General features: G+C 72.2%; 43 protein-coding genes. 20 read left to right on the top strand and 23 right to left on the bottom strand.

Annotation, left to right across the window (positions count from 1 at the left end; all coding sequences use genetic code 11):
- Positions 1-408: 408 nt before the first annotated feature.
- Positions 409-858: a PTS sugar transporter subunit IIA gene (locus IE97_RS0129720; RefSeq protein WP_030247185.1), complete on the top strand. Its 450-nt coding sequence runs from the start codon at positions 409-411 to the stop codon at positions 856-858.
- A 76-nt stretch (positions 859-934) separates the two neighbouring features.
- Positions 935-2,605 (top strand): phosphoenolpyruvate--protein phosphotransferase, encoded by a 1,671-nt coding sequence (gene ptsP, locus IE97_RS0129715; RefSeq protein ID WP_030247183.1) that lies wholly within the window; start codon positions 935-937, stop codon positions 2,603-2,605.
- A gap of 71 nt (positions 2,606-2,676) precedes the next feature.
- Here ptsP and IE97_RS0129710 read toward each other — a convergent pair whose 3' ends face one another.
- Both IE97_RS0129710 and IE97_RS0129705 read right to left on the bottom strand, forming a co-directional pair.
- Positions 2,677-3,567 carry a hypothetical protein gene (locus IE97_RS0129710; RefSeq protein ID WP_030247181.1) on the bottom strand — a complete coding sequence of 297 codons (891 nt, stop codon included), beginning with the start codon at positions 3,565-3,567 and terminating at the stop codon, positions 2,677-2,679.
- Between the two features lie 179 nt (positions 3,568-3,746).
- Positions 3,747-5,714 carry an acetoacetate--CoA ligase gene (locus IE97_RS0129705; protein WP_030247178.1) on the bottom strand — a complete coding sequence of 656 codons (1,968 nt, stop codon included), beginning with the start codon at positions 5,712-5,714 and terminating at the stop codon, positions 3,747-3,749.
- Positions 5,715-5,926: 212 nt separating this feature from the next.
- Between IE97_RS0129705 and IE97_RS0129700 the strand changes: the two genes are divergently transcribed.
- The gene (locus IE97_RS0129700) at positions 5,927-8,293 is read left to right on the top strand and encodes a TIM-barrel domain-containing protein (protein ID WP_030247175.1); all 2,367 of its coding nucleotides are present in this window, start codon (positions 5,927-5,929) and stop codon (positions 8,291-8,293) included.
- 2 nt (positions 8,294-8,295) lie between these two features.
- Here the strand turns inward: IE97_RS0129700 and IE97_RS0129695 are convergent, their stop codons facing one another.
- Together IE97_RS0129695 and IE97_RS0129690 are read right to left on the bottom strand one after the other, a co-directional pair.
- Positions 8,296-8,832, bottom strand: a complete 537-nt coding sequence (locus IE97_RS0129695) for an NUDIX domain-containing protein (RefSeq protein ID WP_030247172.1) — start codon at positions 8,830-8,832, stop codon at positions 8,296-8,298.
- Positions 8,833-8,879: 47 nt separating this feature from the next.
- Positions 8,880-9,689, bottom strand: coding sequence for a M15 family metallopeptidase (locus IE97_RS0129690; protein WP_030247170.1), 810 nt, complete (start codon positions 9,687-9,689; stop codon positions 8,880-8,882).
- 129 nt (positions 9,690-9,818) lie between these two features.
- Between IE97_RS0129690 and IE97_RS0129685 the strand changes: the two genes are divergently transcribed.
- From IE97_RS0129685 to glpK, 4 genes are all read left to right on the top strand, one after another.
- A complete protein-coding gene (locus IE97_RS0129685; RefSeq protein ID WP_030247166.1) occupies positions 9,819-10,244 on the top strand; it encodes a Zn-ribbon domain-containing OB-fold protein in 426 nt (141 codons plus the stop codon).
- Positions 10,241-11,431 (top strand): lipid-transfer protein, encoded by a 1,191-nt coding sequence (locus IE97_RS0129680; protein WP_030247164.1) that lies wholly within the window; start codon positions 10,241-10,243, stop codon positions 11,429-11,431. Before IE97_RS0129685 ends, IE97_RS0129680 begins: the two co-directional genes overlap by 4 nt.
- A gap of 770 nt (positions 11,432-12,201) precedes the next feature.
- The gene (locus IE97_RS0129675; RefSeq protein ID WP_030247162.1) at positions 12,202-12,996 is read left to right on the top strand and encodes an MIP/aquaporin family protein; all 795 of its coding nucleotides are present in this window, start codon (positions 12,202-12,204) and stop codon (positions 12,994-12,996) included.
- Between the two features lie 18 nt (positions 12,997-13,014).
- Positions 13,015-14,535 (top strand): glycerol kinase GlpK, encoded by a 1,521-nt coding sequence (gene glpK, locus IE97_RS0129670; protein ID WP_030247160.1) that lies wholly within the window; start codon positions 13,015-13,017, stop codon positions 14,533-14,535.
- Between the two features lie 65 nt (positions 14,536-14,600).
- Here glpK and IE97_RS0129665 read toward each other — a convergent pair whose 3' ends face one another.
- Genes IE97_RS0129665 through IE97_RS0129645 form a run of 5 tightly spaced genes read right to left on the bottom strand, consistent with a single transcriptional unit; the run spans position 14,601 to position 22,838 of the window.
- Positions 14,601-15,206 (bottom strand): GTP-binding protein, encoded by a 606-nt coding sequence (locus tag IE97_RS0129665; RefSeq protein WP_030247157.1) that lies wholly within the window; start codon positions 15,204-15,206, stop codon positions 14,601-14,603.
- Complete coding sequence (locus tag IE97_RS0129660; RefSeq protein WP_030247155.1) at positions 15,187-18,837, bottom strand: hydantoinase B/oxoprolinase family protein; 3,651 nt, start codon at positions 18,835-18,837, stop codon at positions 15,187-15,189. Before IE97_RS0129660 ends, IE97_RS0129665 begins: the two co-directional genes overlap by 20 nt.
- 24 nt (positions 18,838-18,861) lie before the next feature.
- Complete coding sequence (locus IE97_RS0129655) at positions 18,862-19,257, bottom strand: DUF742 domain-containing protein (protein ID WP_030247153.1); 396 nt, start codon at positions 19,255-19,257, stop codon at positions 18,862-18,864.
- 9 nt (positions 19,258-19,266) lie between these two features.
- On the bottom strand, positions 19,267-19,701 hold the full coding sequence (locus IE97_RS0129650; RefSeq protein ID WP_030247150.1) for a roadblock/LC7 domain-containing protein: 435 nt from the start codon (positions 19,699-19,701) through the stop codon (positions 19,267-19,269).
- Positions 19,698-22,838 (bottom strand): nitrate- and nitrite sensing domain-containing protein, encoded by a 3,141-nt coding sequence (locus IE97_RS0129645; protein ID WP_030247147.1) that lies wholly within the window; start codon positions 22,836-22,838, stop codon positions 19,698-19,700. The genes IE97_RS0129650 and IE97_RS0129645 overlap by 4 nt, the downstream gene beginning before the upstream one ends.
- Before the next feature lie 396 nt (positions 22,839-23,234).
- Between IE97_RS0129645 and IE97_RS0129640 the strand changes: the two genes are divergently transcribed.
- The gene (locus IE97_RS0129640) at positions 23,235-23,714 is read left to right on the top strand and encodes a hypothetical protein (RefSeq protein ID WP_420706147.1); all 480 of its coding nucleotides are present in this window, start codon (positions 23,235-23,237) and stop codon (positions 23,712-23,714) included.
- 29 nt (positions 23,715-23,743) lie between these two features.
- Here IE97_RS0129640 and IE97_RS0129635 read toward each other — a convergent pair whose 3' ends face one another.
- Genes IE97_RS0129635 through IE97_RS0129620 form a run of 4 tightly spaced genes read right to left on the bottom strand, consistent with a single transcriptional unit; the run spans position 23,744 to position 31,610 of the window.
- Positions 23,744-28,381 (bottom strand): hypothetical protein, encoded by a 4,638-nt coding sequence (locus IE97_RS0129635; RefSeq protein ID WP_030247142.1) that lies wholly within the window; start codon positions 28,379-28,381, stop codon positions 23,744-23,746.
- 37 nt (positions 28,382-28,418) lie between these two features.
- Entirely contained in the window at positions 28,419-29,300 is an 882-nt protein-coding gene (locus IE97_RS0129630; RefSeq protein ID WP_030247139.1) for a hypothetical protein, read from the bottom strand.
- A 31-nt stretch (positions 29,301-29,331) separates the two neighbouring features.
- The gene (locus IE97_RS0129625; protein WP_030247136.1) at positions 29,332-30,858 is read right to left on the bottom strand and encodes a hypothetical protein; all 1,527 of its coding nucleotides are present in this window, start codon (positions 30,856-30,858) and stop codon (positions 29,332-29,334) included.
- A gap of 56 nt (positions 30,859-30,914) precedes the next feature.
- The gene (locus IE97_RS0129620) at positions 30,915-31,610 is read right to left on the bottom strand and encodes a GntR family transcriptional regulator (RefSeq protein ID WP_030247133.1); all 696 of its coding nucleotides are present in this window, start codon (positions 31,608-31,610) and stop codon (positions 30,915-30,917) included.
- Between the two features lie 126 nt (positions 31,611-31,736).
- Between IE97_RS0129620 and IE97_RS0129615 the strand changes: the two genes are divergently transcribed.
- The 5 genes from IE97_RS0129615 to IE97_RS0129595 are packed head-to-tail and all read left to right on the top strand — an operon-like array spanning position 31,737 to position 36,122.
- Positions 31,737-33,038, top strand: coding sequence for an MFS transporter (locus IE97_RS0129615; protein ID WP_030247131.1), 1,302 nt, complete (start codon positions 31,737-31,739; stop codon positions 33,036-33,038).
- The gene (locus IE97_RS0129610) at positions 33,035-33,868 is read left to right on the top strand and encodes a putative hydro-lyase (protein ID WP_030247130.1); all 834 of its coding nucleotides are present in this window, start codon (positions 33,035-33,037) and stop codon (positions 33,866-33,868) included. Before IE97_RS0129615 ends, IE97_RS0129610 begins: the two co-directional genes overlap by 4 nt.
- Positions 33,869-33,883: 15 nt before the next feature.
- The gene (locus IE97_RS0129605) at positions 33,884-34,642 is read left to right on the top strand and encodes a LamB/YcsF family protein (RefSeq protein WP_030247129.1); all 759 of its coding nucleotides are present in this window, start codon (positions 33,884-33,886) and stop codon (positions 34,640-34,642) included.
- Positions 34,639-35,256, top strand: coding sequence for a 5-oxoprolinase subunit B family protein (locus IE97_RS0129600; RefSeq protein ID WP_030247125.1), 618 nt, complete (start codon positions 34,639-34,641; stop codon positions 35,254-35,256). The genes IE97_RS0129605 and IE97_RS0129600 overlap by 4 nt, the downstream gene beginning before the upstream one ends.
- Positions 35,253-36,122: a biotin-dependent carboxyltransferase family protein gene (locus tag IE97_RS0129595; RefSeq protein WP_030247123.1), complete on the top strand. Its 870-nt coding sequence runs from the start codon at positions 35,253-35,255 to the stop codon at positions 36,120-36,122. Before IE97_RS0129600 ends, IE97_RS0129595 begins: the two co-directional genes overlap by 4 nt.
- A gap of 5 nt (positions 36,123-36,127) precedes the next feature.
- On the opposite strand, the gene IE97_RS0129590 is transcribed toward IE97_RS0129595, so the two are convergent.
- The 5 genes from IE97_RS0129590 to IE97_RS0129570 all read right to left on the bottom strand — a co-directional run bounded on the left by IE97_RS0129590 (position 36,128) and on the right by IE97_RS0129570 (position 41,752).
- Positions 36,128-37,003, bottom strand: coding sequence for an SGNH/GDSL hydrolase family protein (locus IE97_RS0129590; protein ID WP_030247120.1), 876 nt, complete (start codon positions 37,001-37,003; stop codon positions 36,128-36,130).
- A 104-nt stretch (positions 37,004-37,107) separates the two neighbouring features.
- Positions 37,108-38,304 (bottom strand): glycosyltransferase, encoded by a 1,197-nt coding sequence (locus tag IE97_RS0129585; RefSeq protein WP_030247117.1) that lies wholly within the window; start codon positions 38,302-38,304, stop codon positions 37,108-37,110.
- Positions 38,301-39,428, bottom strand: a complete 1,128-nt coding sequence (locus IE97_RS0129580; protein WP_030247114.1) for a glycosyltransferase family 4 protein — start codon at positions 39,426-39,428, stop codon at positions 38,301-38,303. Before IE97_RS0129580 ends, IE97_RS0129585 begins: the two co-directional genes overlap by 4 nt.
- A 212-nt stretch (positions 39,429-39,640) precedes the next feature.
- A complete protein-coding gene (locus tag IE97_RS0129575; RefSeq protein ID WP_030247111.1) occupies positions 39,641-41,059 on the bottom strand; it encodes a hypothetical protein in 1,419 nt (472 codons plus the stop codon).
- Between the two features lie 300 nt (positions 41,060-41,359).
- The gene (locus IE97_RS0129570; protein WP_030247108.1) at positions 41,360-41,752 is read right to left on the bottom strand and encodes an ankyrin repeat domain-containing protein; all 393 of its coding nucleotides are present in this window, start codon (positions 41,750-41,752) and stop codon (positions 41,360-41,362) included.
- A gap of 253 nt (positions 41,753-42,005) precedes the next feature.
- On the opposite strand from IE97_RS0129570, the gene IE97_RS0129565 reads away from it, so the two are divergent.
- Together IE97_RS0129565 and IE97_RS0129560 are read left to right on the top strand one after the other, a co-directional pair.
- The gene (locus IE97_RS0129565) at positions 42,006-42,200 is read left to right on the top strand and encodes a hypothetical protein (protein WP_003988891.1); all 195 of its coding nucleotides are present in this window, start codon (positions 42,006-42,008) and stop codon (positions 42,198-42,200) included.
- 52 nt (positions 42,201-42,252) lie between these two features.
- A complete protein-coding gene (locus IE97_RS0129560) occupies positions 42,253-43,896 on the top strand; it encodes a membrane protein (protein ID WP_030247106.1) in 1,644 nt (547 codons plus the stop codon).
- Between the two features lie 158 nt (positions 43,897-44,054).
- Here the strand turns inward: IE97_RS0129560 and IE97_RS0129555 are convergent, their stop codons facing one another.
- Positions 44,055-45,554, bottom strand: a complete 1,500-nt coding sequence (locus IE97_RS0129555; RefSeq protein ID WP_030247104.1) for a PLP-dependent aminotransferase family protein — start codon at positions 45,552-45,554, stop codon at positions 44,055-44,057.
- A gap of 100 nt (positions 45,555-45,654) precedes the next feature.
- Here IE97_RS0129555 and IE97_RS0129550 point away from each other — a divergent pair, with 100 nt between their 5' ends.
- The 4 genes from IE97_RS0129550 (at position 45,655) to IE97_RS0129535 (ending at position 49,109) form a co-directional block, all read left to right on the top strand.
- Positions 45,655-46,308, top strand: coding sequence for a YczE/YyaS/YitT family protein (locus IE97_RS0129550; protein WP_030247101.1), 654 nt, complete (start codon positions 45,655-45,657; stop codon positions 46,306-46,308).
- A complete protein-coding gene (locus IE97_RS0129545; protein ID WP_030247099.1) occupies positions 46,305-47,072 on the top strand; it encodes a glycerophosphodiester phosphodiesterase in 768 nt (255 codons plus the stop codon). Before IE97_RS0129550 ends, IE97_RS0129545 begins: the two co-directional genes overlap by 4 nt.
- Positions 47,073-47,121: 49 nt before the next feature.
- A complete protein-coding gene (locus tag IE97_RS0129540) occupies positions 47,122-48,468 on the top strand; it encodes an MFS transporter (protein WP_030247097.1) in 1,347 nt (448 codons plus the stop codon).
- A gap of 266 nt (positions 48,469-48,734) precedes the next feature.
- Positions 48,735-49,109: an RNA polymerase-binding protein RbpA gene (locus IE97_RS0129535; protein ID WP_030247095.1), complete on the top strand. Its 375-nt coding sequence runs from the start codon at positions 48,735-48,737 to the stop codon at positions 49,107-49,109.
- 96 nt (positions 49,110-49,205) lie between these two features.
- Here the strand turns inward: IE97_RS0129535 and fxsA are convergent, their stop codons facing one another.
- The 4 genes from fxsA to IE97_RS0129515 form a co-directional block, all read right to left on the bottom strand.
- A complete protein-coding gene (gene fxsA / locus IE97_RS0129530) occupies positions 49,206-49,790 on the bottom strand; it encodes an FxsA family membrane protein (RefSeq protein WP_030247093.1) in 585 nt (194 codons plus the stop codon).
- 94 nt (positions 49,791-49,884) lie between these two features.
- Positions 49,885-50,688 carry a polyprenol monophosphomannose synthase gene (locus tag IE97_RS0129525; protein WP_030247089.1) on the bottom strand — a complete coding sequence of 268 codons (804 nt, stop codon included), beginning with the start codon at positions 50,686-50,688 and terminating at the stop codon, positions 49,885-49,887.
- 524 nt (positions 50,689-51,212) lie between these two features.
- A complete protein-coding gene (locus IE97_RS0129520) occupies positions 51,213-52,817 on the bottom strand; it encodes an amidohydrolase (protein ID WP_030247087.1) in 1,605 nt (534 codons plus the stop codon).
- Between the two features lie 123 nt (positions 52,818-52,940).
- Positions 52,941-53,381, bottom strand: a complete 441-nt coding sequence (locus IE97_RS0129515) for an Lrp/AsnC family transcriptional regulator (RefSeq protein ID WP_006136660.1) — start codon at positions 53,379-53,381, stop codon at positions 52,941-52,943.
- A gap of 202 nt (positions 53,382-53,583) precedes the next feature.
- Here IE97_RS0129515 and IE97_RS0129510 point away from each other — a divergent pair, with 202 nt between their 5' ends.
- Positions 53,584-54,018: a hypothetical protein gene (locus IE97_RS0129510; RefSeq protein WP_030247084.1), complete on the top strand. Its 435-nt coding sequence runs from the start codon at positions 53,584-53,586 to the stop codon at positions 54,016-54,018.
- The last annotated feature ends 108 nt before the right edge of the window (positions 54,019-54,126 follow it).

Raw genomic sequence — 54,126 nt, 5'->3', positions numbered from 1 at the left:
ACTTTTGGCACGCTGTTGAGTTCTCAAGGAACGGTCGCTTCCTTTGTACTCACCCTCTCGGGCTTTCCTCCGGGCGCTTCCCTTCGGTCTTGCGTTTCCAACTCTATCAGTGTTTTTCCGACTCTCTGACCACCATCCTGCGGGCATGCAGAAGGTGACCCCGAGATAGGATCTGACAAGTTGGGTGCTGCCGGGCGAGGTACAGGGTTTTTGTCGCTCACCCCCAGGCAGGAGTACGACTGTACACGCGGCCGCGGAGCGGGGGCAAATCGCTGTGCAGTATGGTCTAGACCACCTCGGAGTGCTCGCGCGGAACCTGCACTTCACCTGACATACCCTGCTGAACAGTGTGCCGCCTGGTACCGACAGCGTCGGCCCCTGACGATCTCCACCCCTGGGAGGTTTCCCATGACCACCGTGACGTCCCCACTCGCAGGACGCGCCATCGGACTGGCAGCCGTGCCGGATCCGGTCTTCTCCGGGGCCATGGTCGGCCCGGGCACAGCGATCGACCCCGTACGTGAGCCCTCCGAGGCCGTCTCTCCCGTGGACGGCGTCATCGTCTCCCTGCACCCGCACGCCTTTGTCGTCGTCGACGACAAAGGGCACGGCGTGCTCACCCACCTCGGTATCGACACCGTGCAGCTCAACGGCGAGGGTTTCGAGCTGCTCGTGAACAAGGGCGACACCGTAAGGCGCGGTCAGGGCATCGTCCGCTGGAACCCGGCCGCCGTCGAGGCCGCCGGCAAGTCCGCGGTCTGCCCGGTGGTGGCACTCGAAGCCGCGGCCGAAGCTCTGTCCGATCTTCGCGACAACGGCGATGTGAAGGCCGGTGACAGTCTCTTCCTCTGGAAGTGACGTCAGTGCCGTCTTGAGACGGCGAGTAAGAGAACCAACGGGCGACGTGAGTCGCCGCACTACGGAGACGGGTGAGATGGAGACAACGCTGCGAGGCGTCGGCGTGAGCCACGGTGTGGCCATCGGCGAGGTTCGGCATATGGGAACGGCGGTGCTGGAGCCGCCCGCGAAGCAGATACCGGCTGAGGATGCGGAGCGTGAACAGGGGCGCGCCCGCAAGGCCGTGGAGGCTGTGGCGGCCGACCTGATGGCGCGCGGCAATCTGGCCGGGGGCGAAGCTCAGGCGGTCCTCGAGGCGCAGGCCATGATGGCCCAGGACCCCGAGCTGATGGCCGATGTGGAGCGGCGTATCGCCGTCGGCAGCACGGCCGAGCGGGGGGTGTACGACGCGTTCGCCGCGTACCGCGAACTGCTCGCGGGTGCGGGTGAGTATCTGGCCGGTCGCGTGGCCGACCTCGACGACGTGCGGAATCGGATCGTCGCCCGGCTGCTGGGGGTGCCGATGCCGGGGGTCCCGGACAGCGACGAGCCCTACGTCCTGGTCGCCCGTGACCTGGCACCTGCCGACACAGCGCTGCTGGACCCGACTCTCGTGCTCGGGTTCGTCACCGAGGAGGGCGGTCCGACCAGCCACAGCGCGATTCTTGCGCGGGCGCTGGGTGTGCCTGCCGTGGTGGCGCTGCCGGGTGCCGGCGAGCTCGGCGAGGGCACGATGATCGCCGTCGACGGCAGCACGGGGGAGATCTTCGTGAACCCGAGTGATGACAAGAAGGCCGAGCTCGAGGCGGCGGCCGCGGCGCGGAAGGCGGCGCTGGCTGCCTCGACCGGGCCCGGTGCCACAGCGGACGGTCACAAGGTGCCGTTGCTCGCGAACATCGGTGGGCCTACGGATGTGGACGCCGCTGTCGAGGCCGGTGCCGAAGGCGTCGGTCTCTTCCGTACCGAGTTCCTTTTCCTCGACGACAGCAAGCAGGCGCCGTCCGAGGAGAAGCAGGTCGCGGCGTACCGGCAGGTACTCGAGGCGTTCCCCGAGGGGCGTGTCGTGGTGCGGGTGCTGGACGCGGGCGCGGACAAGCCGCTCGACTTCCTCACGCCGGGCGACGAGCCGAACCCGGCGCTCGGCGTGCGGGGACTGCGGACCCTGCTCGATCACCCGGAGGTCCTGCGCACCCAGCTGACGGCGCTCGCGAAGGCCGCGGAAGGGCTGCCGGTCTACCTCGAGGTCATGGCTCCGATGGTGGCGGACCGTACTGACGCCCGGGCCTTCGCGGACGCGTGCCGTGAGGCTGGGCTGCGGGCCAAGTTCGGTGCCATGGTCGAGATTCCGTCGGCCGCGCTGCGGGCACGCGCGATCCTTCAGGAGGTCGAGTTCCTGTCGCTGGGGACGAACGACCTGGCCCAGTACACCTTCGCCGCCGACCGTCAGGTGGGTGCGGTGTCCCGTCTGCAGGATCCTTGGCAGCCCGCGCTGCTCGACCTGGTCGCGCTGTCCGCCGAGGCGGCGAAGGCCGAGGGCAAGAGCTGTGGTGTCTGCGGTGAGGCCGCGTCCGACCCGCTGCTCGCTTGTGTGCTCGCCGGCCTGGGCGTCACCTCCCTGTCGATGGGCGCGGCGTCGATTCCCTATGTGCGGGCGACGCTGGCGAAGTACACGCTGGCGCAGTGCGAGCGTGCCGCTGCGGCGGCGCGGGCGTCGGACAGTGCCGAGGACGCGCGCAGTGCGGCGCAGGCGGTGTTGTCGGGCGAGTAGGCCCGGTGTGACCGGCTGATCCGGCTGCCCGGGAGGGGCGCTCCACTGTGGTGGGGCGCCCCTCCCGCGTTTCAGTGGGTGTGCCCCTGTGCGGGCTGCTCCTCTCCGAGGTCCGGCGGCTCGCAGTAGTCGACGTTGGACTCCGGCGAGACCGGGTCGCCGGATTCGATATCGGTGCAGTAGGCGTCGAAGACCTCGCCCGCGGTGAGGGGTTCGAGTCCGTAAGCGCGCATGCGCCAGCCGTAGATGCGGTCCGGGGCGCCTGGGGCGCTGGTGCGGATGACGAGACCGCCGGGGCTTTCCACGGCCAGCCCGAGGGCGAGGACCGTGGTGAATTCGAGGGCCTCGGTCTCGTCCAGTTCCAGGGCGCCACCGGTGTCGGTGGCGTGGAGGGCGGCGAGGAGGGTTTCGGGCGATCCGGTGACGCTGCAGACGAGGTGCCGGTCGCCGGGCGGGGCGGTGTCCAGGATGCGGACCAGGAGGTGGGAGGCCCGGCCGAAGGCGGCGCGGCCGATGTCCTCGCCGCAGGAGGCGCAGGCGCCGAGACGTGCGAGGAGTGTGGTCGCGTACTCCCAGGTGGCCTGCCGGACGGCTTCGTCGACAAGGGCCGGGACGAGGTCGGACAGTGGCCGGCCGTCATAGGGGAGCGTAGGGCCGGTGACGGCGAGGTGTGCCGTGAAGCGTGTGCGGCTGGAAGGGCTGTCGGGGTCCAGGTCCTTCCGTGTGCAGAACTCGGCGTACTCCTCGGGGTCGAAGAGGGCGATCGTGGTGTGGCTTCCTTGCAGGGCACGTGTCCTGAGGAGACCTTCCACGTGTTTGAGGTAGGCCGCGTGGTCTCCGAAGGTGAAGCTGCGGTAGCGCCGCATGGCCCGGAAGTCGTGTTCGTCGGTCAGCAGGCCGATGGTGCCGGCGATCTCGCGGTGCAGGACGCGTCGCGTGGTCCGGCTGTCGGTGTGCGCCATTGTTCCCCCTGTGTGCGGTCGATCAATGCTCACTCACGGTAATCGACGGCACTGACATCGGAGTGGGCAGAACTGATCGCCTACTCACCAGCAGGGAAAAAGGCCGCAGGTCACAGCTGTTTTCGCTGCTGTGGCCCGCGGTCACGAGCACGATGACGAGAAGTAGCCGAGGGTGCCGGTCAGGCGCGTTTGCGGGCCAGGTCCTCGTAGAAGGCGAGCAGGTCGAGGTTGTCGATGGAGCCGGGGTTGACCGCCTTGTCCAGGGGGGTGCCTTGGAGGAGGCGTTTGACCGGGACCTCGATGCGCTTGCCGGTGAGGGTGTGTGGGATGCCGGGCACTTCGATGATCTCGTCGGGGATGTGGCGGGGTGACAGCTGCTCGCGGATGGTCTGCTTGATGCGGTTCAGCAGGGCCTCGTCGAGGGTGGCTCCGGGGGCCAGGTGCACGAAGAGGGGCATCCAGTAGCCGCCGTCTGGCTGTTCGATGCCGATGACCAGGGACTCCCTGATCTCGGGGAGACGCTCCACGGCCTCGTAGATGTCGGCGGATCCCATGCGGACGCCCTGGCGGTTGAGTGTGGAGTCGGAGCGGCCGTGGATGACGACGGATCCGCGGGAGGTGACGGTGATCCAGTCGCCGTGCCGCCAGACGCCGGGGTAGGTGTCGAAGTAGCTGTCGCGGTAGCGGCTGCCGTCGGGGTCGTTCCAGAAGTGGATGGGCATCGACGGCATGGGGTTGGTGACCACGAGTTCGCCGACTTCGTCGACGAGGGGGGTGCCGTTCGGGTCCCAGGACTGCAGGTCGGTGCCGAGGCAGGGGGCCTGGAGCTCGCCGATGTGGACCGGGAGGGTGGGTACGGCGCCGGCGAAGCAGGAGCACACGTCCGTGCCGCCGCTGACGGAGGCGATCCAGAGGTCGTCGCGGACCTCGTCGTGGAGCCAGCGGAAGCCGTCGGGGGGCAGGGGCGAGCCGGTGGTGGCGACGCACTGGACCGTGGAGAGGTCGAAGTCGCGGGACGGGTGCACGCCCGCTTTGCGGCAGGCCATGACGTAGGCGGCCGAGGTGCCGTAGAGGGTGGCTCCGGTGCGTTCGGCGATGCGCCACTGGGCGCCGGTGTCCGGGTATCCCGGGCTGCCGTCGTAGAGGACGATCGTGGTGCCGGTGAGCAGGCCGGAGACGAGGAAGTTCCACATCATCCAGCCGGTCGAGGTGTACCAGAAGAAGCGGTCCTCGGGGCCCAGGTCGCAGTGCAGGCCGATCTGCTTGAGGTGCTCGACGAGGATGCCGCCCTGGGACTGGACGATGGCTTTGGGCAGGCCGGTCGTACCGGAGGAGTACAGCACCCACAGGGGATGATCGAAGGGGACCTGCTCGAAGACGGGGGTCGTGTCGGCGGATGTGAGGGCGGACCAGTCCAGGGTGCCCTCGGGTGGTTCGGTGCCCAGGAGGGGGATGTGGATCACGGCGCGCAGGGTGGGCAGCTCGCGGCGCAGTTCGGCGACGATCTCGCGGCGGTCGTGCTCCTTGCCGCCGTAGCGGTAGCCGTCGACCGTGAACAGCACGACGGGTTCGATCTGCTGGAACCGGTCGAGGACGCTGCGGGCGCCGAAGTCGGGCGCGCAGGAGGTCCAGACGCCGCCCACGGCGGCCGTGGCGAGGAGGGCGACCACTGCCTGCGGGATATTGGGGAGGTAACCGCTGACCCGGTCTCCGGGGCGGACGCCGAGGGTGCGCAGTTCGGCGGCCAGGGAGCCGACCTGGCGGCGCAGTTCGGCCCAGGTGACAGGGCGGGGTTCGTGTGTCTCGTCGACGTGCAGGAGGGCCGGTTGGTCCGCGCGGGTGTCGGCTGCGCGCAGGGCGTGTTCGGCGTAGTTCAGGGTCGCCCCGGGGAACCACTGGGCGCCCGGCATCGCTCGGCTGCCGAGCACGCGCGTGTAGGGGGTGGAGAAGCGGACGTCGAACCACTCCGTGAGGGCTTTCCAGAAGGCGTCCAGCTCGTCGACCGACCAGCGCTGGAGTGCCGCGTAGCCGCCTTCGGCGGGGCCGCCGTGGTGCTCGGCGGCCCACGCCTGGAACCTGGTGATCCGTGCCCGGGCGATGCGCTCGGGGTCGGGCTGCCAGAGCGGCTGGGGACTAACGGTCGACATGGTCGGCTCCCGGACTGTGCGCGTCGTGTGCGTCCTCCGCGCACGGGCTGGGGTGTGCGCGTGGCGCGGCTGGCACGGACAATGCCATGTGATCGACTTCGGCACCAGGGTGCGCCCCACATAGTCCGTGTCGTGAAGATGTGGTCCCGGCACGGATGAACGGCAGTTGAACGACACGCGCGCGTGGCACGGTCAGTGGCAGGGTGAACAGCATGAACGGTCGTGACCTGGTGCGTTCGGTGAAAGCGGTGGGTTCGGTGGGCGCGGCGCAGGGTGTGCGTACCGTACGAGCAGCGTGGCGCAGGCGGCGGGCCGATGCCACCGGGCTGCCGTCCCGGGGGGCGGAACGGGCTCGGGTGCCGGGGCCCGTCAAGGACGTGGAACCGGGCCCCGGGGGTGGTGTCGTCCGGTTCAGCCGGTCGGAGCTGCGGATTCTCGTGGCGGTGAACGGGGCCGTCTTCTGGGGCTGGGACGGTGCCGAGCCGGAGCCGTCGTACGCGTTGGCCGGCCGGTGCCCGGATCCGGACCCGCGGGCGGTGCTGGAGCCGGACACCGACGGTGGCTGGCGGGTGGTGGCCGAGCGGGTGACGGTCGTGGTCTCGCGACACGGCGCGGTGGAGGTGCAGACGCCCGGTGGCGTGACCTTGCGGCGTGATCTGCCGCCGCGCTGGTGGGAGCCGGTCGCCGGCGGTCCGGCGCGGTGGATGCAGCGGTCGGAGGTGGCTGCCGACGCGCGGTTCTTCGGGCTCGGTGGGCGTGCCTCGGGGCCTCGGCTGGCGGACGGGACGTACCGGCTGTGGAACACCGACCCGGGCCGGCCGTTCGCTCCGGGTGACGACCCGTTGTACATCACGATGCCGGTGCAGTTCGTGGTGGCCGACGGCGGTACGCATCTGGTGTTCCACGACAGCTCGTGGGACGGCACGGTCACGCTTCGGGAGGGCGAGGAGGGCGCGGGTTCCGGACACGATCGCGCCGGGACGAGCGAGCTGCGCATGGACGGTGGTCCGCTGCGTTGCTGGGTCATGGTGGGCACCCCCGCGCGCGTGCTGCTCGCCTGGGCCTCGCTCACCGGGGCGCCCGCGCTGCCGCCGTCGTGGGCGCTCGGCCACCATCACGCGCGGTGGGGGTTCGGCAGCGAGCAGGAGGTGCGGCGGGTCGTCGCGGGCTACCTGGAGCACGGGCTGCCGCTCGATGCCGTGCACCTGGACATCGATCACCTGGACGCGCACCAGGTGTTCACCGTCGACCAGGACCGCTTCCCGAAGCTGCCCGTGCTGGCCGAGGAACTCCGCAGGGACGGCATCCGGCTGGTGTCGATCGTCGATCCGGCCGTCAGATCACTGCCCGGCAACGCCGTGTACGACGGCGGTACGGCCGAGGACGCGTTCGTGCGGGACGCGGCGGGTGAGGTCGTGGAGGGTGTCGTGTGGCCCGGGGAGGCGGTGTTCCCGGACTTCACGCACGCTCGCGTGCGTGCGTGGTGGGGCGGTCTCTACGAGGAGCGGCTCGCCCAGGGGTTCTCGGGCTTCTGGCACGACATGAACGAGCCGACGTCGTTCACCGCCTTCGGGGAGTCCACGCTGCCGCGTTCGGCGCGGCACTCCCTGGAGGGGCGGGGCGGTGACCATCGTGAGGCGCACAACGTGTACGCGCTGTGCATGGCCAGGGCCGGCTTCGAAGGGCTGCGGAAGCTCGCCCCCGGGGATCGGCCGTTCCTGTTCTCCCGTTCGGGGTGGGCCGGCATGCAGCGCTACGGAGGCGCGTGGTCGGGGGACGTGGCCACCGGCTGGCCCGGACTGCGGGCCTCCCTGGCGCTGGTGTTGGGGCTGGGGCTGTGCGGCGTTCCGTACTCGGGGCCGGACATCGGGGGGTTCGACGGGGACCCGTCACCCGAGCTGTACCTGCGGTGGTTCCAACTGGGCGCTCATCTGCCGCTGTTCCGGACGCACGCGAGTCTGCGGGCGGGGCGCAGGGAGCCGTGGGAGTTCGGTCCCGAGGTGCTGGAGCACGCGCGTGTGGCGCTGGTCGAGCGCCGTCGGCTGCTGCCGTACTTCATGACGCTGGCGCACCTGGCGCGGCGCACCGGAGCGCCCTACGTGCGGCCCCTGTGGTGGTGGGCGCCGGAGGAGCGGGCGCTGCGGGACTGCGAGGACGCCTTCCTGCTGGGCGACAGCCTGTTGGTGGCGCCGGTGCTGGACCCGGGCGCGGACCGGCGTGCGGTGCAACTGCCGCGGGGGCGCTGGTACGACACGGTGACGGAGCGGGCCTACGAGGGACCGGCGCAGGTGCTCGTCGACGCGCCTCTGTCGCGGATACCGGTGTTCGCCCGCGCGGGTGCCGTGATTCCCGTGCGCGGGCGGGACGACAGGCTTGAACTGGAGGTGTGGGCGCCCGCCCGGGGACGGGCCGGGGGTGGTCTGGTCGTGCCGGACGGGGGCGAGGGAGGGGAGGAGCCGGAGATCGAGCGCTACACCGCTCGGTGGGCGGGCTCCCGGGTGGTCGTCGAGCGGGAGGGTGAGGACGGCGGCGGCGCGCCGCCCCACCCCGTGCGCGTCCGCGGGGCCGGAGAGCGCTGAGTTCAGATGTACCGCCCCTCGAACCAGGCCCGTGCGGCCACGGTGTGCAGGGGGAACGCGAGCTCTTGCGCCCTGCGCAGAAGGTGCCAGCCCGTCGTCTCGTCCGTGGCGGTGGAGGGCGGCAGGCTTTCGGCGGGGCGTTCCGGGAGAAGACCGAACAGCAGCAGGTGTCCGTCGGGTGAGCTCATCGCGTCTGCGAGGCGCACGTCCCGGGCGGCCGCGTCGATGCCGGTCTCCTCCTTGAGTTCGCGTACGACGGCCTGCCGCCAGTCCTCCCGGTCGTCGATGTAGCCGCCGGGCAGGGCCGTGCCTCCGCGTGCGGGGGCCACGGTCCGGGTGATGACGACCAGGGCGGTGCCCTTGGTGTCGTACACGGGCTGGAGGGCCACCGCGACCGGGAGTGGGTTGCGGTAGGCCACGGCGCCGCACGCGGGGCAGGTGCGGGGCCAGCCGGAGACGCCCTCTCCGTAGGGCGCGCCGCAGGTCGAACAGTGGGAGTCCGGCGCGGAGTTGGAAGTGGAGTGCTGAGATTCGGACACGCGGCGGACTGTAGCCGATCGCGGAGAGGGCGTCTCGGGCAGGCGGCTCAGTGGTGGCTGGTGAGCGATGTCCTCGACACGGGGAAGTCGAAGTAGGTGTCCGGGTAGGGCTCGGGCTTGTAGGTGTAGTGCCACCACTCCTCTGGCAGATTCACGAAGCCGACGTCTTCGAGGGTGCTCTTGAGCAGCAGCCGGTTGGCGCGCCGGTCGCCCTGGATCCGTGGGTCCAGGGTGTGCGAGAGGGTGTCGAAACAGTCGAAGCCGGTGCCCATGTCGACGGAGTTGTCGGGGAACCGCTCGTCCTGTGGCGCGAAGCACGGCACGAGGGGCTCTCCCGGGTGGTACGGCCGGGTCGGCTTGGCCGGCAGTCTCACGAGGGTGAGGTCCACGGTCGAGCCGCGGCTGTGGCCGGACTTCTCGGCGATGTAGCCGTCGGAGAACAACCGGGTCTTGTCGACGTTCGGGTAGAACTCGCCCTTCATCGCCTGGTCGTCGAGATCCTTGGCCCAGCGGACGAAGTGGTCCACCGCGCGCTGCGGCCGGTAGCAGTCGTACACCTTGAGCGTGTAGCCCTGGCGCAGCAGCTTCCTCTGGGCCTTGTGGAGGGCTCGGGCGGCGGGGCGGGTGAGGACGCAGACCGGCTGGACGTAGCCGTCGACGCGCTCGCCGACGAAGTTGTGCGGGGTGGAGTAGCGCATCTCCTGGAGGATCGTCGGGTTGACGCTTCTCAGAGCCACGAAGTCCTTGGGCGCCTTGGGCTCGGCGTCGGCCTGCGCGGTGGCGGTCGAGGCGGTCGCCGCCAGCAGGGCGGCAGCCGCGGTGATCAGGCCTCGTGCCACGGATGTGAGTCGTGTCATGGCTCTTGCGTCTATCAGGAGAGGGTGCCGCCGGGGAAGGGATGCCGAGAACCGGAAGACCGTGGCAGACTTCTGACGTACCGTCAGATACGCCCGTGGGGAGGGGCTGTGCCGAGAACACGGACACCTGTGGTGGCGGGGTGGTTCGAAGGGGACGGGGACGCTTTCCGGCTGCTCGGGACGCGCTGCGCCTCGTGCGCCTCGGTCTTCTTCCCGCGCGAGGACCATTACTGCCGCAATCCCGCCTGTGCGGGCGTGGAGCTGGAGGAGATCCCTCTGTCGCGTCGGGGGCGCGTCTGGTCGTTCACGGACAGTCGGTACCGGCCACCGTCACCCTATGTGAGCGATCCGGAACTTCCGTGGCAGCCGTGCGCGTTGATCGCTGTGGAGCTGGAGGCCGAGCGGATGGTGGTGCTGGGGCAGGCGGCTCCAGGAGTCACCGTCGCGGATCTGGCGGTGGGCATGGAAGCCGAGGTCGTGCCGGGCGTGCTCCATGAGGACGCGGAGACGACCTGGACGACGTGGCACTGGCGGCCGACGGGGGTGCGGGCGTGACGGCAGAGGTGGCGGTGCTCGGTGCGGGGATGCACCCGTGGGGCAAATGGGGCAGGAACTTCGTCGAGTACGGCGTCGCGGCCGCCCGCGCCGCGCTCACCGACGCCGGGCTGGAATGGCGGGACATCGGCTCCGTCATCGGGGCGGACACCGTGCGGGGCGGCTATCCGGGGTACGTCGCGGGAGCGACGTTCGCGAGAGCACTGGGTTGGCGCGGGTCGCGGATCACGAGCGTGTACGCGGCGTGCGCGTCCGGGGCCCAGGCCGTCGACGCGGCGCGCGCCCAGATTCTGTCCGGGCAGGCCGATGTGGTGCTCGTGGTGGGAGCGGACGCCGCTCCCAAGGGGTTCTTCCGCCCTGCGGGCGGGGACCGGCCCGACGATCCCGACTGGCTGCGCTTCCGGGTTCTCGGGGCGACCAACCCCGTGTACTTCGGGTTGTACGCGCGCAGACGCATGGCTGTGTACGGCGACAGTCCGGACGACTTCGCGCTGGTGAAGGTGAAGAACGCGGCAATGGGGGCGCTCAACCCGAAAGCGCGTTACCGCAGCCGCGTCACCGCGGAGGAGGTCGCAGCCTCAGCCGTCGTCGCCGATCCGCTGCGGCTGCTCGACATCTGTGCGACCTCCGACGGCGGCGCGGCCGTGGTGCTCTCGAGCATGGACTTCGCGCGGCGCCACGGGCACGCGGAGCCGGTGCGGATCCGGGCCGTGTCCACGGTGACGCCGCGTTTCCCGAACACCGTGCCGGACCTGCCGGACATCGCCACGGACTCCGCGGTGGCCGTCGATCCGCCGGGCGAGACGTTCCGGATGTCGATCGCCAGGGCCGCCTACGAGGAGGCGGGCATCGGGCCGGAGGACCTGTCGGTGGCCGAGGTCTACGACCTCTCGACCGCTCTGGAGGTGCAGTGGTACGAGGATCTCGGGCTGTGTGGTGAGGGCGAGGGCGTGCGGCTGCTACGGGACGGGGCGACGGCCCTAGGCGGGCGTTCACCCGTGAACGTCAGCGGTGGGCTGGCGTCCTTCGGCGAGGCGGTTCCGGCGCAGGCGATAGCGCAGGTGTGCGAGCTGACCTGGCAGCTGCGGGGGCAGGCCGGTGACCGGCAGGTCGGGGGCGCACGCGTGGGCATCAGCGCCAACCAGGGGCTGTTCGGCCATGGCTCGGCGGTGATCGCGGTACGGTGAGATGTCTGGTCCTACGCTGTGTGACCACGCCGGAATGCTGCGTGAACACCCCATGGAACGGGCCTGGGCGCGTGTGTCGATGAAGTCCTCGTACCCCCGTGCGCTCCTGGACGGACGCTCTCCGCTTCGCTTTCGGCAAGGCCCCCGCAGGGAGCCGCAGGCCCGGCGGGACGGCGCCCGGACACGGCAGAGGAGCCGCTCGTCAGGGCCCCGCACCGCGGCCGTCGCCGGGTCATCACTCGTGCGGTTGAGGAACCGCCAGGTCAGGTGGATGCTGGTGCTAGCAAGCGAGGAGTCAGGTGCGGCTGGGCGATCGCCGACGGCGGAGCCCAGCGAAGGCCGGACACCACCAGCCAAGCCTCGCGCGGCTGACCGAGGCCCGCGATGCCCCGACCAGATCTGAACAACGATGCGACCGGGCGCCGCCAGGGCCGTGCAACAACCGGCCACCCGGCCCTGCACGAGCCCGGCCCCGTCACATGGCCGTCAGCCGTTGCGGTCGGCGGCCTTGACGCCCTTTGGGTGCCGGTGAACACTTCCGGTGTCAGTCGACATCGCCGTCCAAAATCGGCGCATTCCGGCACTGCGGCGCGTGGGCGCGCCAGAGCCAAGGCCCCTTCCCCCGCGGCGATTCGGCTGCGACGGCACGCTCGTCACGGATGCCGGGCGGGGCGCGCGACCTCCCTGCCGCCGGCCGAAGTGGCCATGGGAACGCACCCTGCACGTGAGGACCGGGGCGGACCGTCTCGGGCCACGGCCTAGGAGCCGCCATGAGTAACGGAGACATCTTCTTCGGTGAGTTGATCGGCACGGCGATCCTGATCCTGTTCGGCGCCGGTGTGTGTGCCGCCGTCACACTGAGATTCTCGAAGGCCCGGGCCTCGGGCTGGATCGTCATCGCGTTCGGCTGGGGATTCGGCGTGCTGGCCGGCGCGTACACCGCCGCTCCCCTGTCCGGAGGGGTCATCAACCCGGCCGTCACCTTCGGTCTCGCCGTCGACACCGGCGTGTGGAGCAAGGTCTGGGTCTACCTGCTGGGTCAGATCACCGGGGCCATGATCGGGGCCATCCTCTGCTACCTCGTGTACTACGCCCAGTTCGCGGCCAACGTGAGGAAGACGGGCACCACGGAGGGTACGGCGGACGAACCGGTTCCGACGCTCGGGATCTTCTCCACCATCCCGGAGATCCGGAACCCGATCGCCAACCTGATGACCGAGATCCTCGCCACCATCGCCCTGGTGTTGCCCATCCTGGCACTGGTCGGCGATGACAGGCGTGTCGAGGGCATCGGCATCGGCCCGATACAGGGGGCCGAAGGCATCTACGGGTCCGGTATCGCGATCCTGCTGGTGTCCCTGCTGGTCGTCGGCATCGGCCTGTCGCTGGGTGGCCCCACGGGCTATGCCATCAACCCGGCTCGTGACCTCGGCCCGCGCATCATCCACGCCTTCCTGCCGATCCCGAACAAGGGAACCTCCGACTGGGGCTACTCATGGATCCCGGTCGTCGGTCCACTGATCGGCGGACTACTGGGTGGCGTCATCTACAACGCAGCCTTCTGAACCAGCCAAGGGGTAGCCATGACGGAAAACGCCGAGAAGTACGTCGCCGCGATCGACCAGGGCACCACCTCGAGCCGCTGCATCGTCTTCAACCAGGACGGCGGGATCGTCGCCGTCGACCAGCGCGAGCACCGCCAGATCTTTCCCAAGCCGGGCTGGGTGGAGCACGACGCCACCGAGATCTGGTCAAAGACGCAGGCGGTGGTCGCGGGGGCGCTCGCCAAGGCCGGCCTGCGGGCCGACCAGCTCAGCGCGATGGGGATCACCAACCAGCGCGAGACGACCGTGCTGTGGGACCGCGCGACGGGCAAGCCGGTGCACAACGCCATCGTGTGGCAGGACACGCGAACGGCGGCACTGTGCAACCAGCTGGGCGGCGCGGAGGGGCAGGACCGGTTCCGCGAGCAGACGGGACTGCCGCTGGCCACCTACTTCTCCGGGCCCAAGGCGGCCTGGCTGTTCGACAACGTGCCCGACCTGCGGGCCCGGGCCGAGCGCGGTGAGATCGCCTTCGGCACGATGGACTCCTGGCTGATCTGGAACCTCACGGGCGGCACGGACGGCGGACAGCACGTCACCGACGTGACCAACGCCGGACGCACCATGCTGATGAACCTGGAAACCCTGCAGTGGGACCCCTCGATCCTCTCGGCGATGAACATCCCGGAGGCCGTGCTGCCCGAGATCAGGTCCTCCGCCGAGGTCTACGGCACGGCCGTCGGCCAGCTCGCCGGGGTTCCCGTGGCGTCCGCGCTGGGTGACCAGCAGGCCGCCGTGTTCGGCCAGGCCTGCTACGACGTGGGCACCGCGAAGAACACGTACGGCACGGGCAGCTTCCTGCTGCTCAACACCGGCAACCGTCCGGTGCAGTCGAAGAGCGGTCTGCTGACGACGATGGGCTACAAGATCGGCAATGAGGCGCCGGTCTACTGTCTGGAGGGGGCGATAGCCATCACGGGCGCCCTGGTCCAGTGGTTCCGCGACCAGCTCGGCATCATCCGAACCGCCGACGAGATCGAGCCCCTGGCGGCGAGCGTGGAGGACAACGGCGGCGCGTACATCGTGCCCGCGTTCTCGGGCCTGTTCGCGCCGTACTGGCGCTCCGACGCACGCGGCGTGATCACCGGCCTCACCCGGTACGTCACGAAGGCGCACCTCGCGCGGGCGGTGCTGGAGGCGACGAGCTGGCAGACGCGCGAGGTCGTGGACGCCATGTACCAGGACTCCGGGGTGCACATCACCACCCTCAAGGTCGACGGCGGCATGACGAAGAACAATCTGCTGATGCAGCACCAGGCGGACGTGCTCGACGTGCCGGTGGTGCGGCCCAAGGTCTCCGAGACGACCTGTCTGGGAGCCGCTTACGCGGCCGGTCTGGCCACCGGTGTGTGGAACGACACCGACGAACTCAAGGCGCACTGGCAGAAGGACGTCGAGTGGACCCCGTCCATGGAGGCGTCGGTGCGGGACCGCGAGTACCACAACTGGCACAAGGCGGTGGAGAGGAGCTTCGGCTGGGAGGAGGACGGCGACACCTAGCCAGGCACTGCGGCCCGTACCCCTGTCGGCGGGGGTACGGGCCGTACCCGTTGGGCCGGCCGTCCTCAAGTGATGACGGTCTGGCGGCGGTCGGCCGCGTACGCCATGGCATGCTGGACGACCCCGATGAGTGCCTCCTTGACCGACTCGCGGTCACGGGCGTCGCACATCAGCAGCGGTACCCCCTCGTCGAGATCGAGGGCCTGACGGACGTCCTCGACCGGGTAACGCGGGGCGCCCTCGAAGCAGTTGACGCCGACGAGAAACGGAATCGAGCGCCGTTCGAAGTAGTCGACGGCGGCGAAGCAGTCCTCCAGGCGGCGCGTGTCGGCGAGCACGACGGCGCCGAGCGCGCCCTCGGACAGCTCGTCCCACATGAACCAGAACCGCTCCTGGCCGGGCGTGCCGAAGAGGTACAGCACCAGGTCCTCGCGGAGCGTGATGCGCCCGAAGTCCATGGCCACGGTCGTGGTGTGCTTGCCTTCCACGCCGCTGGTGTCGTCGACCGGGCGTCCGGCCTCGGTGAGCAGTTCCTCGGTGCGCAGCGGCCTGATCTCGCTGACCGCGCCGACGAGCGTGGTCTTGCCCACGCCGAAGCCGCCGGCCACCAGGATCTTGAGCGTGACGGGCTCGACCGGAGGCTTGCCGCGTTCAGAACGCCCGAAGATCATCGATCTCTTCTCCTGCTTGATGGGGGTCGGGCGACGGCGGGCCGTAGCCTCCGCCGCCTGGGGTTTCGATGACGAGTACGTCGCCGGTGACGACGTCGGCGGAGTCGCTGCCGCCGAGTTCGGTCACCGTGCCGTCGGCGTGTTCCACGCGGTTGGCGCCGAGCGCGCCCGGCTCGCCGCCCGCCATGCCGTACGGCGGGACCCGGCGGTGCTGGGACAGCGTGGAGACGGTCATGGGCTCGAGGAACCGGATGCGGCGCACCGCGCCGTCCCCGCCGCGCCACCGGCCGGCACCGCCGCTGCCGCGCCTGACCGCGAACTCCTCGAGACGGACGGGCAGTCGCCACTCCAGGACCTCGGGGTCGGTGAGGCGTGAGTTGGTCATGTGGGTCTGAACGACGGGTGCGCCGGGGAAGCCGTCGCCCGCGCCGGACCCGGAGGCGACGGTCTCGTAGTACTGGTGGCGTTCGTTGCCGAAGGTGACGTTGTTCATGGTTCCGGAGCCCTCGGCCTGGACGCCGAGCGCCGCGTAGAGCGCACCGGTGATGGACTGGGAGGTCTCCACGTTGCCCGCGACCACGGCGGCCGGCGGCTCCGGAGCGAGCAGGGAGCCCGGGGGTACGACGATGTCCAGCGGGCGCAGGCAGCCGTCGTTGAGGGGGATGTCGTCGGCGACGAGGGTGCGGAAGACGTACAGGACGGCCGCGTTGACGACCGAGAAGGGGGCGTTGAAGTTGCTGGGCAGCTGGGCGGACGTGCCGGTGAAGTCGATGGTCGCGGCACGGTTCTCACGGTCCACGCGCACGCGTACCCGGATGACGGCGCCCGAGTCGGTCTCGTAGGCGTAGTCGCCGTCGTCGAGGGCGTCGATGACCCGTCGCACGGCCTCCTCGGCGTTGTCCTGGACGTGCTTCATGTAGGCCTGGACGACGTCGAGGCCGAAGTCCTCGATCATGCGGCCCACCTCGTCGGCGCCCTTGCGGTTGGCCGCGATCTGGGCGCGCAGGTCGGCGAGGTTGGTCTGCGGGTTGCGGGAGGGGTGGGGCGCCTCGGTGAGAAGGCGGAGGGTCTCCTCCTCACGGAAGCGGCCGTTCTCGGCGAGCAGCCAGTTGTCGAAGAGGACGCCCTCCTCGTCGATGGTGCGGCTGTTCGCGGGCATGGACCCGGGGGCGATGCCGCCGATCTCGGCGTGATGACCGCGTGAGGCGACGTAGAAGAGGATCTCGGGGTCACTCTCCGTGTCGCCCGGCGGTGTCGTGTCGAAGACCGGGGTGATCACGGTGACGTCGGGCAGGTGGGTGCCGCCGTGGTACGGGTCGTTGACGGCGTAGGTGTCCCCCGGGTGCATGCGGGAGCCGCGCCGCCGGATGACCTCCTTGACGCTCGTGCCCATCGAGCCCAGGTGGACGGGGATGTGGGGGGCGTTGGCCACCAGGTTTCCGTCCGGGTCGAAGAGGGCGCAGGAGAAGTCCAGGCGCTCCTTGATGTTGACGGACTGCGCGGTGGATTCGAGGCGGGCGCCCATCTGCTCGGCGATGGACATGAAGAGGTTGTTGAAGACCTCGAGCAGCACCGGGTCGACTTTTGTGTCGAGATCGGAACTCTGCGTAACCGCGACGCGTTCCATGACCAGATGCCCGTCGTGGGTCGCCGCGGCCCGCCAGCCGTCGTCGACGACGGTCGTCGCGCCGGCTTCGGTGATGATCGCCGGGCCGGTGACGGTGTCGCCCGGGGGGAGGTCCTCGCGGCGGCGGAGGGGGACGTCGCGCCAGGCGCCGCCCGTGTGGAGACGGACGGTCTGCGGCGCGGCGGGGCTGCCGTCGGTGGTGGCCTCGTAGGGGGCGAGAGCGGAGAGATCGGGGGGTTCGGTGATGCCGGTGGCTTCGACGGAGAGGGCTTCGACGACGATCGGGCGGTCGAGCGTGAAGGAGTATGTGGCGCGATGACGTTCTTCGAAGGCGTGCCGCATCGCGTCGGGCTCGGTCAGCTCGACGGTGAGGGTGGTGTCGGTGCCGTCGTAGCGGAGCTCCGCGCGGCGGGTGACCTGGATCTGTTCTTCCGGGATGTCCTCGGCGCGGAGTTCGGCGCGTGCCGCGGCTTCGAGGTCTTCGGCGGTCCTGAGGACGCCGGGCATCGAGGCGGGTTCCAGGGGAGCCTCGACCGATTGTTCGCGCATGGCGGTGGTGTCGGCGAGGCCGATGCCGAGCGCGGACAGGAGGCCGGCCATGGGTGGCACGAGGACGGTGCGGATGCCGAGCGAGTCGGCGACCATGCAGGCGTGCTGCCCGCCGGCGCCGCCGAACGTGGTGAGGGCGTAGCGGGTGACGTCGTGGCCCTTCTGGACGGAGATCCGCTTCACGGCGGACGCGATGTTGGCCACGGCGATCTGGAGATAGCCCTCGGCGACCTGTTCGGGGGTGCGGTCGTCGCCGGTCCGCTCGCGGATCTCGTGCGCGAGGGCGGTGAAGCGGTCCCGGACGATCACGTCGTCGAGGGGCTCGTCGCCTTCCGCGCCGAACACCTTCGGGAAGTGGGCGGGCTGGATGCGGCCGAGCATGACGTTGGCGTCGGTGACGGCGAGCGGGCCGCCGCCGCGGTAGCAGGCGGGCCCGGGGACGGCGCCCGCGGAGTCCGGCCCTACGCGGTAGCGGGAGCCGTCGAAGTGCAGGACCGAGCCGCCGCCGGCCGCGACGGTGTGGATGTCCAGCATGGGGGCCCGCAACCGGATGCCTGCGATCCGGCTGGTGAAGACGCGTTCGTACTCGCCCGCGAAGTGGGAGACGTCGGTGGAGGTGCCGCCCATGTCGAAGCCGATGACGCGGTGGTGACCGGCGATCTGCGACATGCGGGCCATGCCGACGATGCCACCGGCCGGACCGGACAGGATGGCGTCCTTGCCGCGGAACTGCCCCGCCTCGGTGAGGCCGCCGTTGGACTGCATGAACATCAGCCGCACGCCTTCGAGTGCGTCGGCGACGTGCCGGACGTAGCGGCGCAGGACAGGCGACAGGTAGGCGTCGACGACGGCGGTGTCCCCACGGGGGACGAGCTTCATCAGAGGGCTGGCCTCGCTGGAGAGCGAGATCTGCGGGAAGCCGATGCGGGCGGCGAGTTCACCGACGGCCTGTTCGTGGGCCGGGTGGAGGTGGCTGTGCATGCAGACCACGGCGACGGCCCGGATGCCGTCGTCGTACGCCTCCTGGAGACGGCCGGCGAGGGCTTCCAGGCCGGGCTCGAGCAGCACGGTGCCGTCGGCGGCGATGCGCTCGTCGACCTCGACGACCCGCTCATACAGCAGCTCGGGCAGTTCGACACGGCGGGCGAAGATGCTCGGGCGGTTCTGGTAGGCGATACGCAGGGCGTCGCGGAAGCCGCGGGTGACGAGCAGCAGGGTGCGCTCGCCCGTGCGTTCCAGGAGGGCGTTGGTGGCGACCGTGGTCCCCATGCGCACGGTCTCGACCGGGTCACCGGAGTCGGCGAGCAGCGTGCGGACGCCCTCGACCGCGGCGTCGGCGTACCGCGCCGGGTTGTCCGACAGGAGCTTGTGCGTGAGCAGCCGACCGTCCGGGCGACGCGCGACGATGTCGGTGAAGGTGCCGCCCCTGTCGACCCAGAACTGCCAGCCAGTCACGTCAGTACCCCGCTTCCGCGCTGCTCACAGCGCCCGGAGGCCGTTGATCACGTCGCGCAGAATACTCTCGTCCGGCAGCTCGGCCGGGGGTACGGGCCGGTTCACATGGACGAAGTCCGCGTCCACGAGATCTCCGACAAGGACCCGTACCACCCCGATCGGCAGGTCGAGTTCCGCTGCGAGTTCGGCGACCGACTGCGGGACGTCACGGCACAGCTCGACGATGTCCACATGCTCCGGGGAGAGCATGTGGTCCGCTTCCGGATCGTCCGCGTGCGGCTCGGTGACCACGACCGCGATCAGGTCCAGGCGGTGCTGGCCCTGGCTGCTGGTGCGGCCGCGCGTCATGGCGTACGGACGGACGACCGGTCCGGCCTCGTCGTCGAACCAGTGCCTTCTTCCCTGACCGTCAGCGCTCATGTCATCTCACTACCCGCCCGCGGGCAGATCGGTGCGCGGAGCGGCGCCCAGATGCACACCCACCCGCTTCACGAGGAGCGTCATCTCGTAGGCGACCTGGCCGACGTCCGAGTCGGCGTCCGAGAGAACGGCGAGGCAGCTGCCGTCGCCGGCGGCCGTCACGAACAGGAACGCGTCGTCGAGCTCGACGACGGTCTGCCGGACGTTGCCGGCCTCGAAGTGACGTCCCACGCCCTTGGCGAGGCTGTGGAAGCCGGAGGCCACGGCGGCCAGGTGCTCGCTGTCCTCCCGGGTCAGGTCCCTGGACACGCCCGTCGGCAATCCGTCGCCGGAGAGCACGAGGGCCTTGCGGATGCTCGCGACGCGGTCCACCAGGTCGTCGAGGAGCCAGTTCAGCTCCCCCTTGATGGTCGCGGTGTGGCCGGTCGCCTTCGGTGCGGTCATCGACCGTCCCCCTCTGTCGTTCGTTGTGGTGCTGTGCCGCTGTGGGCGGCGTCGCCCGCTGCGTTCTCGTCGCGGCCGCGCTGCCAGCCGCGCTGGAGCGAGGCCATACGGCTGCGTACTTCCTCGGCGTCGCGTTCGACGGGCTCTGCTCTGTCCTCCTTACGCGGCTCCGGCCCGCGCTTGAGCTGCGGGGCCAGGCTGGCCTGCCGCACACGCCGGGGCAGCGGGGCGGTGCCGGAGCGAGGCCCGAGCGGTGTGGTGCCGTTCCCCTCGCCCCACTGTGCGGGACCGGAGCCGGCCCCCTGGCCCGCGGTGCCGCGGGCCGAGCCGGTCCCCTGGTCCGCGGCGCCCGAGCCTGACGCGTGGCGCATGGGCCCGCCTGTCCTCTCCGGCCTGGGGCCGGGGCGGTGGTCGGGGCTGTCCGGGCCGCTCGAGGCGATCTCCGCGCGGCGTGTCCGCTTGGGCAGAGCGGACGGCTCCGATCCCGCGGCACTGCCGGACGGGGCCGGGGGCGCGGGGTGGTCGTCACCGGGGCCGACGGCGCCGATGCCGCGCCGGGTGGACTCCGTGCCGCGACGGCGGGCCGGCAGGGGCGGCGGTGCGTCCGGCTGCGCCTCGCTCCGTCCGCTCCCGGTCGTCCCGGTCGGGGAGCTCTCGGTACGGCTCCGGACCGGAAGCGTGGCAGTGGGCTCCGGACCGGACCGGTCCGTGGTCCGGCCGCGCTCCTCGCCTCGTCGGCGCGACGGGAGCGCGGGGGGCACCACGGACTCCGCTCGGTCGGTCCCCGGAGTGATCTCCTCGTCCGTCTTCCCCCGCCGGGGGCGCTGGTCGGTGACGGGACGACCGTGGGAGCTGACCAGCTTGGGGGTGGGGCGGCGGGACAGCGGGACAGGAGCGCTCAGCTCGTCGTCGGTGTCGGTCCGGTCCGCCGCGCCACGCGCGTCGGCCTGCTGGTGTGGTTCGCCGCGACCGGCCCTCTCGTCCTGGCCGCGGGTCAGGGAGTGCCGGGGGCGGAACAGACCGCCGTGCTCGCTGTTTCCGTCCTCGAGGGCGCCGGGGAAGCCGTCGATGGTGTCCAGGTCGACGGGGGCCTCCAGCTCGACCGGTCCGTCCAGGAGGGAGGCCGGAAGACCGGGACGTGGTGCGGGTGCCTGGGACAGCGCGGTGCGGCGGCTGTCCCGCTGCTCGCTCTCCGAGGCCGGCTGGGGGCGGTCGAGCCGGAAGCCGATGCCGTTCGTGTCCGGGACGTCGTCCGTCAGCAACGCGTCCGGGATGAAGACGACGGCGGTCGTACCGCCGTACGGGGAGGGCTGCAGGGAGACGCGGACGTTCTGTCGCTGGGCGAGGCGGCTGACCACGAACAGGCCGAGCCGGTCGGTGTCGGACAGCTCGAACTCGGGCGTCTCGGCGAGCCGGAGGTTGGCGTCCAGCAGGGCTTCGGCGGCCATACCGAGGCCACGGTCGTGGATCTCCAGGGTGAAGCCGTTGGCGACCCGCTCGCCCACGACCTGGACGGCGGTGTGCGGCGGTGAGAAGACCGTGGCGTTCTCCAGGAGTTCCGCCACCAGGTGGGTGATGTCGGCGACGGCCGGGCCGGTGACGGCGATCCGCGGCAGGCGGCGGACCTCGATACGCTCGTAGTCCTCGACCTCGGCGACGGCGGCGCGTACGACGTCCATGAGCTGGACGGGCTTGCGCCACTGCCGGGAGGGCGCGGCGCCGGAGAGGATCACGAGACCCTCGGCGTGCCGGCGCATGCGGGTGGTCAGGTGGTCGAGCCGGAACAGGTCGGCGAGTTCCTCGGTGTCCTCGGTTCGGCGCTCCATGGCGTCGAGCAGGGTGAGCTGCTTGTGGAGCAGGACCTGGCTGCGGCGCGCGAGGTTGACGAAGACCTCCGAGACGCCGGCGCGCAGTTCGGCCTGCTTGACGGCGGCTTCGACGGCCGCGCGCTGGAGGGTGTTGAGGGCCTGGCCGACCTCGCCCATCTCGTTCTTGTCGTACTCCAGGCGCGGGACCTCGGTCTCGATGTCGACCTGCTCGCCCGCCGAGAGGCGGCGCATCACGCTGGGCAGCCGCACTCCGGACGCCTCGTGGGCCTCCAGGCGCAGCTGCCTCAGGTCGCGGATGAGGGTGCGGCCGACACGGACGGAGAGGAAGAGGGAGAGCAGGAGCGCGATCAGGCCGAGTGCGCCGGCGATGACCGCCTTGGCGATGACGCCCACGGCCACGGGGTGGACGCGGTCCTGGTAGCGGTCGTTGGCCTGGTCGTTGAGGGTACCGAGTTCGTCGAGGACGTTACCGGCGGCGCTGTCCCAGCTCTTGGCGGTGACCCCGCGGGGGGCTCCGGAGCCGGAGTTGAGGGCGGCTTCCTCGGCCACGCGCAGCGGTGCGGAGGATGCGTTCTTCCAGAAGCTCTCATAGCGGTCGCGCTCCGCCACGGGCAGCAGCGGCAGATTGACGTCGTACATCAGCGTGCGCTGGGCCACGAGGTCGGAGATGTCGCGCTCTTCGGAGGGGGAGATCCGGCCGACGATCAGGGCGGAGCCGAGGAGGGCGTCCTCTCGGGAGAGCAGTTCGCGGGCACGGGCGAGATTGACCAGCGCGCGGTACTGCTTGTCCAGTTCCACGTTGTCGACCACGTGCAGGTTGGCCAGCAGCACGTAGCAGGGATCGACCAGCCGGTTGTAGAGGCCCAGGGCCTGGGCGCGGTCGACGGTGCCGTCCTCGACGCTGCTGCGCAACGCCTCGATGCCTTCGAAGGCGTCCAGGACCGCGGTCAGTCGCTCGTCGGTGCCGGCTCCCATCGCGTCGCGCACGTCCGGGTTCCGGGCGTTCTCGCGGATGCCGCTCACGGCCTTGTCGGTCGCGGCCCGGCTGCGCCGGAGCGCGGCGAGCCCGTCGGAGGCACGGGGGTCGGCGAGGTAGACGAGGGTCTGGCGGCGTTCCTCCTGCAGGACGCGGACCGTGTCCTCGATGGGGTAGCCGATCTTCTCCACCACGGACGACACGTTGAACAGGTCGCCCGCCTCACGTCCCGTGAGCACCGTGGCGAAAGCCCAGATCGCGGTCAGGGACACCAGCGGCACGAGGAGCAGCGCCACGATCTTCCGGCGGATGGACTTCCCGCGAAAGCGCATGGCCTCCCCCAGCTCGGGCCCCCGGGGCCACCGGGGGTACACATGTGCGTCAACAAACGGCGCGAGCCTACTACCGACGAACAGGGAACTCGAAGACCGGTCCGGAACGTGAACTTCCGCGCCACTGAACGGGCATGCCGAGTTGTCCGGGCATTGCGGGAGTTGTCTCCCCGAAATCGATGGTGGCCGCACCGGCCAACCTCCGTTGCCTGCTTGGGTGGTTGGCTGAAATTTTTCGTTCTCTGGGAATCTTCGTGGTGGGTCGCTCGTCCTTCCCTACAGGAAACGGGGGCGGAATCGGCCACAGGAGCCGCATCCCGCACTTGGGCGGCGTAATACAGCGCAAGCCGGGCAGCCACTGGGGAGCGCGGGTCTTCGGATGCGAGCGAGAGCGGTCTGCTGGCGGTGGAAGGTGACAGGGTGATGGGCACGGCGGAGCGGTACGAGACGCCCGGAAGGGCGCGAGACCCGCACGAGCAGCGGTACAACCGGCCCTTGTGGGTGGAGGAGCCCGCGCGGCGGCGCAGGCTGCCGGATCCGGTGAGGACGGCTGCCGTGCGGGCGGTACTCATCATCGCCCTGACGCTGGTCCAGGCCGTGGCGGCCTTCCTGTGCACGATGGCCGGCTCCTGGCTGGCCCTGCCCCTGGTGATCAGCAGCGTGGTCAGCACCATCGTGGCGACGTGGGGTGTGCTCGACGTATGGGTGACGCGCCAGGTGTGGAACCAGCGCCATGGCGTGGTGTCCGTGCCGAGCAGCACGGCCCGGGCCCTGCGACGCGAGCGGCGCCGTGCCCGACGGCGGGCGCGCGCGGACGAACGGGCGCGGGAGCGGATACGCCGCCGGGGCGGTGCCGGGCAGCTGTCCCACCCGTGAGGAGCACGTAGGGCGCCTGTGGGCGCCCGTCAGGACGCCGACGGCGAGGGGCGTTTGAACATCCTGGTCGCCGTGATCTCGCTGTGCACCGCCTCTCCCGCTTGGGGCTGCTGGGGCAGGCCCGGCCGCAGATGTTCCTCGACGCTGATGTACTTGAGGCCGGCCCGCAGGTCGGCGTCGTTGCGCATGCGGATGACGAGGGGGAACTCGGCCAGCGCGGTGGTGTCGAACAAGCCGGTGGTGTAGAGGAGCTGGACGCCCAGGGCGTCGGACACCGCCCGCTGGAGTTCCAGCAAGTAGGTGGCGTTGGCGCGGCCGATCGGATTGTCGAGGAACAGCGTCCCGGCATGCCGGTGCTTGTCGCGGCCCCGGTCGTTGCTCCGCAGCGCGGCCATGGTGCAGTACAGCGCGATGGCCGCGGTGAGGAGCTGGCCGCCGGAGAACACGTCGCCCATCTGCCCGACGGGGACGCGCTCGGCGCGCAGCACCGCGTCGGGCTTGAGGATCTCCACGGCGACGCCCTTGGGCTGCAACGCGGCGGCGACACCCCGCAGCAGCAGGGACATGCCGTCGCGGCGCAGGTCGGAGTTCTTCTTGACGGCGGCGCGGGTCGCCTCGTCGATGACCTCGCCGAGCCGTTCGGTGAGCGTGGCCTGGTCGGGCTCCTCGAAGCGGATGCGGAGGAACTCCTGCCCGGACCACTCGCCGAGGCCCTCCGGCAGCCGGGAGAGCCGCTGGGCGGAGCGCAGGGTGGCCAGGGCCGACTCGACCAGGCCGCGCAGCCGGTCCACGATCGAGTCGCGGTTGCGTTCCAGCTGCTCCAGCTCGTCGGTCAGCACCCGGAGCCGGGGCGCGAAGGCGTCCGCCCACTTCTGGGCGTGCTCGGGCAGCGCCGAGGCGGGCAGTTCGCGGATCTGCTGGCGTGCCGGGGTGCGGACCTGCTCGTAGCGCGTGGAGTTGGCGTGCCGGACGAGGATGTCGCTGGCCTCGCGGACGGCGGTCTCGGCGGCGGACAGGTCGGCGGCGCAGCCGCGCAGGGAGCGGCGGGCCTCGGCGGCCGACTGCCGGGCCTCCTCCGGGCTGCCGGGGTACGGCTCGGGCTCCTCCTGCTCCTCCTCCGGGGTGTGCTCGCGCAGCAGGTCGCGGAGCATCGCGGCGATCTCGTCGAAACCGCTCGCCGCGTCCTCGGCGGCCCGGTGGGCGTCGAGGAGTTCGGCGTGCGCCTCGCGGGCCTGGGTCAAGGCCTCGGTGTGGGATGCGAGTTCGGCCGTGGCGGTGCGCAGCAGGGCCTGCGCGTGCTCGGCGTCACGCGGCTGGAGGTCCTCGGGGAGTTCGGTGTGGGCGTCACCGTCCTCGGGCGCGTGCCGCTCGGCCTCGCCGCGCAGCCGCCCGAGCTGTTCACTCGCGCTCGACATACGGGTTTCCAGGAGCTGCACCAGCTCCTCGGCGCGGGCGGCGGCGGCCTGGCGGCTGGGACCGTCGGAGCCGTCGGGGGATTCGAGGAGCTGCTCCGCGCGCGTGCGGACCTTGTTGCTCAGCCGGTCCAGCTCCGCGCGGGCCGCGCTCTCGTCGCTCTCCGCGCGGGCCTGTTCGGCCCGCAGGTCAGCGCCCACACCGACCTTCTCGTAGACCTGGGAGGCGGCCCGGTAGGCCTCGCGCAGGGCGGGCAGGGAGGCCTTCGGTGTCTGGGCGTCGTCCTCGGGTACGTCGTCGGGGGCGCCCGCGATCTCGGAGCGTTCGGCGCGCAGCGCGCGGGCGGTGCGGCGGGCGTCGTCGGCGGCGCGCTGGGCGGCGCGCCGGTCCTCGTCTGCGGCCCGGGCCCGCTCCAGGCACGCCTGGGCGGCCGCCTCGGACTCGGCCGCCTCGTCGGCCAGTTCGCGCAGCTTCACCTGCCAGCCGGCCCGCTCGCGCAGGCGGAAGGCGAGCCCGGCGAGGGCGTCGGCGGAGCGGCGGGCCTTCTGGGCGGCCTCCTGCCGCTCGTCCCGGATGTGCGCGGCCTCGGCGGCGGCCTCGTCGGCTTCGGCCCGCGCGGTGCGGGCCTCGGCCAGCTCGGCCTCAGACTCCTCGGCGAACTCGCGGCTGTCATGGGCCGCTTGGGCCAGCTCGGCCAGTCGGCCGGCCGGGCAGCCGGAGCGCCAGGAGGCGAGCCGGGCGGCCAGTTCCCGGTCCTTGCCGAGCCGTGCGGCGAGCGTACGGATCTCCTCGTCGCGCTCGGCCGCCCGGGCCCGCAGTGCCTGCCGCTCCTCGTCGGCGGCGTGCTCGTCGTGCATGGCCGGGTTCGGCGGCACGAGGAACACGTCGCCGCTGTCGGTGTCCGGGGCGGGGGTCGGGGCGAGCAGGGCGGCGGCCGTGCCGACCGCCACGGCGGACCTCGGCAGCAGGGCGGCGTCGCCCAGCGCCTCCCGGGCGCGGGCGTGGGAGTCCGGGTCGGTGATGATCACGCCGTCGACGAGTTCGGGCCGGGCGGCCAGCACGCGTGCGTGGTCGGCCGGGTCGACGGCTTGTGCGAGGTAACGCCAGCCGGGCAGCGCGGGGATGCCGTGCTCGCCCAGGAACTCGACCGTGGCCAGGACGTCCGGGCCAGGCGGCAGCAGGCCGCCGTCGCCGAGCGCACCGAGGATCCGGGAGTCGTCGGCGGCTGCCGTACGCAGGTCGAACAGCTGGCGTTCGGCGGAGGAGACGGCGTCGTCGAGCAGTTCGCGCAGGTCGTCGGCGAAGCGGTCGAGTTCCTCGGGACTGAGTGCGTGCTCGCCGGGGACGGCCGGGGCGGGCTGCTCGCCGTCCGTGCCGTGGCGGGGCTGCGGGATGCCCGGGCGGGTCCGCGGTGTCAGGCTGAGAAGTTCTGCCAGCCGCTCCTCCCCCGCCAGCGCCTCGGCTGTACGGCGCTCGGCCTGGTAGGACCGCTCAGCGGCTGTCGCCGCGTCCGCCGCGCGGGCCGCGGTCAGTTCCGCGCGGGTCTCGGTGGCGGCGGCCTCGCGTGCGTGCTCGGTCGCCCGGCGGGACGCCTCGCGGGCGGTGTCCCAGGCCTCGACGGCGCTCTTCTCGGCGTCGCTGGCGGCGAGGGCCGCGCGGGCCGGGTCGGCGTCGGGTGCGCTGTCGTCGAGCCAGCCGGCCCGGACCGCCTCGGCGGTCTCCTGCTCGACCTCGGCGAGACGCTGCTTCAGGTGGCCGACCTCGCTGCGGGCCCGCTGCGCCTGGGTGGCGGCGGCCGTGGAGTCGCGGTAGGCGCTGTCGCTGACCTCCTGGAGGGCGGCGGAGCGCTCCTCCTCCTCGTTGGCGTGGCTCTCGGCCTTCTCCGCGGCGGCGTGCAGGGCCCGTACCAGGTCGACGGCGGCCTTGGAGCGGGCGGCCAGGGCGGGGGCGGCGTCCCGCTCCGCCTCCTGGATCGCGGCGGACACGCGGGCGACGCGGTCGGCGGCCGCGCGGTGCCGCAGGACGGCCTCGGCGGCCTGCCAGGCCGCGTACAGGGTGCGGGCGTCGGCGAGCTCGCGTTTCTGGGCGGCGGCTGACTTCTCGGCCGCGGCCAGGGCCAGTGAGGCGTGCCGGTAGGCGAGTTCGGCGGAGATCAGCGCGCTGCGCTCGCGGGCCGCCTCGGCGTGGGTGACGGCGTACGCGGCGGCGGTCACCCGCTGGGCCAGGTCGGCGGCCCGGACCCGCTCCCGCACACCGCGCGCGGACAGCCGGCGCGCCAGGGTGCGGGTCCGGCGCTCGGCTCCGGCGTGGATGTCACGCGCGCGGGTGCGGGCCTCGGCGGCCTCGACGATCCGACCGAGCAGGTCCACGGACCCGGCGGTGAAGTCCCGTTCGGCGATCAGCTCGGCGCGTCGGCCCAGCTTGTTGCCGAAGCCGCTGACCAGGTCGGCGAGCCCGTCGGTGTCGCGTGTGTCGGTGACGGCGCGCAGCAGCAGGTCGGTGAAGTCGGCGTCCTTCTTGACCGCGAAGAGGCCGGCGGCCTCACCTTCGTCGGCGTTCATCTCCCGCTGGTAGCGGAAGAGTTCCGGGTCGAGGCCGAGGTCGCCGAGGTGTTCGATCCAGCGGTCGTGGATCTCCTCCCAGTGGACCTCCAGGTGGGGGTACGTCTTGCCCGCCTCCGTCAGGGCGTCGCGGAAGCCCTTCATGGTGCGCCGCCGCCCGCGCGCGCCCGACTGGCCCTCGGCCGGGGGCCGGACGGTGGTGGCCTCGGCCACGGGGAGGTTGTCGAGGCTCAGCCCGGGACCGGGCCGGAAGGAGTACCAGGCCTCGGCGAACTTCCGCGGGTCGTTTGAGACCTGCCGTCCGCGCCATTCGCTGACCTTGCCGACGACGACGCACTCGCCGGTCTGTACGTGCTGCCACTCCAGCGCGACATGGCCGCAGTCGTCGGCGAGCAGGAACTTGCGCAGCACGCCGGAGCTGGCGCCGCCGAGCGTGTTCCGGTGTCCCGGCAGCATCACCGAGAAGATCAGCTTGAGCAGGACCGACTTGCCGCCGCCGTTCTCGAGGAAGAGCACGCCCGCGGGCGCGGGCCGGCGTGGCGGCCCGACGGGCTCCTCCTCGAAGAACTCCGCCTGCGCAGGGGCGGGCTCGGGGACGGGCTCGCCCACCCCGCGCAGGTCAAGCACGGTGTCGGCGTAGCGCGCACCGGCGGGTCCGATGGAGTAGAGGCGGACCCGGGACAGCTCGTACATGGCGGACTCTCGTAAGCCTTCTCAGAAAAAGGGATGTTCAGGAGGAGTGGAAGGGCAGCCCGGCGTCGGCGACCAGGTCCAGGTCGTCGCTCTCCTCGGCGGGCAGCAGCGTCGGCGTGCCGTCGGTGACCGGGACGACGCCGAGCTCCAGCAACTCGGCCATGGCGGCGCTGCCGGCCATGTCGCGTACCTGGAGCTGGTAGCGGGCGGTGGTGCGGTACGTGCCGCCGCTGTCGTCGCCGGTGCGCTGGAGGAAACCGGAGTCGGTGAGGAAGGCGAGGGCCTTGGCGACGATGCCGGTGGTCGAGCCGGCGAGCCGGCGGGCGTCCTTGGTGGCGCCGGTCGAGCTGCGCCGCACCCAGATCCGCCAGGCGGCCTCCAGGCCGGGCGCGTCGGTCGCCGGGTCGGTGATCTCGCCCTGTTCGGCGGCCCGCTCCTCCAGGCGGCGGCAGGCCTGGCGTACGAAGGCGTCGACGCCGTTGACCGTGACGCGGCCGATGTAGCCGTCGTCGGCGAGGTCCTCGGGGCGCGGGAACGCCATGGCGGCGACGGCGAGATGGGCGAGGCCGTGCAGGAACCGGTCGCCGCCGTCGGCGGACGTACGACGCGCGTAGTCGCCCATGCGGACGGCGAACACCGAGTCCTCGGCGGCGGTCACGGCCATGCCCGCGCGGGGGGACACCTCCAGCACGATCAGCCCGAGACCGGTGGCCACGGCGTCGGCGAGCCGCGCGAACGGCGGGTCCTCCCGGTAGCGCCGCAGCAGGTCCGCGTACTCCTGGTCGCGGGCGGGCTGCAGCTTGGGCTGCAACCCGAAGGACACGAGCCGCGCCGCGTCGGCGGCGTCGGCGGGAGTGACGGCGGCGGTGGCCGTCGGTGCCGGGCCCTCCGGCTCACTCCACTCGACGTGCTCGGTCACGGTCGGGGCTCCTTGTTCCACTGGTGCTCGGTCATGCTGCTTCCGTCCGGTCCGCCGCCATCCCCGCCGCGTCCAGCAGTGCCGTGCCGACGATGAGGTCGGCCCCGCCGAACTCCGGATCGTCGAGCTCGGTCCCGTCGTCCACGGCGAACAGCAGCTTCTGCTCGCCCTGGCGATAAGCCGTACCGACCGGCGGACTGGCCGCGTGCACCGCCAGCAGTGCCACCAGGTACGGCAGTTCGGGATCCAGCCGGCGGGCCTCGGCCAGCAGCCCGGACAGTCGCCTCGGCGCGTCCGCGGGCAGATCGAGCAGCTCCTGCGCCACGGCCATCTGCTCCTCGCTGAACCGGCTGTCGTCGGGCGTGGCGATGAGGTCCGGCTCGGGCATCTCCACGCCCAGGTGCTCCCGCTCCACCGGCGGCGTGAGCAGTAGGTCGACGAGGTCGCCGACCCGGACGGACACGGGCGTGCGCAGGCCCGTGCCGCGCCCGAAGAAGGCGTCCGTGACCCGGACGGCCTGCTCCAGCGGCAGCGGCAGGACCGGGGCGACGAGATGGCCGTACAGGTCGATTCCCGAGGTGGCCGTCGGAGCGGCGAAGGCCTGCCGGTCCTGCTCGGCGCGGAACAGCGGCCCGGCCTCGAGCAGCCGGGACTGCAACTGCGTGTGCCGGCGGATGCAGTCCTTGACGATGTCGACGAGCTCGGCCGCGCGGCGCTTGTGCTCCGGCTCCTCGGTCTCGTCGCGGGCCTTGCGGATGTTGGTGAGGATCGCGTTCTCGTGGCGGTAGCGGTCGGCGACGTGCTCCAGCGCCTCGGCGATCATGTCGGGCACGGTGCTGAGCCAGTCCACCGCGCGCACGTTGCGCCGGGTCGCCTCCAGGGCTCTGCGCAGGGTCTCCGAGTACTGCACGGTGCGGTAGCGGGCCTGTTCGGCCGCGAGCTGGGCGTCGGCGAGCCGGCCGCGGCTGATCAGCACCTCCAGCTTGACCTCGGCGGCGATCTGCGCGCTGGTGACGTCCGTGTCGAGGGCGCCGACGAGGACGTTGACCGCCTCGTCCGTCGTGCGGAGGTACACCGTGCCACCAGGGCCGGGGACCTCCTCGATCAGCTTGAAGTCGTAGTCGCGGCGCACATAGGTGCCGTCCGCTCCGAATGTGCCGTACACCGCGCGGAAGCCGCGGTCGACGCTGCCGACGTTGATCAGGTTCTCCAGGACCCAGCGGGCCACCCGCTCGTGCTCGGCGGCGGGGCGCCTCGGTGCCTGGGCGGCGATGCGCGGGACGAGGCGGGCGACGATCTGGTCGTGGTCCGCGCCCGTGTCGAAGTCCATGTTCAGGGTGACGAGGTCGATGGCCGCGAGGGCGACCTCCGCCATGCCGTACACCGAGTACTCGCCGGCGAGGTTGGCCTTGCGCGCGTCGAGGTCGTGCAGCGGCGCGGTGCAGGCGAGCGCACGCAGGCGCCGCGCCAGGCCCTCGTCGGCGGCCGGCCCCGGCGCGGGGCGCGGCCCCGCGCTGAGCTGGGGCGGAACGCTGTCCGTCGATGCAGGCGAAGTCACGGTGCACAGACTAGGTCCTGGGTCTGACATCGACCCAAACGGCGCGGTGCGGCTCCTCAGCCGTCCTCACCGACGCGACGGCGGTACACCCCGACGAGCCGCTCCAGCGAGTCGTGGAGGTAACCGGCGAGCAGGCTCGCGGCCTGCTCACGGTCCCCCTCCTGAAGGGCCTGAAGAATCGCGGCGTTTCTGGCGATATAGGGCTCGTGCAGCCGCTGCGGGTCGTCCACCACGTGGAAAGCGAGGCGCAGTTCGGCGAAGACGCTGCGCATCAGCTCGTCGGTGCGCTCGCTCGCGGCCAGCGCGACCAGTTCCCGGTGGAAGTGGATGTTCGCCGTGCCCACTCCCTTCCAGTCGCCTTCACGAGCCGCCCGCCTTCCCTCCTCCACGGCGGCGGCCAGCCCCTCGAGAGCGTACGGCGGCTGCCCCAGGCTCCGGACCACGGCGCACTCGACCAGTTGCCGGGTGCGGTAGATGTCCTCGACGTCCTCCACGGTCAGGACCCGGACGAAGACGCCCCGGTTCAGCTCATGGACGAGCAGGCGTTCGTGCGTGAGCAGCCGGAACGCCTCGCGCAACGTGTTGCGGGAGACGCCGAGCGCACCGCCGATGCTGTCCTCCGACAGCCGGGTCCCCGGAGGGAAGTAGCCCTCGGCGATCCGGCTTCTGAGGATGTCGGAGACCCGCTCGGCGGTGCTCGTACGCCCCAGAAGAGCCCGGTCGTCGGCGAGGTCCTTCAGCTGCTCTGCCATGCCGGAATTCAACCGCAGACCACAAGAACGAACCAACACGGGTATTGAGGAATCGTTGAACAATCCTCTACGGTGCTCGCACGGCTCACCCCGAAGCACCCTCCGTCCTCCCTCTGCGAGGTGCCCATGAGCACGACCCCTCCACCGCGGTCCCTGACCGACGACACACGCCCCGCGGCGGCCGAACCCAGCTCCGACGACGGGGCGTTCGGCTGGCTGCGCGCCCTGGGGCCGCGTGGCCGCCGCGCGTTCGCCGGCGCCTTCGGCGGCTATGCCCTGGACTCGTACGACTACTTCACGCTGCCGCTGAGCATGGTCGCGCTGTCCGCCTACTTCGGCCTGAACAGCGGCCAGACCGGCCTCTTCACGACGGTCACCCTGGTGGTCTCCGCGATCGGCGGCGCCCTCGCGGGTGTCCTCGCGGACCGCATCGGCCGGGTCAAGGCACTGATGATCACGGTGATCACATACGCCGTCTTCACCGTGGCCTGCGGTTTCGCGCCCAACTACGAGACGCTGCTGGTCTTCCGCGCCCTGCAGGGCCTCGGTTTCGGCGGCGAGTGGGCGGTCGGCGCCATCCTGGTGGCCGAGTACGCGAGCGCCAGGCACCGGGGCCGCACGCTCGGCGCGATCCAGAGCTCCTGGGCCGTGGGCTGGGGCCTCGCCGTGATCGTCTACACGCTGGTCTTCTCGGTGGCCGGCGACGACCTGGCCTGGCGCATCATGTTCTGGACCGGGGCGCTGCCCGCGCTGCTGGTGGTCTGGCTGCGGCGCAGTGTGCACGACGCGCCCGAGGCCGCCGCCGCCCGTGAACGAAGCGCGGACAAGGGCTCCTTCACGGCGATCTTCAAGCCCGGCCTGCTGCGGACGACCGTGTTCGCGGTACTGCTCTCGACCGGTGTCCAGGGCGGTTACTACACGCTGGCCACCTGGGTGCCGACGTACCTGAAGTCCGAGCGCGAGCTGTCGGTCGTGGGCACCGGCGGCTACCTGACCTTCCTGATATCGGGCGCCTTCATCGGCTATCTGACCGGCGGCTACCTCACCGACAAGCTGGGCCGGCGGCGCAACATCTGGCTCTTCGCCCTGCTCTCGGCGATCTGCATCCTGGCGTACGCGAACATCCCGAGCGGTGCCAACACCCTGCTCCTGGTGCTCGGTTTCCCGCTCGGCTTCTGCATGTCTGCGATCTTCAGCGGCTTCGGCTCCTACCTGAGCGAGCTCTACCCGACCGCGGTGCGCGGCACGGGACAGGGCTTCACGTACAACACCGGACGCGCGGTGGGCGCCGTGTTCCCGACCACGGTCGGGTTCCTGGCCGACAGCTGGGGCGTGGGCGGCGCGCTGGTCTTCGGCGCGATCGGCTACGGCCTGGCGGCGCTGGCGCTGCTCGGGCTCCCGGAGACGCGCGGCAAGGAGCTCACGTGAACCGCACGACGACGGGGACCGAGGACCGTCCTGTGGTTCTCGTCGACGAGCACGCGCAAGGGTGGAGTCCCGAAACGGCCCGGGCCCGCTTCCGCGCAGGCCTGACCGGCCCCACGGCCGGGGTCGCGGCGGGCCACACGCAGGTCAACCTGATCTCGGTGCCCGCCGACTGGGCCTACGACATGCTGCTGTTCTGCCAGCGCAACCCCAAGCCCTGCCCGGTCCTCGACGTCACGGACGCCGGTTCCTGGACGACCGTCCTCGCGGAGGGCGCGGACCTGCGCACCGACCTGCCGCGTTACCGGGTGTGGCGGGACGGCGAACTGGTCGACGAGCCGACGGACGTGCGCGCCCACTGGCGGGACGACCTGGTGTCGTTCCTCATCGGCTGCAGCTTCACCTTCGAGTGGGCGCTGAGCGAGGCGGGGGTGCCGATCCGCCATGTCGAGCAGGGCCGCAACGTCCCGATGTACGTGACGAGCCGGCAGTGCCGTCCGGCAGGGCGGCTGCACGGACCGCTGGTGGTGTCGATGCGGCCGGTGCCGCCCCGGCACCTGTCGGCGGCCATCCGCGAGAGCGCTCTGCTGCCGGCGGTGCACGGCAGCCCGGTGCACTGCGGCGATCCCTCCGGCCTCGGCATAGACGACCTCGGCAGCCCCGACTTCGGCGACCCGGTGGAGGCCGCGCCGGACGACATCCCGGTGTTCTGGGCGTGCGGAGTGACCCCGCAGGCGGCCGTGATGGCCTCGCGCCCGCCGTTCGCCCTCACGCACGCCCCCGGCCAGATGTTCCTCACCGACGCCCGCGACGAGCAGTACCGCGTGGCCTGACAGGAGACACCACAAGTGACCTCGATCGACCTGAACGCCGACCTCGGTGAGGGCTTCGGCCGCTGGCGGCTCACCGACGACGAACGGCTGCTGTCCGTCGTCACCAGCGCCAACGTGGCGTGCGGCTTCCACGCCGGGGACGCGGCCACCATGCGCCGGGTGTGCGAGCTGGCGGCGGAGCGCGGTGTGCGGATCGGCGCCCAGGTGTCCTACCGGGACCTGGCCGGTTTCGGGCGGCGCGCGATGGACGTGCCGCCCGCCGAGCTGGCGGCCGAGGTCGCCTACCAGATCGGCGCCCTGGAGGTGTTCGCCCGCGCGGCCGGTGCCCGCGTGGCGTACGTCAAACCGCACGGCGCGCTCTACAACCGGGTCGTGCACGACGAGGAGCAGGCCGCCGCGGTCGTCGACGGCGTGCTCCTCGCGGACGCCACGCTGCCCGTGCTCGGCCTGCCCGGTTCGCGCCTGCTGGAGCTGGCCGGGAAGGCCGGACTGCCGGTCGTCACCGAGGCGTTCGCGGACCGGGCGTACACCGACGCGGGCACCCTGGTGCCGCGCGCCCACGAGGGTGCCGTGGTCACCGACCCGGAGGCCGTCGTGGAGCGGTCCCTGGCCCTGGCCCGGGCCGGCGAGGTCGTCTCCCACTCGGGCGCGCGGATCGAGGTACGCGCGCGTTCCCTGTGTCTGCACGGCGACACGCCCGGCGCGGTGGAGTTGGCGCGGCGGGTGCGGGAGCGGCTGGAGGCGTCGGGGGTCCGGGTGGAGGCCTTCGCATGAAGGTCCTGCCCGTCGGCGAGGACGCCCTGCTCGTCGAGGTCGCCTCGGGCGAGGAGGCCCAAGCCCTGCACGCGGAGCTGCTGCGGCGTCGCTCGGAGGGTTCGCTGTCGGCCCGCGAGATCGTCCCGGCGGCCCGTACGGTCCTCCTCGACGGCCTGGACTCCCCCGCCCGGCTGGCCGCCGAACTGACCGCCGCCGAGCTGCCGCCCGTTCCGCCACGCGGGCGTGAGGCGGTCGAGATCCCGGTGCGTTACGACGGCCCGGACCTGGCCGACGTCGCCGCGCACTGGGGCGTACCGGAGGGGGAGGTCGCCCGCATCCACGCGGAGACGGAGTTCCGGGTGGCCTTCTGCGGCTTCGCGCCCGGCTTCGGTTATCTCACCGGTCTGCCGCCGCGCTACGACGTGCCGCGCCGGGCCACCCCGCGCACGGCCGTCCCGGCCGGCTCGGTGGCGCTGGCCGGCCCGTACACCGGCGTGTACCCGCGCTCGTCGCCGGGCGGCTGGCAGCTGATCGGCACGACGGACGCCGTGCTGTGGGACCACGCGCGCGTGCCGGCCGCGCTGCTGTCACCGGGCACCCGGGTGCGGTTCGTCCCCGAGGCGGGCCCATGACGGACCGCGCACTCGCCGTCGTACGGGCCGGTGCCCTGACCACCGTCCAGGACCTCGGCCGCCCCGGGCACGCCCATCTCGGCGTGCCCCGCTCCGGCGCCCTGGACCGGCCCGCCGCGGACCTCGCCAACCGGCTGACCGGCAATCCGCCCGGGGCGGCCGTGCTGGAGACGACCCTCAACGGCTGTGCCCTGCGCCCCCGTTCGGCCGTCACCGTGGCGGTGACGGGCGCTCCCTGCCGGGTCACGGTGGACGGCCGGCCCGTCGCGTGGGGGGCGCCGGTGCGCGTGCCCGCCGGCGCGCTGCTGGACGTCGGTCCGGCGGTGTCGGGGGTTCGCGCCTACGTCGGGATCTCCGGGGGCATCGCCGTCGAGCCCGTGCTCGGCAGCCGCTCGACGGACCTGCTGTCGGGGCTCGGTCCGGCGCCGCTCGCGGACGGCACCGTGCTGCCCCTGGGCCGGCCGACGGGCGCGCACGCGCGCGTGGACGTCGCCCCGCAGCCGGCGCCGCCGGACGAGCTGGTCCTGCGGGTGACGCTCGGCCCGCGCGACGACTGGTTCACGCCGGAGGCCGTGCGGGCCTTCGTGTCACGCCCCTACCGCGTGTCCCCCGCGAGCAACCGCATCGGCCTGCGCACGGACGGCCCCGCTCTGGAGCGGGCCCGGCCCGGCGAACTGCCCAGCGAGGGCGTGGTGCTGGGCGCGGTCCAGGTCCCGCCCGACGGCAGGCCGGTGGTGTTCCTGGCCGACCACCCGACCACCGGGGGTTACCCGGTGATCGCGGTGGTCCACACCGCCGACCTCCCGGCCGCCGCTCAGGCGGTTCCCGGCACGCCGGTCCGCTTCGTGACGGTAAGCCGGCGCTGAGCCGGTCAAGCCGCGTCGGGCTGTTCCGCCACCGCCAGAGCCGCGAGGGCGGCCGACACCGCCGCGGACGCCCGTAGGTCGAGCCGGGCACTGGTCCCGCGGGCGCGATGCCGTAGTTCGTCGGCGGCGAGGGTCAGCAGCTGCGGCAGCAGGTCGGTGCACCGGCGTGCCACCCAGCCGGTGCCGGCCGTGGCCAGCCACCACAGGCTCGCCGACCTGGTGGGGGCGGGGAACTCCGGCTCGGGCGACGGCGCGGGCCCGGTCGCGAGACCGTGCTCGGCGAGCAGCGTGTGGAAGCGCAGGGCCAGTTGCCGGTGCCCCCGCTCTCCGGGGTGCAGCCGGTCCGCGCTCCACATGGCCCGGTCCGTGATCCAGTCGCCCTCGCACGCGTGCAGGTGCAGGGCTCCGTACCGGTCGGACAGGGCGTGCACCACCGTGTTCACGGCCCGTTGCCGCCGCGCCAGCGGATGGGCCAGCGCCCCCGGCAGTCCGAGCATCGTGCCCGGGTCCGGCAGGCACGCGGTGAGCAGGACCGCGCCCTGCTCGGTGAGGGCCGCGTACACCTGGTCGAGCCGGGCGGCGACGGACTGGATGTCGAAGGTGCAGCGCAGGGTGTCGTTGACGCCGACCACGACCGAGGCGAGGCCGGGCCGCAGCTCCAGCGCGACCGGAAGCTGCCGCTCCAGCACGTCCCGGGTCTGCGCCCCGCTCACCGCGAGGTTGGTGAAGCGGGCGGGTTCCTCGACGCGCCGGACGGGCTCCTCGTCGGCCCCGCATGGCTCCTCGACGAGTCCGTCGGCCAGCAGTGCGGCCCAGCCGCGCCACGCCCCGTCCCTGACGGGGTCCCCCACGCCCTCGGTCAGCGAGTCACCGAGGGCCACGAACCGCGAGGGCTCGTCCGCTCCCCGGCCCCCGTTCCCCCGCGGGGATCCGAGCGACGCCGAGGCCCCGGGGCCCCGCGGGGACCCGGCGAAACCCTGGGGTCTCATGCCACGCCCCGGGGCATGAACGGACGCCCAGGACGCACAGGTACAGCCGCGTCGTGCGCGGCGAGAAACGCGTCGACCGCCGCGTCCCACCCGAAGCACTCCGCACGCGCGCGTGCTGCCTCGCGCCGGTCCCGCTCCTGGTGTCCCAGCAGCAGGTCCACGGCATCCGCGAAGGACTCCCCGTGGTCCGCCGCGACGGCCCCGGCGGAGCCGATCACCTCGGGCAGCGCGGACGACGCGCTCGCCACGACGGGCGTGCCGCACGCCATGGCCTCCAGCGCGGCGAGCCCGAACGTCTCGGCGGGCCCCGGAGCCAGAGCCACGTCGGCGGACGCCTGGAGCGCGCCGAGCAGCCCGCGGTCGGAGACATGGCCGAGGAAGGTGACCGGGAGCGCGCTCTCGCGGGCCCGCTGTTCGAGCCGGGCGCGCAGCGGGCCGTCCCCGGCCACCACCAGCACCGCCCGCCGTCCGCGCCGCCGCAGCGCCTCCAGTGCGTCGAGCGCCGTGCCGGGCCGCTTCTCCACGGACAGCCGCGAGCACATCACCAGCAGCGTCTCGTCCCCGCGCGCGTGGCGCGCCCGCACCTCCGGGTCGCGCAGCGCGGGGTGCCGCTGCACCAGGTCGACGCCCAGCGGCGCCCGGACGACGTTGCGGGCTCCGATCCGCACGAACTCCCGCTCGGCAAACTCGGTGGTGCACACCACGCGCGCGTACGTGTGGGCCGTACGGATGTTGAGGGCGTCGGCGGCACGCCGGGCGGCCCCCTCGGGCAGGCCCCAGGTGCGCAGCACGCCGTCGGCGGTCTCATGGGACACCATCACGGCCGGGACGCGCGCCCGCCTCGCCCACTTGCCGGTCCACCTCAGGGTCGTACGGTCGGACACCTCCAGCCGGTCCGGGGCGAGCTCCTCCAGGAGCCGGGCGACCCGCCGCCTGTCGGCGAGCACGCGGTACCCGCCGGTGCCGGGCAGCAGCGGCCCGGGGAGGGTGACCACCCGCCCCTGCTCGGTCTCGCGGTCGCTGAACCGCTCGCCGGGGACCACGAGAACGGGTTCGTGCCCCGCCTCTCTGAATCCCTTGCCGAGCTCGCGCAGGGCGGTGCGCAGGCCGCCGGACGCGGGCGCGACGAAGTTCGCGAGCCGGACGATCCGCAGCGACTGGCCGGCCCTGATGCCTGAGCGTGCCTCGTTCATGCCGCCACCGCCGTCCTGCGCCCGGCGAGCACGTTCGCGTAGTGCCCGATCAACTGGTCCCCGACGGCCGCCCAGGTGCGGCCCTCCACCGTGGCGCGCCCGGCGGCACCGAAGGCGGCCCGCAGCGCGGGGTCGACGGCGAGGGCCCGCACCGCGTCCCGCACGGCGGTCGCGTCGCGCGGTGGCACCAGGAACCCGGTGTGCCCGTGGGCGACCAGGTCCAGCGGCCCGCCCGCGGCCGGCGCCACCACGGGCAGGCCGCTGGCCATGGCCTCCTGCACCGTCTGGCAGAAGGTCTCGAAGGGGCCCGTGTGCGCGAAGACGTCCAGCGAGGCGAAGACCCGGGCCAGATCGTCACCGGTGCGGCGGCCGAGGAAGACGGCGCCGGGCAGCGCCTGTTCCAGACCGGGCCGGCTCGGACCGTCGCCGACGACCACGACCCGGACGCCCTCCAGGCCGCAGGCACCGGCGAGGAGTTCGACCTGCTTCTCGGGGGCGAGCCGGCCGACGTATCCGACGATCAGCTCACCGTTCGGGGCGAGTTCCCGCCGCAGGGCCTCGTCGCGGCGGTCTGGCCGGAACCGTTCGGTGTCCACGCCGCGCGGCCACAGCTCGACCCGGGGGACCCCGTGTGTCTCCAGGTCGCGCAGGGCCGCGGTGGACGGGGCGAGGGTGAGGTCGGCGGCGCCGTGGACGGAGCGGATGCGCCGCCAGGCGGCGGCCTCTCCGGCACCCATGTACGTGCGGGCGTATCCGGCCAGGTCGGTCTGGTAGACCGCGACGGCGGGAACGCCGAGGCGAGCGGCGGCGGCCATGCCGCGCACGCCGAGGACGAAGGGACTGGCGAGGTGGACGACGTCGGCACGGTGCTCGACGAGGGCGGCGGCCAGGCGGCGGCTGGGGAGGGCCACACGAACCTGCGGGTAGCCGGGGAGCGGGAGGGAGGGGACGTGGATGACGGGGCACGGAACGTCGGCGGCGGGCTTGTTCCCGGGAGCCGGGGCCGGGGCGACGACGACGGGGGCGTGACCGCGATCGACGAGGTGCCGGGCGGTCTGGAGCGCGCAGTGGGCCACGCCGTTCACGTCGGGGGGAAAGGATTCGGTCACGATGACGACACGCATACCGGTGTTGTCGCCGTGCCGGACGTGGCCGCGTCAACGTGGATCTTTCCGGACGAGGAACGTCCTATGAGCGTTCTGAGGCGCACCCGCGCAGGTCAGGCGGTGTCCATGCCCTCCTGACCCGTGCGTCACCCCTCGTTCACCCGGGCGGCCTGATTCCGCCCCGCCGGTCTGGTGCGAAGGGGGTCCCACAGCGGTTTCCCGCGGAGGGGTCACACAGCGGTCTCCTCGGGACCGATCCGGCTGCGTACGGCCGTCTGGACCTCGGCCTCCTCGGCAGGGTCGGCGGCGAGCCGGCGCAGTCGCTCGACGACCCGGGTGTCACCGGTCTCGGCGTGCCGGGCGGCGACTTCACGGGTGGACTCCTCGCAGTCCCACAGGCACTCGACGGCGAAGCCGGTGGCGAAGGAGGGGTCGGTGGCGGCGAGCGCGCGAGCGGCCCGGCCGCGCAGGTGGGAGGAGGCGGTCTCGCGGTAGATGTGCCGGAGCACGGGCGCGGCGCAGGCGATGCCGAGCCGTCCGGCGCCGTCGACGAGGGTCCACAGGGTCTGTGCGTCGGGGCCTTCGCCGCGCACCGCCTCGCGCAGGGCCGCGAGGACCAGGTCCCGGTCCTGCGTCCCGCCCCGGCAGGCCAGGACGCGCCCGGCGGCGGCGCCGAGCTCGTCGGGCCGGGGTGCCCAGCCCCGCGCCCGGTCCACGGCGGCAAGACTGCGCATCCGTTCGAAGGCGTCGACGGCGGCCTCCACGACGACCGCCGAGCCGGTGGCCACGGCGCCCTCGATCAGGTCGAGGGCGTCGGGATCGTTGCCGTCGGCCAGGTAGCGCAGAGCGGTACACCGGGCTCCGTCGGTGCCGTCCTTCGCCGCCTGGACGATCTCGGCCCGGTCATCGGGCCCCGCCACGGCCGTGAGACACCGGGCGGCCGGGACGTGGAGGGCCGCGCCCCGTTCCAGGCCCTGCTGGGCCCACTCGAAGACGGCGCTCACACTCCACCCGGGGCGGGGCCCGGGTGGCCTCATCTGCCGCTGCCAGCGGTCGAAGCAGCCTGCCTCATGGGCGGCCCGCACGCGAGTGGCGACGGATTCGCGCGGATCCTCGGCCCACAGCCGCCACGGCCGGGGCTCGAAGGCGTCCCGGACGGCGGCGGCCAGCTCGGCGTCACCCTCCGGATCGGCCGGGAACCGCGCGAGGACGGGTGCGGCGAGGGCACGCAGGCCGGCGTCGTCGTCCCTGAGGGCCAGCTCGTCGAGGGCCCAGGCCCAGTTGGAGCCGTGGGCGGCGTACCTGCGCAGCAGTTCGAGCGCGTCCCGCCTGCCGTAGGAGGCGAGGTGGCCGAGGACGGCGAGGGCGAGCCCGGTACGTGACTCGTCGGCGTCGAGGACGTCCTCGGCGTCGAAGAGATGGGCCTCGACCGCGTCCAGCTCGCCGTTCAGGTCGAGATAGAGGCGGGCGTAGTAGAGGGAGCGGTTCTCCACCCGCCAGTCGTGGCGGGGATCGTGCAGCACGCAGTGGTTCAACGCCGCGAGCGCCTCGGAGCGCGGGGCGGTGAGCGCGTGCAGCGTGCCGTCGCCGCGGCCCCGCTGGAGCAGGCCGAGCAGCGTACCGCTGGGCGCTATGACCGGATCGAACATGGGAAACAGCCTCACATCAAGCGTCGACGCAACCGGGGACGTGTACTACCTGGCCGCGCGACAGCACGTCGGAGTGCCCGCCGTTTCCTGCTTGCTGTAGACCATCTTCCTCTGCCTCTCGTCGGTGGCCCTTGCGGACCGCGTCACGGTCCGCGCGGTGCGGCACTACCTGCCCAGCCATCACGTCCGTGAACCACGTCGTCATGATGACTCGGCACTTCGCTCTGCCGCGACCGAAATTTCGGCGGCCCTGTACCGCCTCCCCCGTTTTCGTTGTCGTTCCAGGTCAGGCTGGCCGGCTCAGTGCTCGCCGAACAGTTCGAGCAGTTCCGTCCGACCGAACATCCGGGCCGTGTCGACGGCCGAGGGAGTGCCGGCGGACGGGTCGGCGCCGCCCTCCAGGAGGGCCTTGATCACGTCCGTCTCGCCCTTGAAGGCCGCTCCCGCGAGCGGGGTCTGGCCCCGGTCGTTCACGCGGTCGGCGTCGGCGCCACGGGCGAGCAGGGCGCGCACCGCGTCGGAGTGGCCGTGATAGGCGGCGAGCATCACGAGCGAGTCACCGCGGTCGTTGGTGAGGTTGGCCGGAACGCCCGCGTCGACGTACGCCACGAGCGCCTCGGTCTGTCCCCGCCGGGCCAGATCGAAGATCTTGGTCGCCAGCTCCACGACCTCGGGGTCGGGGACTTCGGTCATCGGCGGGACCGCCTCTCCACTGCGCGTCACGTCAGGTGCGTACGCCTGCGAGGGGCGCAGCCGTACGAGTGAATCGCCAGGGTACTGGCTCGCGCGGCACATGACCCGATGTGCCCGAGGTAAAGATCACCACAGCTCACCAGCCGGTCGGAATAGTCAGAGTTATACCCAGTTGCACCTTTTATCGTATGGATACATCCTGTGATCCTGGAAGTACTCATGGTGACTGTCCCCGCGAACCAGGAGAACCCACATGATTCTCTCCATCTCAGGCGTGGTCCTGCTCGGCATCGTCGTCTTCATCTTCTTCCGCAAGGACGGCCTCAAGGCGTCGCACGCCGTGGTGACGATGCTCTTCGGCTTCTATCTGGCCAGTACGGCCATCGCCCCGAGCATCAAGGCGGGCGGCGAGAGCCTGGCGAGCCTATTGGGCGGGATCAAGTTCTGACGGCCGCGCACCCCGTCCGCGTCCCGACCGTAGGTATTCACTGGAGGCAGCAGTGACCCGGCGCCCCCTCCCCCGCATTCTGAGCAACGGCGGCGCACAGCTCGCCCGGAGCCGGGAGCTGGCCCGGACGGCAGCCGACAGCGCCACCGACGTCCTCCACCCGCTGATCACGATCACGCGGGGTCTGCGCCGGCTGGCAGCGGCCGGGCGGCGCAGATGGGCGGAGACCCCCAAGGAGAGACGGGGGGCGCTGCTGTTCCTGATGGCCTCCGCGATCCTGGTCGTGGCGCTGGTGCCGTACGGGCCCCTGCTCGCCGCCATCACGCTGATGGCTTCGGCGGCCTGGCAGGGCAGGGACCGCGCCGCGGCGGCAACCGACGGGCCCGACGAGTCGCAGTCCCAGCGCCTGACGTCGCTGTACGAGGCGCTCGTGCCCTACTTCTCCACCGCCGAGGACCCCGAGCCGCTCTATACGCACGGCGGCGCCTGGGACAAGGTCTTTCCCACCTACGCGTTCGACGGTGGTGCCCGGATCTCGCATCTGGTGGTGCGCTACCCGGCGTACTTCGCCGACGGCGAGCCCGAGGCCCGGGCCCGGATCGAACACCTTCTGGCGGCCAAGTCGGGCCGTGGCCGCGAATACCACTTCCTGTGGGACGAGGAGGGCAACCAGTTGACGGTCAGCGTGCTCACGCCACTGGCCACCGACATCACCGCCCAACGTTTCGTCACGGCTCCCGGCGAGATCGTCCTCGGCTTCACCGACCAGACCCGGGTGCGGCGCACGCTTCCCGTGACCTGCGGCGAACAGCGACGGGACGTGCCCCCGGTCGTCTGGCGCACCGGCCCGCGCTCCACCGAACCCCACCTGCTCGCCCTCGCCCAGCCGGGCAGCGGCACGTCCACGCTGCTGCGGTCCGTCGCCCTGCAGGCCCTCCAGCACGGCGACGTGGTGATCGTCGACGGTGGCGGCACCGGCGAGTACGCCTGCCTGACCGGACGGGACGGCGTCCTGGCCGTCGAGTGCGGGCTCGCCGGGGTACTGGCGAGCCTGGAGTGGGCCGCGCACGAGACCGAGCGCCGCCTGATCGCCATCAACCGCGCCCACCAGGCGGGCCACCCACCCCCGGACGACACCAAGCGCCCGCTCTGGATCCTCCTGGACCGCCCGACGGCGTTCACCCACCTGGCCGCCGCGGACGACCGCAGAGACCCCCAGTCCCTTCTCCAGATCCCCCTGCGGCACGGCCGCCTGGCGAACGTGACGGTGGTGGTGGCCGACCAGCTGGACAGCATGGAGACCCTCAGCGAACCGGTGCTGCACCACACGCGCGCCCGCGTCGTCCTCGGGCCGGCGACGGCCGGGCAGGTCGAGTCCGTCCTGGGCGCGCCCCCGCACACCACACCCGTCGACGAGGTCCCGCCCGGTCGCGGCTACGCCCGCCTGGGCACGGGCCCGGTCCACCGCCTCCAGGTGCCGGTCACGCCTCATCCCTACGACGACGCGACCACGGACGCCCACCGCCAGGCGGTTCTGGACCTCCTCCCGCCCCACACGACGCCGGCGGACGGAGGGACGATGCCGGAACCCACGGAGGACGAGCCCGGCCCGGCGAAGCAGAAGCAGGAGCAGGAACCCGAGTCGGCGGAACCCGAGCCGGTACCGGTCCTGACGAAGCCCACCAAGGGGTCCTGACCGCGGTCACCGAGCACTAGGCGGTCTCCGCGAAGTCCCGCCTGCCCCGCGACGCCTGGCACGCTCCCCCAAGCTCTTCGAGCAGGGGCCCCCACTCGCCGCACCGGACGCCGCGGGGCCCGCCCTCCGGGCGGACGACGGGACTTTGCGGACACGACCTAGGCAACGAACGTACGCGGCGCCTCCGTACCGCCCACCCCACCGGACTCCACGAGCCCCGCAGCCGCGGCCAACCGCACTGCCGCCTCCTCAGCCACCGCACCCCCCACGGTGAACGGCAACCGCACGTACCCCTCGAACGCCCCGTCCACGCCGAAGCGCGGCCCGGACGGCACCCGCACCCCGACCCGCTCCCCCGCCTCCGCGATCCGGGATCCGGAAAGACCCCCGGTCCGCACCCACAGCGTCAACCCGCCCCGCGGCACCTCGAACTCCCACCCGGGCAGTTCCCTGCGCACCGCCGCCACGAGCTCGTCCCGGTTCTGCCGTGCCTGCTCCCGCCGCGCCTCCACGGCCCGTTCCCAGCCCCCCGTCCCGAACAGCCAGTTCACCGCAAGCTGCTCCAGCACCGGCGTACCCAGATCCGCGTACGCCCGCGCGGCGACCAGGCTGCGGACCACGTCCGGCGCGGCCCGTACCCACCCGATGCGCATCCCGGCCCAGAAGGCCTTGCTCGCCGAGCCGACCGTGATCACCGTCGACCCGGCCGGGTCGAAGGCGCACACCGGCCGCGGCATCCGCACATCCGGGTCCAGCCACAGCTCGCTCATCGTCTCGTCGGCGATCAGCACGGTCCCGGAGGACCGCGCCGCGCCCACCAGCCGCCGTCGCTGCTCATCGTCGGCGAGCGCCCCGGTCGGGTTGTGGAAGTCGGCGACGACGTACGCGAGCCGCGGCGCGGCGTCCCGCAGGACCTGGCGCCAGCGGTCCATGTCCCAGCCGGCGAGCCCCTCGGCCATCGCCACGGGGACCAGCCGGGCACCGGCCTCGCGCATCAGCTGGAGGATGTTGGCGTACGAGGGAGACTCGACGGCGACGCGCTCACCCCGCCCGGCGAACAGGTGGCAGATCGCGTCGATCGCGCCCATCGCCCCGGTCGTGACCATGATCTGCTCGGGCATCGTCGGGATACCGCGAGCGGTGTACCTCTCCGCGATCATCGACCGCAGCGCCGGCAACCCGGCGGGATAGTCGCCGTGCGTGTGCGCGTACGGCGGCAGTTCCTCGAGCGCCCCCTGAACGGCCCGGGTCAGCCACGGCTCGGGGGCCGGAAGCGCCGCGCAGCCCAGGTCGATCATCGACCCCAGGGCCTCGGGCGGCAGCGGTTCCAGGCCGCGGGCGGGCAGCGGGTTCCCGGCCGGTACCGCGGTCCAACTGCCCGCGCCCCGCCGGGACTCCAGGAACCCCTCGGTGCGCAGCGCCTCGTACGCGGCGGCGACCGTGGTACGGCTCACCGACAGGGACAGCGCGAGTTCGCGCTCGGCGGGCAGCCGGGCGGCCACCGGGACGCGCCCTTCGAGCACCAGCAGGCGGATGCCGTCGGCGAGCGCACGATAGGCCGGCGGACGGCGGGTGCCGGGCCCCGCAGGGCGGTCCTGCTGGGAGTTGAGCAGCCGGGCGAGCTGCGCCGCGCCCACGGCAGAGGTCCACTGCGCCATGGAAATCAGTCCACCTTCCCCGGATTGGCCATGGATGGCCCCTCCATCCACGCCACAGGGTGTCATGCATCAGTCCACTACCACCACAGGGGGGCACCTCATGTCCACGCAGCGCCGTCTCGGTCGGCGACTGACCCAGCTCTACGCCGGTCTCGCGCTGTACGGCGCGAGTTCGGCGCTGCTCGTCCGGTCGGGGCTCGGCCTGGAGCCGTGGAACGTGCTGCACCAGGGCATCGCCGAGCGGACGGGGCTGTCGATCGGAGTGGTGCTGACCATCGTGGGCGCGGCGGTGCTGCTCGCGTGGATCCCGCTGCGCCAGCGGCCGGGCCTGGGAACGGTCTCCAACGTGCTGGTCATCGGCATGGCGATGGACGCGACACTGGCCCTGGCGCCCGACGCGCACGGCCTGGCGACGCGCGGGACGCTGATGGTCGTGGGAATCGTCCTGAACGGCGCGGCGACCGGCCTCTACATCGCGGCGCGCTTCGGCCCGGGACCGCGGGACGGTCTGATGACGGGGCTGCACCGGCTCACCGGCGTCTCGATCCGCCTGGTGCGCACGGGCATCGAGCTCACGGTGGTGGCGACCGGCTTCGCCCTGGGCGGCACCGTCGGCATCGGCACCCTGCTCTACGCGGTGTCCATCGGCCCCCTCGCCCAGCTGTTCCTGCGGGTGTTCGCCGTCCCCTCTGCATCCGGCGGCAGCACGGTCGTTGCCACCGGTCAACCACGAGGAGCGATACTGCGACCGTGACCTCGCGGATACGCCACCCCTACCTCGACCATCCCGGCCCGATCCCCTTCGCCCACCGGGGCGGGGCCGCGGACGGCCTGGAGAACACCGTGCGGCAGTTCCGGTGCGCGGTCGAGGCGGGCTACCGGTACATCGAGACCGATGTCCACGCCTCGCGGGACGGCAAGCTCGTCGCCTTCCACGACGCGACCCTGGACCGTGTGACGGACGGGGCGGGCCGGGTCGCCGACCTGCCCTGGCAGGAGGTACGGCGGGCGCGCGTGGCAGGCGCGGAACCGGTGCCGCTCTTCGAGGAGCTCCTGGAGACCTTCCCCGAGGTGCGCTGGAACGTCGACGTCAAGGCGGAGGCCGCCCTGCTGCCCTTCCTGGACCTGGTCGGCCGGACGAACTCCTGGGACCGGATCTGCCTCGGTTCGTTCTCCGAGGCGCGTGTGGTGCGCGCCCAGCGGCTGGCGGGCCCGCGCCTGGCCACGTCGTACGGCACCCGGGGCGTGCTCAACCTGCGGCTGCGCTCCTGGGGGCTGCCGGCGGCGGTGCGCCGCTCGGCGGTCGCCGCACAGGTCCCGGAGACACAGTCCGGCATCCAGGTCGTGGACCACCGCTTCCTCCACGCCGCCCACGCGCGCGGGCTCCAGGTACACGTGTGGACCGTCAACGAACCGGAGCGCATGCACCGGCTCCTGGACCTGGGCGTGGATGGCATCATGACCGATCACATCGACACGTTGCGCAAGGTCATGGAGGACCGCGGCGTCTGGGTCTGAGGCCCGGGGCCGCTCGCCTTCGCGCGTTCACGGGGAAGCGAGGGCACGGGTGGGCGCCGACACCGTGCGGACACCACCGGCCGACGGGGCCGGGGAGCTCAGACGCGAGCAGCGGGGCTGGTACGCCTACGACTGGGCGTGCTCCGTCTATTCGACGAGCGTGCTCACCGTGTTCCTGGGCCCCTATCTGACCTCGGTCGCCGAATCGGCCGCCGACGCCGCCGGGTACGTCCATCCCCTCGGCATCCCGGTACGCGCGGGGTCCTTCTTCGCGTACTCGGTGTCGCTGTCGGTGATCGTGGCGGTCATGGCGATGCCCCTGGTGGGGGCCGCCGCGGACCGCACCGGCCGCAAGAAGCCGCTGCTCGCGGCCGCCGCCTACCTGGGAGCCACGGCCACGACGGCCATGTTCTTCCTGGACGGTGACCGCTATCTGCTCGGCGGGGCGCTGCTGGTCGTCGCGAACGCGGCGCACTCCGTCGCGATGATGCTCTACAACTCCTATCTGCCGCAGATCGCCCCGCCCGAGCAGCGCGACGCGGTCTCCTCCCGGGGCTGGGCCTTCGGCTACGCGGCGGGCTCGCTGGTCCTCGTCATCAACCTGGTCCTCTACACCGGGCACGACGGCTTCGGCGTCTCGGAGAGCACGGCCGTCCGCATCTGCCTGGCGTCGGCCGGCCTGTGGTGGGGGGCTTTCGCCCTCATCCCGCTGCGGCGGCTGCGGGATCGCAGACCGGCCGCGCGGGAAGCGGCACTCCCGGGCTTCCGGCAGCTCGCGGCGACCGTTCGCGACATGCGCCGCCACCCCCTGACCCTGGGCTTCCTGCTGGCGTACCTCGTCTACAACGACGGCATCCAGACGGTGATCTCCCAGGCCTCGGTCTACGGATCCGAGGAGCTGGGCCTCGGGCAGTCCACCCTCATCGGCGCCGTGCTGCTGGTGCAGGTGCTGGCGGTGGCGGGCGCTCTGACGATGGGCCGGCTGGCCCGGACCTACGGCGCCAAGCGCACGATCCTCGGCTCACTGGTCGCGTGGACGCTGACCCTGGTCGCCGGGTATTTCCTGCCTGCCGGGGCGCCTGCGTGGTTCTTCGTCCTGGCCGCCGGGATCGGCCTGGTCCTCGGTGGCAGCCAGGCGCTGTCCCGGTCCCTGTTCTCCCATCTCGTCCCGCCCGGGAAGGAGGCCGAATACTTCTCGGCGTACGAGATGAGCGACCGCGGGATGAGCTGGCTGGGGCCGCTGCTGTTCGGTGTCGCCTACCAGCTGACCGGGAGCTACCGGGACGCGATCATCTCGCTGGTCGCGTTCTTCGTCATCGGGTTCGCCCTGCTCGCCCGGGTCCCGGTGCGGCGTGCGATCGCCGAATCGGGGAATCCGGTTCCGGACAGGATTTAGCACTCGAAGCGAAAGGGCTGTAGTGTACGCGTTTGGCCTGCCAGGCGGACCGTTACTGCGCGTCAAAGATGCCGAAACGCTAGGTTACATCTGCCAGCAGATGTGACAAACCGGGCGCTGGTGGGTACAACAAGGGCGGCTACGACGGCGACGCATGACCCGGAACGGGACTCGGAACGGGAATCTTTACCGCCGACCGGACGTTGACCGGATGACGACGACAGCGACACCTGTCCTGTGGGCGACAAGCCCGGGAGGCACGATTCATGAGTGAGCGAGCTCTTCGCGGCACGCGCCTCGTGGTGACCAGCTACGAGACGGACCGCGGCATCGACCTGGCCCCGCGCCAGGCCGTGGAGTACGCATGCGAGAAGGGGCACCGCTTCGAGATGCCCTTCTCGGTCGAGGCGGAGATCCCGCCGGAGTGGGAGTGCAAGGTCTGCGGAGCCCAGGCACTCCTCGTGGACGGTGATGTCCCTGAAGAGAAGAAGGGCAAGCCCGCGCGTACGCATTGGGACATGCTGATGGAGCGGCGCACCCGTGAGGAGCTCGAAGAGGTCCTCGAGGAGCGCCTGGCGGTTCTGCGCTCCGGTGCGATGAACATCGCGGTTCATCCGCGAGACAGCCGCAAGTCGGCGTAAGTCCCTCAGGGGCCTGGCCGGAATTACAGCGCGTCAATGACCGCGGGCGCCGTACGTGAAGTACGGCGCCCGCGGTTTTCTGTGCCCGGGGAACGCTCAGTGCGTCAGCGGCGGACGCGGCTCCCGCGGAGCGTCGCCCGGCTCGTCCCTCTCGTCCCTGATGACCTCGCCCTGGACGACCTTGCCGTCGGGGCGGTACATACGGGCCTGCTGGAAGGCGCCACCCAGGGGGCCCGGGTCGGCCTCGCGGAGCTTGCGCTCGAAGGTGCGCTCCGCGGAACGGCTCACCACCTTCTGGACCGGGGGCAGCAGCAGGAGCAGGCCCACCGCGTCCGAGACGACACCGGGGATCATCAGCAGCAGACCGCCCAGCATCATCAGGCCGTTGCCCTCGCTGTTCGGCCGGGCCGCCGCCGGCATCGTGCCGCTCTGCTGCTGTTGCAGCGCCTCCGAGAGGTTACGGAAGGCCCGCCGGCCGGCCCGCTTGATCACGACCGCGCCGAGGACGAAGCCCGCCACCAGGACGAGGAAGACCACCAGCCCGCTCGACGCCCCCGCGATCACCGTGAGCAGCCAGATCTCCAGCACGAACCACGCGGCGATGCCCAGCGGCAGGAACGTGCGCAGCCGGGAGCGCCGGGGCCGGGTGGGGTACCTGGGGGTCTGAGCGCCAGTCGTCATGCCTCCAGTGTGCCTGGCGTCGGCTCAGCACGGGATAAGCCCGTGAGCAGCTGTTCCTGTGAGCGGCCGGCCCCGGATGCGGCCCGGTGCACGGCTACGGCTTCGACGGCCTGCCGCCGTTCCCCGTGACCTTGCTCACCCGCTCCCCCACGCCCCACGCCGTGACCCGCCACAGCGCCTCCACCAGGATGTCGCGGCTCATCTTGGAGTCACCGTGTTCGCGCTCGACGAAGGTGATCGGCACCTCGACCACGTGATAGCCGGCCTTGACCGCGCGGCGGGCGAGGTCGACCTGGAAGCAGTAGCCCTGTGAGGCGACCTCGTCGAGACCGAGTCCCTCGAGGGTCTCGCGGCGGAAGGCACGGTAGCCGCCGGTGATGTCACGCAGCGGCAGGTCGAGCGCCAGGCGGGAGTAGAGGCTGCCGCCCCGGGAGATCATCTCGCGCGACTTCGGCCAGTTCACCACCCGGCCGCCCGGCACCCAGCGCGAGCCGAGGACCAGGTCGGCGCTCTTGAGGGCGGTGAGCAGACGGGGCAGTTCCTCGGGCTGGTGGGAGCCGTCGGCGTCCATCTCGATCAGCACGCCGTAGTCGCGCTCCAGACCCCAGCGGAAGCCGGCGAGGTAGGCCGCGCCCAAGCCCTCCTTGCCCTTGCGGTGCAGCACGTGGACGTGGTCGTCGTCGACGGCCAGCTCGTCGGCCAGCTTGCCCGTGCCGTCCGGGCTGTTGTCGTCGGCCACCAGCACGTGTGCCTCGGGGACGGCCCCCCGCACCCGGCCGACGATGCTCTTGATGTTCTCCGCCTCGTTGTAGGTCGGGATGATCACCAAGGCGGTGCCGAGCGGGCCGAACTTCCTCCCCTGGGCTCCTGCCGCGAGGGTTCCGTCGCCGTCGTTCACTGATGCCCCTTCATGTCCGTACGCAGGGGTCCACCATAGTGGGCCCCGCCTGCGATGACATGACTGGACGTGCGAAAGGTGGTGTCGAACCCGCGAGACGCGGGTAGGAATGCGCCTTCGCCCGCGAGCGTACGGCGGATGGGGGCCCGGCGCCCTTCGGGCCGACCCGGGACCCGCTGGCTGCGGATCGACCGAAAGTCGTTGTCTACTGAGCACGCGGGCCCCACCCGGGTCACACCTTCCCGACCGGCCGGAACCTTCCCTCGGCGCTGCGTCGGCCTGAGCCTGGCTCCCAGTGGCGGTGCCCCGGTGCGGCACACCGTCCCTGACCCGGCGGCGCTGCGGCGAGTGCGCGGACGGTCCCCGGTCGGGCGTCCGGTGGTGGACTCGGCCGAACCTACCGGCCCCCCGCGGCCGCCTGTCAACAGCCGTTTGACCTGCGCATGTTGCCGCGAAGCCCTGGTCAGGCGCAGGTCGCGCGACGGGGGCGCGCCACACGAACCCGTGCGCGCCACCCCCGTAGATCACTCGCCCGGCCGTACGAAGACCGTGCGTCCGCCCACCACGGTGCGCAAGCAGACGGGCAGGTCTCGGCCCGGAGTCAGGTCGGGCAGCCCCGGGGTGCCCGAGCGGGGATCCGTCGACCACCGGGCGACCCGGTCGTCCGGGGCCTGGACCACGAGTTCGCCGGTGCGCCACACGGCGTAGTCGGCGGGAGCGCCGGGCACCAGGACACCCGCGTCGTCGCGTCCGACGGCCCGCCAGCCGCCCCGCGTGTGTGCCGTGAACGCGGCGCGCACGGAGACGCGGTGCTCCGGCGTGCGGTGGAAGGCGGCGGCCCGCACCGTGCCCCACGGGTCGAGCGGGGTGACCGGGCTGTCGGAGCCGAAGGCGAGCGGGACGCCCGCGCGCAGCAGGCCCGCGAAGGGGTTCAGCGCACGCGCCCGCTCGGCACCCAGCCGCTGCGCGTACATGCCGTCCTCGCCGCCCCACAGGGCGTCGAAGGCAGGCTGGACCGAGGCGGTGAGGCCGAGTTCCGCGAACGCCGCGATCGCCTCGGGGTTAAGCATCTCGGCGTGCTCGACGCGGTGGCGGGCGGCCCGGATCCGTGCGGGACCGAGCTTCTCGGCGGCTTCCCGCACGCCCTCGACCACGGTGTCCACCGCCGCGTCACCGATGGCGTGGAAGCCGGCCTGGAGACCCGCCTCGGTGCAGGCCACGACGTGTGCGGCGACCGCGGCGGCGTCCAGGTAGGCCGTGCCGGTGTGGCCGGCGTCGGCGTACGGCTGGTGCAGGCAGGCCGTGTGCGAGCCGAGGGCGCCGTCGACGAACAGGTCGCCCGCGGCGCCGGCCGCGCCCAGCTGCCGGGCCTTGGCGACGTCCCGCTCGGCCCAGTAGCCGACGACGCGCGGACCGGGCTCCTCGGCGGCGAGGCGCAGCAGCCCGGTGAAGTCGTCCTCGGAGGAGATCTCCGGGCCGGCGCACTCGTGGACGGTGCCGATCCCGAGCGACACGGCGTGCGCGAGGGCGGCGCGCTGGGCGTCGGCGCGCTGCTGTGGCGTCACGGCCGCGAACGCGGTGGCGCGCACCGCGTGGTGGGCGTCGGCGGTGAGCGGTCCGTCCTCGCGGGCGACGCCTGCCGGGACGAGATCGAGCAGGGCCGTGGTGACGACCGCGGAGTGGACGTCGATCCGGCTGAGGTAGAGGGGCCGGTGTCCGGTGGCCTCGTCGAGTTCGGCACGTGTCGGGGGGCGGCCGCCGGGCCAGCGTGCGGCGTCCCAGCCGTGCCCGAGCAGCACGCGGTCGTCCGGCCGGGAGGCGGCGAAGTCCCGTACGAGGCCCAGGGCGGCCTCGAGTGAGGGGGCGGCCGACAGATCGAGTCCGGTCAGCGCCAGGCCGGTGGCAGTGGTGTGCACGTGCGCGTCCGTGAACGCCGGTGTGACCAGAGCGCCATCGAGGTCGATCACTTCGTCGACCCCGTCGGCGAAGGCGTCGGCGGCCCCCTCGGAACCGACCCAGGCGACCTGCCCCCGCTCCACGACCATCGCCGTGGCGAAGGGATCGGCGGGACTGTGGACCTCTCCGCGACGGAGCAGGAGGGTCTTGGGCGGCGCACTGGACTCACTCATGGAGCACAGTCTCACAGGGGCGAGCGCGAGACCCCGCGTCAGGGGCGCGGGGCCGCGTCGCTGTGCGGCTCCGCCGCGTGGCCGCGAGCGACAGGACACGGCCCGCACGCGAAAACCGGCCGGTCAGATCCGCGGCGGCCGCGCCTCGTAAGGCGTCGACAGCACCACCGTCGTCCGCGTGGAAACCCCCGCCAACGACCGCACCCGGGCCAGCAACTCCTCCAGCTCGTGCGGCGTGGCCACCCGCACCTTGAGGATGTAGTTCTCATCGCCCGCGACACTGTGACAGGCCTCGATCTCGGGCACCCCCGCCAGCCGGTCCGCGATGTCGTCCGGCGCGCTGGGATCGAACGGCTTCACCGAGATGAAGGCCGTCATGGGCAGCCCCACCGCCTCCGGGTCCACGACCGCCGCATAGCCCCGGATGACCCCCCGCTGCTCCAGCCTCCGCACCCGCTGATGCACGGCCGACGTGGACAGACCCGTGGCCTTGCCCAGGTCGGTGTAGCTCATCCGCCCGTCCTTGACGAGCAGCTGCACGATCTGTCGGTCCAGCTCCTCCATGGCGCAAGAACCTACAGTGCGGCTGATCTCTCCGGATACCTGAGGAGCCACAGTGGGCACCTGCATGCGGCATGTGACGAACGCCACAGGGTTCGAACAGTCTCCGTAATGTTCTCGTGATTACCGCCCAGGGGGGACGGGAAGTGCTTGCTGTGGTCGAGGCCGCAGCGCCTGAACGGCCCAGCCCGAGGGGGAGAATCCAATGCAGAGTCTTAAGCGCCCTGGTCGCACCGCACCCAAGCGGCAGCAGCTCGTCGTCGAGCCCGAGCCGGAGGGCGTCGAACCCGACGCCTTCGACGACGAGCTCGACGCCTACGACACCTTCGAGATGTTCCGGGTCGTCTGCCCGGACTGCGCACAGCCCATCGCCCTCCTGGCGGACGAGGAGGTCCTGCCGGAGCACGCGCTGTGTGCCTCGCCGTGGAACCCCTTCGGGCTCACGGTCTGTGCCGGAACCGGCCGGCCGGCCGCGGACGCCCACCCCGCGGACGAGTCCGTCGACCCCCAGGAGCAGGGTGCGGCCCTGCTGTTGACGCTCCCTCAGGGACTCGACTGGCGGACCCAGCCCTTCTCGCACGTCGGCGGCCCGGGCTCACGCCCCATCAGGGTCTCCGTCCTGCGCCGCCAGGCGGCCTGAGCTCGGGCCTTCTCCGCCCGCTCGCTCCACCCCAGTAGCTGCCCCGCACCACGGCTCGCAGTCTGCCGTGGTGCGGTTCGGCGCGCCCTGATGCATGACAGCGGAACG

The organism is Streptomyces sp. NRRL S-455 (assembly GCF_000717875.1).
In the GTDB taxonomy this organism is placed as follows: domain Bacteria; phylum Actinomycetota; class Actinomycetes; order Streptomycetales; family Streptomycetaceae; genus Streptomyces.
The sequence above is the reverse complement of the archived record's forward strand: the minus strand, read 5'-3'. Positions and strand labels throughout refer to the sequence as shown.

Excerpts from the sequence above, each read along its gene's own strand:
- IE97_RS0129720 (WP_030247185.1), top strand. The coding sequence starts at position 409 with ATGACCACCGTGACGTCCCCACTCGCAGGACGCGCCATCGGACTGGCA.
- ptsP (WP_030247183.1), top strand. The coding sequence starts at position 935 with ATGGAGACAACGCTGCGAGGCGTCGGCGTGAGCCACGGTGTGGCCATC.
- IE97_RS0129710 (WP_030247181.1), bottom strand. The coding sequence starts at position 3,567 with ATGGCGCACACCGACAGCCGGACCACGCGACGCGTCCTGCACCGCGAG.
- IE97_RS0129705 (WP_030247178.1), bottom strand. The coding sequence starts at position 5,714 with ATGTCGACCGTTAGTCCCCAGCCGCTCTGGCAGCCCGACCCCGAGCGC.
- IE97_RS0129700 (WP_030247175.1), top strand. The coding sequence starts at position 5,927 with ATGAACGGTCGTGACCTGGTGCGTTCGGTGAAAGCGGTGGGTTCGGTG.
- IE97_RS0129690 (WP_030247170.1), bottom strand. The coding sequence starts at position 9,689 with ATGACACGACTCACATCCGTGGCACGAGGCCTGATCACCGCGGCTGCC.
- IE97_RS0129675 (WP_030247162.1), top strand. The coding sequence starts at position 12,202 with ATGAGTAACGGAGACATCTTCTTCGGTGAGTTGATCGGCACGGCGATC.
- glpK (WP_030247160.1), top strand. The coding sequence starts at position 13,015 with ATGACGGAAAACGCCGAGAAGTACGTCGCCGCGATCGACCAGGGCACC.
- IE97_RS0129665 (WP_030247157.1), bottom strand. The coding sequence starts at position 15,206 with ATGATCTTCGGGCGTTCTGAACGCGGCAAGCCTCCGGTCGAGCCCGTC.
- IE97_RS0129655 (WP_030247153.1), bottom strand. The coding sequence starts at position 19,257 with ATGAGCGCTGACGGTCAGGGAAGAAGGCACTGGTTCGACGACGAGGCC.
- IE97_RS0129650 (WP_030247150.1), bottom strand. The coding sequence starts at position 19,701 with ATGACCGCACCGAAGGCGACCGGCCACACCGCGACCATCAAGGGGGAG.
- IE97_RS0129645 (WP_030247147.1), bottom strand. The coding sequence starts at position 22,838 with ATGCGCTTTCGCGGGAAGTCCATCCGCCGGAAGATCGTGGCGCTGCTC.
- IE97_RS0129635 (WP_030247142.1), bottom strand. The coding sequence starts at position 28,381 with ATGTACGAGCTGTCCCGGGTCCGCCTCTACTCCATCGGACCCGCCGGT.
- IE97_RS0129620 (WP_030247133.1), bottom strand. The coding sequence starts at position 31,610 with ATGGCAGAGCAGCTGAAGGACCTCGCCGACGACCGGGCTCTTCTGGGG.
- IE97_RS0129615 (WP_030247131.1), top strand. The coding sequence starts at position 31,737 with ATGAGCACGACCCCTCCACCGCGGTCCCTGACCGACGACACACGCCCC.
- IE97_RS0129600 (WP_030247125.1), top strand. The coding sequence starts at position 34,639 with ATGAAGGTCCTGCCCGTCGGCGAGGACGCCCTGCTCGTCGAGGTCGCC.
- IE97_RS0129595 (WP_030247123.1), top strand. The coding sequence starts at position 35,253 with ATGACGGACCGCGCACTCGCCGTCGTACGGGCCGGTGCCCTGACCACC.
- IE97_RS0129585 (WP_030247117.1), bottom strand. The coding sequence starts at position 38,304 with ATGAACGAGGCACGCTCAGGCATCAGGGCCGGCCAGTCGCTGCGGATC.
- IE97_RS0129580 (WP_030247114.1), bottom strand. The coding sequence starts at position 39,428 with ATGCGTGTCGTCATCGTGACCGAATCCTTTCCCCCCGACGTGAACGGC.
- IE97_RS0129575 (WP_030247111.1), bottom strand. The coding sequence starts at position 41,059 with ATGTTCGATCCGGTCATAGCGCCCAGCGGTACGCTGCTCGGCCTGCTC.
- IE97_RS0129570 (WP_030247108.1), bottom strand. The coding sequence starts at position 41,752 with ATGACCGAAGTCCCCGACCCCGAGGTCGTGGAGCTGGCGACCAAGATC.
- IE97_RS0129565 (WP_003988891.1), top strand. The coding sequence starts at position 42,006 with ATGATTCTCTCCATCTCAGGCGTGGTCCTGCTCGGCATCGTCGTCTTC.
- IE97_RS0129555 (WP_030247104.1), bottom strand. The coding sequence starts at position 45,554 with ATGGCGCAGTGGACCTCTGCCGTGGGCGCGGCGCAGCTCGCCCGGCTG.
- IE97_RS0129550 (WP_030247101.1), top strand. The coding sequence starts at position 45,655 with ATGTCCACGCAGCGCCGTCTCGGTCGGCGACTGACCCAGCTCTACGCC.
- IE97_RS0129535 (WP_030247095.1), top strand. The coding sequence starts at position 48,735 with ATGAGTGAGCGAGCTCTTCGCGGCACGCGCCTCGTGGTGACCAGCTAC.
- fxsA (WP_030247093.1), bottom strand. The coding sequence starts at position 49,790 with ATGACGACTGGCGCTCAGACCCCCAGGTACCCCACCCGGCCCCGGCGC.
- IE97_RS0129520 (WP_030247087.1), bottom strand. The coding sequence starts at position 52,817 with ATGAGTGAGTCCAGTGCGCCGCCCAAGACCCTCCTGCTCCGTCGCGGA.
- IE97_RS0129515 (WP_006136660.1), bottom strand. The coding sequence starts at position 53,381 with ATGGAGGAGCTGGACCGACAGATCGTGCAGCTGCTCGTCAAGGACGGG.
- IE97_RS0129510 (WP_030247084.1), top strand. The coding sequence starts at position 53,584 with ATGCAGAGTCTTAAGCGCCCTGGTCGCACCGCACCCAAGCGGCAGCAG.